Origin of the sequence: Paenibacillus sp. Aloe-11, from assembly GCF_000245715.1 — a bacterium.
Taxonomy (GTDB): domain Bacteria; phylum Bacillota; class Bacilli; order Paenibacillales; family Paenibacillaceae; genus Paenibacillus; species Paenibacillus kribbensis.
Window position 1 is genome coordinate 164,738 of record NZ_JH601048.1, and the last position, 57,671, is coordinate 222,408.

Consider the following 57,671-nt stretch of genomic DNA (forward strand, 5'->3'; position numbering starts at 1 on the left):
ACGCTGAAAAGCGGCGGCGCGACACCAACGGACGTGCTGCGTTTGCAGGCGTTGTACACAGGCAGCCGCGGTAATGGTTTTGCTATAACTGTACAGCCGACTTTGGGTGACGAGCAGGCGCGTGAAGTGCGCCTTTATGAAGGAACCAAGCTGCTGGGTACGTACAAAGGCAGTGACGGAACGGCTGCTTCGATTGCCGAAGCCATCAACAAAAACAGCGAAAACGTATGGGTGAAGGCCGAGGTTGTCGGCAATGGCGGCATTCCGGCGGACGTCAGCGGCGTGCACCTCACTGGCGGCAACAGCGGCAATAGCAAGCTGGTGAATGCCGATTACATCGCCATGCAGGAAGCGCTTGAAGGACAGGAATTTAATGTGCTGGCGCTGGATTATGCAGCGGATATGGCATTGCTGCAAAGCTTTGCCGCCTGGATCAAGCGTGTCCGGGGCGAAGGCAAAGGCGTAATCGCAGTATTCGGCGGTTCCGCGGCGGATGATGTGTCCAAAACGGCTGTCAACGTGGCCTCACAGCGTTCTCTTGCGCTAAACCATGAAGGCGTCGTGAACGTCGGTACGGGCGTACGTCTGGCAGGTACGGACTATAGCTCCGCTCAAACGGCTGCCTATGTAGCCGGACTGATCGCAGGCCAGCGTCTGAATCAATCCGCGACGTATGCGGTTACGCCTTTTGAGGACGTGACCCGCCGCTGGACACGTTCCGAGCAGGAGCAGGCTGTCCGTAACGGGGTCTTCCTGTTGTTCTTCGACGGTCGTCAGGTCAAAGCGCTGCGCGGGATCAACAGCTTGGTGAACCCGGCTGCCGGTCAAAACAATGCGTGGAAGAAAATTCGCTCCATCCGCGTCATGGATGCGATTAACGCTGACTTGCAGCGTGCAGCCGAGGAGACTTATATCGGCAAAATCAACAACACGGTGGAAGGCCGTCTGGCTCTCATCGGTGCAATCAAGGAATATCTGGCACAGCTGTCTTTGAGCAACGTCATCGAAGCAGATGGCTATGATGTCATTCTCGATCCGGCATACTACGGCGATGCTCCAGTGATCAAACCGGAACCGGATCAAGTGTTCCTGCAATGGAACGTGAAGCTGACAGACGTGATGGAGCAGCTGTTCGGCACATTTTACGTGCAATAAATAGCCATTTTACGTGCATAAGCATTGTGCGGCAATTCAGCAAGACTGAATTTGTTTTTTTATCATGAGGATTTGGTAAATCCCAAACTACATTATGGATTATTTTGAGGAGGAAAAAGAAATGTTGGATGCTTCAAGAGTCATTTTAGGTACGTATGGTCAGGCGCATGTGGACGGGGTGTGGCAGACGAATATCAATAAGCTGGAAGCCAGCGTGGAAATGGAAAAACGTGAGCTGAATCTCGTGGGCAACGAGTGGAAGGTGCACAAGCGCGGTATTAAAAAAGGGACGGGAACGATGAGTGGCTACAAGGTCACGTCCGATATGATTCGTCGTGGTTTTAACCGTTTTGAGATTATTACCAAACTGGATGATCCTGAAGCCTTTGGACATGAAAGTATTCGTCTCATCCGTTGCACTCCTGACAAAATCCAGCTTGCCAATTGGACAGCAGGCGAGGAAGTACAGGAAGAAACAACCTTCACCTTCGAAGGCTACGAGCTGCTTGATCCGATTGTAGCGAACTAATTAAAAAACGGGGAATGGGGTGCTGTCAGGCATTCCGTTCCCCAAATACAAATAAGGATTTTGCAAAATCCTGAAATTAAAAATAAGGGAGAATGACTTATGAGCTTGAATGAAAATATGACAGAAGAACAAATCTTGGACAGCCTGTTTGAAGCTGCTGAAAAGCTGCCGGAGGAAACGGTCCGTATCAAGCGTCTCGATATGAAAATTGTGCTGCACGGCCTGACCTCCAGCAAAGTAGACAGCATTCGTGAACGCTGTACGATCCGCCGGACCGTAAAGGGTGCAGTGGATGAGAAGGTAGATACCGAGACCTTTAATGCCCTGCTGATCTCGGAAGCTACCGGCAAGCTGGAAGTGAAGGGCTTATCTCTTAACGGCTGGGGCGATCCCCGGATTACAAGCCGTTTGAAGTTGTCCGGTGGCGAGCAATCTGTCCGTCGTATGCTGCTGGCGGGTGAACTGGATGCAGTAGGGGATAAGGTGCTCGAACTGTCCGGCTTTGGCGTTGAGATTGCTGATCTAAAAAACTAATCGGCTCCGGGGGAATGACGACGATGCTGTACCACTTGTGGGTCCGGCACCACCTCCGCCCCGGAGACTTTTGGCGGCTTCCCCGCGGCGAGCGTATGCTGCTGCTGGCGTTTGCCGAGCAGGAAATGGACAGCATGGCAGCTTCAAAAGCATAAACAAGGAGGTGAACATGATAGATGGCAGAAGCATTAAATTACCGCATGAACCTGGTGATCGATCCTAAAAACGTCATTAAGGCGAACCGCGAATTACGCGCGATGGAACGCTATTTTGAGCGGATTCAAGGGCGTGTGTTGAAAATCGGCCGCACCCGCATGGCCCCGGAAATTGTGCTGAACGATATGGCCTCCAAAGGCTTGGATAATCTGTTGAATAAGATAAACCGGGTTAAATCCCAGATTATTAACGCTTCGGGCAGTGTGGATTTAAAGGTGAAGAGCAGTAGTAGTGTGTCCATCGAAGGAGTTGATTCTCTTGTAAAAGCGCTAAATAGTAATACAAGTGCAATTAAACTTAAAGCTTTATTAAAAGAAGACAAGCCTAAACCAGAAGAAGAGAAAAAACTTCCAGCGTGGGCTGAGAAACTACAAAAGGCATATGAACCTGTCAAGGTTGTACAGGATGTATACAAAGGAGTTACTGGTGAGGATTTAAGTGTTCAAACAATTTGGAAAATGCCTGAAAGAATATCGAAAACAAGAGAAAAATTGCAAGAAACAAGAAAATCTTGGAGAGAAGGCGGCGCATTAAGCGGACTAAAAACTCTCTTTTCAACAAAAAAACAAGAGGCTGCTGAAGGAAACACGGAAGGTACATCAGGTAATAAAGATCTTGCGGAGATTAAAGAATTAATTAAAAAATTAATTCAAGTTACCTCAGATAGGTCTACTGGTGGCGGCGGTGGCGGATTTGGTGGCGGCAATGGTCCAGGAAGAAAAAACAGACGTTCAGGAGGCAGAAGGTCCGGTAACAGAGGCGGTGGTCGTCGGTCTTCGGGTGGACAAAGAGATTTTAATTCCAGAGCCGGAGATATTGCGAGGAACAATACAAGAGACCAAAGCTCAACACGAGGAAACAGAAGCGGACGACAAAGCGCCGCAGGCTCTGCGGAATCCAATCCCCGGATTAATCCTAACCGAAGAGTTCCAAGTCCAAGAAATAATCCGAGAAACCCCCGTGGCCGTCGTTCTTCCAGATCTGGTGGTGCTCTCAGTATTGTGGGCGGCTTGCTAACTGGTGAAACAGATATAGATGCTTCCTCTGTTCTGGATATGGTGAAAGACAGCGGATTAGTTGAAAAAGTGAGTAAAGGCCTTGGCGTAAGCAAAAAGCTCATTAGTGGGCCTTTGGGGGTTCTGGCAGATGCAGCAAGCATAGCTACATCAGCTCCGGGCAAGGAACGCGCACAAGCGATTGGTTCCACTGTAGGTGGGGCCGTTGGGAGTACGGTAGGGGGAGCAATAGGGACATTTTTGCTTCCAGGTGTTGGTACTGCTGTTGGCTCATATGTAGGAGGTTTGGCTGGTGACTTCTTAGGCGGTAAAGTGGGCGGCTGGATTTCAGATCATGGCTCTGAAATCAAGGAAAAGGCCTCCAAAGTAACAGGCTGGCTGTCTGACCAAACCAAAGCCTTTGGTGATAGCATTTCTAACTTCTTTTCTTTTGGCGGAGATGACAAGCCTAAGAAGGAAGTAAAACCGCCCGCAGTTCCCAAACCTGCTGTACCACCTCTACCGGCTGTAGCCGTGGCCGCTAAACCATTACCACCTATGCCGCCTTTCCCTGGCACTCCAGCAGTATACGGACCTCCGCAGCCAGGAGTAAAAGGCGTTCCTAACCCTTATGGACCGATGGCTATCGCTAATCAAGGCGCCAATCCAAGCCCATTATTGAATACTGCGGTTCATGCGAACAATGGAGCCAAGGCTAAAGGTAAAGCCAATGGTAATCCGACTCCTCAAGTGGTACAGATTAGTCCTGAACAAATGGGAACACTATCAGGCTTTTTGAAGGATTTTAAAACGGAAACCACCAACCAATTCAATCTTCCTGCGGGGGCTGTACAGGTCACTGTGCATGAAAACAAGCTGGATGTGGATGGGCTGATTACGCAAATTGGCTACCGTCTCAAAGCTGAAATCTTGCGGGCAACACAGAATACCAAGCCTGCGGGCGCTGGAGCTGTGTAATGCAGTGGAATGGTAGCAATGGGGGAGGAGGTTATATATGAAAAATATGGAGTTTAGTTTGACGGATGGTAAGGGAAAAAAGTTTCAGTTTCCGGTGAATCCCGAGGAAGTGACGATCTCACGCCAAAAGGGATTTGATACAACGACGATTTTATCCTACGGGGAGTTTGATTTTCCGCAAGGAGAGAAGGTGAAGGAAATCTCCTTCTCTTCTTTTTTTCCCACGGAGTATGATGAATCGTATTGTAATTATCAGGATATTCCCGATCCGCAGGAGGCTATGAATACACTGAATGGTTTCTTGTTGTCCCAAAAGCCGCTGCGCTTCATTATTACGGGGACATCCGTGAATGTGCCTGTTATTGTAGCCTCTCATAATTCGACCTTTCGCGGCGGGGAATCCGGGGATGTGAATTTTGATCTTTCGTTGCGGACCTGGAGGGAAATGAAGGTATCCAAAAAAGCCGGCAGCGGGTCAAAGTCCGCGACAGTCAACAAAAAACCTCGCACAGATATGAAAGAAAAGAAAAAAACATATACGGTTAAATCCGGAGATTCCTTGTCCAAAATTGCCAAGCTGGAGCTGGGAGACAGCTCGCAATGGAGTCGTATTTATCAGCTTAACAAAAAGGTCATTGGACAAAATCCGAATGCGATTAAACCAGGACAAAAGCTGGTGCTGTCATGAGCTATAAAGTCATTTTACAGGATAAATATGATTTATCGCCGCTCGTGGAGAATATTAATTTACGGGACTCGCTGGAGCAGATCGCTTATCAGGGCACAGTCAATCTGGTCGTTACGCCCGATATGCCTGCCATTTCGCCTGGGATGTCGATCCGTGTTAGCGGGATTCCGTATGGCAAAAAAGACTATGTTCCCTTGTTGTCTCCAGCGGTAATCTGGGAAGTGGAAACCTCCAACAGCGGGCTTAAACGCATGACGCTGACGCTGTATGATCGTACAGTGTATTTGGACAAATCGGAGGATGAATATTTACTCCCTGCCAAGCAGACGGCTACCCAGCGTTTTCAGAAATATGCGAGGGATTGGAAGCTGAAAATTGCTTCTTTACCGGACACGAAAAAGCAGCTTGGACGCGCGGTATATCGGACACAGTCCATTTATTCCATGATGCTGGGCGATCTGCGGGAGACAGCAAAGGCGGGCGGCAAACTATATCATCCACGCATGATTTCTTCCGGCTTGGAGCTGTACGAGCTGGGAACGAACAAAGATGTGTATGCTCTGGAGAGAGTTACGGATACAACCCAATCCCGTACGCTGGAAGGCGCGGCCACGAGAGTAAAGGTGCTGGCTACGGCGGCCAGTGAAACAGGCAAAGAGGTTCCCTCCAAGGTGATGGCGATTCAGGAAAAGGATATTGCCAAATATGGAACCCTGCAGGTCATTGTGCAGGATGACGAAGTGAAGTCCGGTGCAGCGGCACGTGAGCTGGCTAAAAGCAAGCTGAGAGGCATACAGCAGACGATATCCGTGAATGCGCCGGACATGAACACGATTCGAGCAGGGGACGCGGTGATGCTGGGTTCCATGAAGCTGCTGGTGATTTCCGTGAGCAGGGAATTAGGGAATCCCGGCAGCATGTCGCTGGAACTTGGAACGTATGACGATGTAAAAAGGAGGTTTTATCTTGAATAAGGACCCCTACGGGCATTTGGTCACCGCTTTGCAGTCCTCATTTCACAAGCATACCAAGCAAGCGCTGAGTGGAGTAGGCGCGGTACTGGGTACGATTACCTCCACCGGACTCAAACTGGACGATTTTAAACATGAGCTTCAGGATTATCTGGTCGCTGAGCTGCCGGGATTGCTGTCTGTCCCCCGTCATATGTATAAAGGCACCTCGACCTCGGTGGAGTCGGAGAATTGGGAGGGCAAAGAGCTCAAAACTTCCTTTTACATCGGGGAGGACGAGCTGGAGGATGTGAATCTGAGCCTGAATGAAGGGCTTAAGCCCGGAGATCGTGTACTGGCAGTTCGGGTGAATAGTGGTAACGATGTAGTTGTCGTGTGCAAGGTGGTGAATGGACGTGGCTAATCTATTTCCAGAAACAGATGATATGATCTGGACAGATACAGATATGACCGACCCGGATGTGCTGGAGGATAACCGTGCAGTATTTGGACGAAGCTGGCGGTTTGATTTTGAAGCCGGGGAGTTTGTTATGAGCCCCAGTCGTAAAATTGTAACCACAGGTGAAAAAGAAGCCTGGGTACAGTGGTGTGAAAAAGCCATCCGCACTCCTCGCTACCGTCATGTGATCTATTCCCCTGACTATGGCAGCGAGCTGGAGGAGCTGATTGGCAACAGCTATGGGCGCGGTGTACAGGAAAGCGAAATTAAACGCATGGTCACAGAAGCGCTGCTGGCAGATGCCCGAACGGCCAGTGTGGATCAGTTTACATTTCGCTGGGAAGGTGAGGCATGCCATTTTAGCTGCCAGATTACGAACGTGCGGGATGAAACGGAAATTGTGGAAAGTGTGGTGATCTAATGGCAGACTTGCCGGAATATTTGGTAGACCAGACGGAAGAGGAAATTTTAAATCGGATGCTGGAAAAAGTGCCTTCGGACATTGATAAGTCCGAGGGCTCTTTTATTTGGGATGCGCAGGCTCCGGTCGCATTTATGCTGTCCGAAGCGGCGATCTGGGCGCAGGAGCTGCTGCGACGTGGCTTTGCCAGCACGGCAGCCAGCGACAACCCGGAGTTTCGCTCGCCGGAGCTGGATTTGCGAACGGCAGAGCATGGGGTGACACGGCGAGAAGCGGTTGCCGCCTCAGGTACAGTCACGTTTACAGGCACAGCGGGAACAACCGTCCCGGCCGGAACGTTGGTGGCGACGCCGGCAGATGATGTATCCGGGGAAGCTTCTATTGAGTACGCGACCACAGCATCGGTAACGCTGGATGAACAGGGGACAGGAACTGCGGCCATTCGGGCGATTAATCCCGGACGCAGCGGCAACGTGCCTGCGGGTGTCATCCAGGTGATGGCGACCCCGATTAGCGGGATTTCCTCCGTGATCAATACAGAGGAAACAAAAAGTGGCACAGACATTGAGAGCGACCAGCTGTTGCTGGAGCGTTTTTATGCCAAAGTGCGAAACCAGGGTACAAGCGGTAATAAAGCACAGTATACCCAGTGGGCAAATGAAATTGCCGGAGTCGGCGGTGTAGAGGTTGTTCCACTGTGGAAAGGGCCAGGAACTGTAGGCTTATATGTGCTGGACACGGACAAACGGGCTGCTAGCCCGGATATCGTCGCCGCGGTGCAGAAGTATATTGATCCGACGCAGGATGGACAAGGCGAAGGGCTGGCACCAGCGGGTCCTGTGGTGACGATCATGCCAGCGAATGAAGTGGCGATTAACATTTCAGTCAAGGTACAGCGTACCAAGGAGAAGCCAACCACGCTGGATGAAATCAAAAAACTGATCGAAAGCGGAGTACGGACTTATTTGAAGCAGCTTGCTTTTTACAAGGAAGACCCGTTGGTTCGATATACCCGGATTTCCGCTGTTTTGCTGGACATTCCGATCATTATTGATTTCTCTGAGCTAAAAATCAATGGACAGAGCAATCAGAATATTGAGATTGGAACAGGTCAGGTGGCCGTGCTGGGGACGGTGAGTGTCAGTGAGTAATAATGAAATGAACCGTAGTACCAGCGCTTCCTTTTCCGCTCGAGCTATGGGAGATGATATTCAAATCGACAGCTTGCGGGGACGCGAGCTGTTTTCCTTTTTACCGTCTTATTATGAAACCTCACGTGTGATGCGTTCCGATATGGATGCGAAAGGCAGCGAATTGGACGCCTTGTATCTCGCAATGGATGCAACGGTGGGGCAGTTTTTCGTACGCACCGCTACGTGGGGGCTGGAACGCTGGGAAATGGAGCTGGGCATCGAAACCGATCTTGGCAAGCCGTTGGATCAGCGACGTGCGGTGGTGGAGTCGAAGTTGCGAGGGGCCGGGACTTTTTCCGGTCAGCTTGTCAAAAATGTAGCTGAGGCGTATGACGGAGGTACGGTAGATGTTATTTTTCACCCTGCCGAATGGGGATTCACGGTCAAATTTATTGATACCATCGGGATTCCGCCCAACGTGGAAGATCTGAAGGCAGCCATTGAGGAGATCAAGCCCGCTCATATGGCGGTGGAGTACAAATTACGCTACCTGACCATTGCCGAAGTCGAGTCTATGACCCTCTATGAAAATGAACATACAACACAGGATAGATATCTAGGAGGTGGCGCATAACATGGCAAGTGAAAAAACACCGAATCTTGGTTTAAATCAAATTGACCGCACGTCGCCCAAAACAACGTATTTTGATCTGGAGAAGTATTTGGATCAAAACTGGCGCTCTGTAGATGATTTTGCAGGTGATGTGAATGATGGTGTGAATGCGATCAAGAAGCGTCTGGATACGACGGAGCGTAAGGCGGTAACTCTGGAACCCGGGGTACAGATTGTACATGCGGAAAAGGCTGCGCCCTTTTCGCTTACAGGGCTGAGCGGGCGTACGTTGGTTAACTTGCTGGGACGATGGGGGAATTTGAGTAGCTTAACAGGGATACTCCCCTATCAATCCGATCTAGTGCTAGATACTTTGAATAAGGGAACAATGCTTAATTCGTTAAAAGTAACGATCAAATCGGGATATACAGTCGGAGTGGGTTTTTATAGCAATTTTAAGTTTTTGGCCGGGAAATATTATATTGCAATTGCAAAAGCGAAAGTAGGGAACGCTACAAATGCGGGAATATCTGCCCCGACCGTTCTGGCAGGAACGAAAGTTACGGATAAAACTAAATTTACTACGACTTGGTTCAGGCTGGCTCCTACAAGCGACGTGACTTCAAACATAGATTTGGTAATAGAGGGTACTGAAGGACAATATTCCTATTTTGAAGCTGTGCGTATATATGAAATTTCAGCAAGCGAATACGCTGCATTGGCGGAGATGACAGGGGAGCAGATTGATGCAAAGTATCCTTATGTAGACAGCATAACGCCTGTACGTAATCCATATGCAATCCGATATGGCGAGAATTTACTGCCGCCATTTTATGAATGGCAAACAACAGGTCACAAAATATCAATTAACTCACCATACTCTATTGAAGGAGAGCTTTTGAGTGGAGCAATTGGAACGGATGCATACGCAGTTACTTATCTTGATATAATTCCCAATAAAGAGTATACGCTTACCAATCCGGCTGAAAGTACAGGTAAAATACGGATATCCACGTATAATGCCTCTGGAACACGTATTCAAGGTGTCTTCATTAATCCCGGTGAATCACGAGTTATAAAAATGGATGCATCTGCTGTTCGAATTGGTGTGCATATTAGTGGTGTCACACAGTACACAAATGAGTTTAACGTCGATACCTGGAGTTGGCCAGTAGGTACGAAACGTAAATTTTACAGCCCAATTCTCAACATTGGCAATACTGCCAAGCCATTCAAACCACGTGAAGATTCTATGCTGGCGTTGCAAACAGATTTATACGCAGACTCTGTTACAGGAGCGAATGCGGATACAATCTTTGAACGTGAGGGGCAATATTTCAAAAGTAAAAAGTGGCAAGGAGTGACACTGGATGGCTCATTGCCGTGGGTTTACTTCACGTCAGCAGCGGGGTATAAAGTTGTTCGGATACCTGTCTCTAATGGATTAGTTGACAGTGAGAGGATAACAAAGTTCGACGGCAAGCTGATTCAACATGTTTTCCCGCTGAGTGGGCCGGATCAATCCCATCTTAGTCCCGAATCCGGTGTTGTGGGTCTATCCATTTCTAGTGCAGACAGTGGATGGGGAGACAACTACACACCGACAGCCGATGAGATCAAGGCGTATTTTATGGGCTGGATAATGTATGATGGATCGATGAATGGCGGAAATGCTAACCCTGATACCCCATCAGGTAATGTGTATAATGGCACCGGGTCGAAAGCTTGGTGCCGCCGTACTAATGGAGTGACTCGAGCTTTTTCGGACCCTACAGCTACACTACCAACAACTCTAGCGCCAAAATGGACGCCTTACGAGCTTATCTACCAACTAGCCACGCCTACAGTAGAGCCTATCGTATCCGAGGGACAGCTAACCTTTACCGAGGGAGACAATCAGGTAGAAGTCAGTTCGGGGATTGTGCTCCGGGAACGAGCGTCAGTCTTTGAATATAATAATACGGCCTTTATTGGGTCTAAAGCGCATGTTACTAGCTATTTGAGTACCCCATCAAGAAAAATACTAGGCGTCTATGCTAATGGTCGAAAAGATTCGAAATGGAGACTTACTACTGCATATGATTGGGCTTACGCCGAGGCTCCATCCATCAATTACGATAAAACAGTAACCTATACGGTTTCATTTTTAACTCTAACTCAATCTCCTATAGTCCCAATCATAGGCTCATACGCAATCAATGAAAAGACCTTGCTGCTTGATTTGATAGATAGCGTACAGCAAGCTAATTCGAGGGTATCTGTGCTGGAGAATAAGAAGGCGGAAAAGGACAATCCTTCGTGGATCGTACCGACTTTACTCAATGGCTGGTCGAACTATTCGTCAATACTATCTCAGATTGGGTACTATAAAGACTCTGAGGGACTTATACACATGAAAGGGGTTCTAAAACTCGGTACGCTTAACACCGCTATGTTTATTTTGCCGCCCGGATATAGACCTAAATTGAGTCGTGTTTTAGTAACTGCTGCTAACACGGACACGCAAACTGATGTGCTAGGCCGTGTGAATATTAACGACAACGGTTCCGTTATCCCGTTATCTATAAACGGGATAAGTATGATACAAAACGGATGGATTAGCTTAGATTCTATACCGCCGTTTCTAGCCGAACAATAAGGAGGAAAGCGCATGAAAGCAGTACCTAAAGTAAATACAGATGGCCTCTATCTGGAGGACAAGCTAGTGGACGATGCCTTTTCGGGCGTCGTCCCTTTTTATGCTCAATCTCCGCTCACTCTATCTGTTACAGATCAGCAGCTAGACACCTATCAAGTTACTTCTGCTAGTTCGAGTGCTATAGACGAAGAGATTTCAGAAAACATCCCCGCTGGTTATACGGTAGGTATTCCTGTGCCACCGGGCCTATACCATCCTCGTTTTGACATCCAGGGTTGGTTGACCTATGAAGCAGAATATAACGAAAAGCTGATAGAAGCCCAGAAGAAGTATGAGCTAATCAGCAAGGAAACTCAAGCTTCATTTCAGAAGCTGCATGATGAATGGCAAAGCAAGCCGGAAAATGAACGCGGGGACGATCCTGTATATTCTGTTCCGGCTTTTACATCTCCAGAACGAAGAAACCCAACAACATTCTGGGATGAAGCTTTAAGTGACGAAGCGATTCGGGAACTGACACAAAAAGCGGAGCAACAGCCAAGTGAGGAAGAGCAATTGAAGCAGCGTATAGCTGATCTCGAAGTGATGCTAACTCAGCTCATGCTTGGTAGTACAGGAAAATAACTTGTACTGACTGCTGCTATATACAGCGGCAAGAATTTATACAAAAGAGGTGAAGTCATCACTATGGCAACTCTAACAGAGACCCAATTGCGTATTTGTGCTCGTGCTTGCATCACCCGTTATGACCAGGGAGAGGGCGATATAGCGACCATCATTGGAAGCTACGCTTTAGATAAAAAGCAACGTGAACAGGTGATAAAAATGATTTTATCCCATCGTTCTGATCTGGTACTGGATAACATAGAGGATTCGTCATCTATGGAGGTTTCCAATACACAGCGAGAAACGGTTAAATGGTATAGCTCTATTTTCCGCAAGAAAACAGTATAGAGAACAGAGCAAAAACATCCTGTACCCAAAGGAGGAATAAGCATGTATGAAAGAATGAATCCTTTTAAAAGGATTCAATTTCGGTCAGGTGGCAGAGCTGGGGATGTGAGTATTAATGGGCAGTGATATAAAAAATCAAATGAGTAGCGTACGAGGCCGGGAGCTATTCTCCTATCTTCCACCCTATTACGAAACCTCCCGTGTCATGCACGCCGATATGGATGTTAAGGGTAGCGAGTTGGATGCTCTATACCTCGCGCTCGATGATACGTTAGCCCAGTTTTATGTTCGCACTGCCACTTGGGCGCTGGAACGTTGGGAGATGGAGCTAGGCATCCCGATTCATTTGGAAAAGCCATTGGAGCAACGACGATCCGTTGTGGAATCTAAACTCCGTGGGAGCGGCAAATTTTCAGGGGATTTAATACGGAAAATCATGAACTCATTTGGTGTCGATGGACAAGTAGATTTTGAACCGACCGAGTACAAGTTCGGTATAAGCTTTGAAAACCGTATCCCTGAAAATATGGTTGATTTTAAAAAGATCATAGAGGATATTAAGCCTGCTCACCTTGCTTTTTATATGAATAACAAGACTAGGCTTGCATTTCTTCATAAGAATGAAATAGTTCCTCGTATTCGATTACGTTCGAGAGTTCGTTTTTTTGGCGGGAGGCCGTGGTATTTTGATGGCATTGAGCTACTGAATGGAGTTGCTTCATTGTCCGGGTGGACTGGGGAACGCTTACGGAATTCGAACCTTATGAAGCTTGTCGTCATGCATCATGTGAATAATTATCAGGAAGGCAGTATGAAGATTCGAGACCATTATTGGAAGTTGGATGGGAGTATGAAGCTGGATGGAAGCCAGATGCTAAGCTCAAGTGAGACAATTGTTTCCATTTAAAAAGCTCATGCAGCTCATTCAACACTGGAAATAACTTGAAAACGGGCATGGCTGCCCTGCGAGCTAATTCAAGAATAAATTTTATTTGAAAATAGAAAGGATGGTAAGCATGGCAAAACAAGTTCTGACAATTACGACTGCTTACGCAAGAGAACAAATTGCGCGTGCCCGAGCTGAGGGAGGAACGCTGACAAAAGTGATAAAAATGGCTTTTGGCAGCGGAGGTGTAGATCAAGCGGGGGAGCCACTGCCTTTGGACGGAACAGAACAGACGTTGAAAAAGGAGCTCGTCCAGAAGGATATTACCAGCTATGAATTCATTGCCCCTGCGACAATCCGCTATACCTGTTCACTTGCGGAAACCGAATTAGCGGGTGAGACCATTAATGAGCTTGCTTTAGTAGATACAGCGGGTAAGCTGACTGCCGTTCGGACAATGAGCAACAAGGTCAAGGACAGTGATATGGAGTTTGTTTTCGAGATTGATGACATTTATTAAGGAGGATGAAAAGTATGAGTATACAACAGCCACGCAGATTTGTTACTACTGATCAGGGACATGCGGACGTTCTAAATGTACCAATTGATACTCTGTACACGAATGACCAGGGACTGGCCGCGCAGATTGAAAGCATTAAAAAGGATCCGGCTGCAAACGGTGTTGCTTCCAAGGAAGCATTGGAAAGTCACGCCAGCAGTACAGATCTCCACGTTACAGCAGCCAAGCAAGCGGCATGGAGTGCAGCAGAAGCTAACGCCAAGAAGTATACAGAGCAATATGCAGCACCAAAGCAGCATAGTCACCCGGCATCGGATTTGCCTTCTGCGTCAACACAGGCAAGAGGGATTGTGCAGCTTAATACTTCTACAGGGAGCACAGCTACAGATCAGGCAGCCACGCCCAGTGCGGTAAAGGCGGCTAATGATCGAGCAAATGAGGCTTACAGCCGGGCCGACCAGGCTTTTACACAAGCCAGTGATCTTAAATTAAAGGTCGCTAACGCTATCACTGGCAAGGGCGGCAACGCCAACTCTGGGATGACAGGAGATCAGTTAGCGGCAGCAATAAGTGGATTATCTTCTAAAAAATCCGCAAGTGGAAATTTTAATGGTCAGGTATCTGTTACTTCTACTAATCCTACAATATCGTTAGCAATCTCAGGATTGTCTTTTACGCCAAGTATCGTATTGGTTAATATAGCAATTTCCAGTAGTACTAGTGATTATAATGGCTATATTAGCAATCTCGCAGGTATTCGTACTTATAGAGGTGCAGATGCTTCTGTTTCTTATTCAGGTATAGCAGGTGGGTTTAATTTAAATATTAGTGCAACCGTTTATATGTCCAATAATGTTAAAATACAAGCTTATCAATGGTATGCTTTCGAATAAATTAGGAAAACTCATACAAATTTTTGATTTATGTGCTTTATGCCTTTGGACGACCCAAGGGCATTCATTTTACACCTTGATTCAAAAGGGGGAACAAATATGCATGAAAAAATCGATCAGATTTGGCTGGGGTTTTCCACGGGGACCCTGATCGGTTATTTTTTCGGAGGGTGGACGACGATGCTGACGTTGTTGTTATGGATGGTCATTATCGACTTTTTTACAGGCTGGGCGGCGGCCTGGATTAATGGGCAATTGAAAAGCCGCCAGGGCTATTATGGTGTTTTTCGCAAGGTTACGGTGTTTTTGATGATTACGGTGGCTCATCTGATCGACGGTATTCTGGGGGATGCACATTATTTCCGGGATGCCGTTGTTTTCTTTTATTTGGCGAACGAACTGCTGTCCATTATTGAAAATGTAGGCAGAATGGGGGTGCCGATGCCGGATATTTTGCGGAATGCGGTAGCCATTTTTGAATCCAAGTCGAGCGGAGAAAAGAAAAAGCCGGCAGACCCTTCTGGCAAAGGGAATAAAGCTTCATAAAAGTGTCATCCGTAACTCAGTATAAGGGTAGTAGGAGCGGAATCCACGTTTGCCTTATTTTTAGCGCAAAGATGGAAAAGCCCGGACCGTTTCAGTGGTCCAAGCATATGGATAACCAAGACATAGTTGGGATACATGATCACAAATAGATAAGGAGGGGACGCCTTATGCAAAATCGCAGTTCTAACGCTGCCGAAGGCATTGATGTGTCCCGATACCAGGGAACGATTGATTGGAAACGTGTACGTGCTGATGGCAAATCGTTTGCCTTTATTAAAGCGAGCCAAGGACAGCGCTACGTCGATCCGACATTTATCACGAATGCAAAAGGGGCGAGAGCAGCCGGGATTCTGCTGGGAGCTTACCATTTTGTAGATGCGACCAGTGTCAACGCAGCAAAAGCGGAAGCAAGGCATTTTGCTGAGGTGCTGGATCAGGTGGGCGGCGCAAAAACGCTGGATTTTCCAGCGGTGATGGATTATGAAAACAATCCGGGCGGGCTTAGCTCAGCCGCGATTCACGAGGTTGCACTCGCATTTTTAACGGAGTTTGAACAGGTAAGCGGCCGCAAGCCGATGGTATATACGGGCAACGCCTTTGCTGCCCATTTCAAAGCTCCGCTGGGTAGCTATAAGCTGTGGATCGCACGCTATAGCACGCGTGTGCCTGGTGATACTGCGGCATGGAAAAGCTGGGATTTTTGGCAATACAGCGATAGCGGACGGGTTGATGGAATTCAAGGACCTGTTGACCTGAATGTATACGCTGGTACAGAGGCCGAGCTACGTCAGGCATTTGCAGGAGAAGAGGAGGATGAGCCGATGACAGTAGAGGAAAAAGCAACATTTATAGCCTTGCAGCAGCAGGTCGCCGCGCTTGAAAATAGCAAGGATGTGCTCAAACAGACACTGAATGAACAGAGTGCATATATTAAAAAAGTAGACCAGCGAGTAGCTGAACTGGAGGCCCGTCAGGCTATGCCTGTACCGACCTGGGCGAAGGAAGCCATAGCTGCCGCCGTGGCATTTAATCCGGCAAGCCCGATTGTGGATGCGAAGCTGTCAAGCAGCTACGATTTTTATCGTTTATTGGTCGTGCTGAACCGTCTGGGTGTATTTAAAACAAGTAAATGATCTTTTGCAAATCTTATGCCCAGAAGAAATTATTTTCATGTGAGCCAAGCTATACGCCTGAAACATAAATAGACAGGCGGTTCAAGGCAACCGCCTGCCCTTATTCAAAAAAGCAATTCGATGTCCTCTTGGCTAAATTGAACATACATATCCATAAATTTTGCTATATTTTCTTTCTTGAACATTTCCGATCAGTGTACTACTCTTGCTGTCTGAATTTCATGAACTGGGTGGAGTGGATTGCTGGGAAGTTATCAGAGCACTTGTATGTTTGTTTATTTCAGTACATACCTTAAGAATTGGGATATAAAGGATGGTACTTATATTGTAAGCGGAATATGTTCACCCATATAGTGCCTGGCGATCATTTTTCCATCTTTAAAGGAGCTCAAAAGGAGCTCAAGCTGTCGCAGTAGGTTTGGTGCTGGATACATTTTTGAAATAAAGCCATGCTTCTGCTGGAAAATGAGGATTACAAGCAGGAGCATTTATTTTAATATGCTTGTGTAAACTTATTTGTAATATTAATTAACATGATGCATAAAAATATATCAAAATGTATGAAAAACACCCTTGTCTGCTTCCAAATTTTATAGTAAAGTATCCATTAATCAGCTTTGTTTGAACATAATATTCACTGCTTGTGAGTATATGTCACACTTTCACCACGATCTAACATACACCACTTCGTTTTAATTACATCTACTGATTATACTCTAAAGCACTCAACCACTAGATTAGGAAAGTTTTTATACCCGTATTTTCCCAAAAAAAGCCTGTCCATAGAACCTACATACCTGCCCTGCTATTACACCTTTTGATGAACTCGGAACTTGGGACTACAGCTTGAGGACAAGCTTGTCATGCCAGCCCATAGGATTGGCTTCCATCCAGTATCAAAGAATTAACAATATATAAGGTGTGAAAGGGGTTTGCTGCATGAGCAAAAAGTACGCAAAGCACAATATCTGGACCGTACTGCTGGTGCTTGCGCTGGGATTTGTTCTGGTGCTTTCCGGTTGTGGAGGATCAGGTGAAGGAGCGAAACCAGAGGCAGGACAACCGTCAGGCGGAGCGGGAGAAGGTGTGCAGGATACGCTAATTTATGGGCGCGGTGGAGATTCCGTGGCACTGGACCCTGCTATTGTGACCGATGGCGAGTCACTTAAAATCACACATCAGGTATTTGATACCCTGTTGGAGTATAAAGACGGCACCACGATTATACAGCCGGGATTGGCAGAAAGCTGGGAAGTATCACCAGACGGCTTGATCTATACATTCAAGCTGCGTCAGGGCGTGAAATTCCATGATGGAACCGACTTTAATGCGGAAGCGGTTGTTTTTAATTTTGATCGCTGGGCTGATCCGAAAAGTCCGTATAAATATGAGGGAGACTCCTTTGATTACTATGATTCCATGTTTGGTTCCGAGGAAAGCCGGGTGATCAAATCGGTCAAGGCCCTAGATGCCAACACCGTTCAATTTACGCTGAGTAAGCCGCAGGCTCCTTTTCTGCAAAATTTGGCCATGGCTACGTTTGGAATCGCCAGCCCTAAGGCCGTTCAGGAGAAAAAAGCTGATTTCAAAAGCAATCCGGTCGGTACAGGGCCGTTCGTATTTAAGGAATGGAAACGGAATGACTCCATCACGCTGGAGAAAAATCCAACCTATTGGAAAGAGGGGCAGCCGAAGCTGGCTAAGGTCATTGTTCGCTCTATACCCGACAATACCGCGCGCTTTAATGCTTTGCAAAACGGGGAAATTGATCTGATGGACGATATGAATCCGGATGATGTGAAGCAACTGGAAGGTAACAGTGAGTTAGTGAAAATTGAACGTCCATCCTTTAACGTGGCGTACATTGGTTTTAACTTGAAGAAAAAGACATTCAATAATCCCAAGGTACGGCAGGCGCTGAACCACGCGGTGAACAAGCAGGCCATCATTGATGCATTGTTTGCCGGACAGGCCAAGCCTGCGGTCAATCCGATGCCGCCTACGTTATGGGGATATAACGATAGTATTCAGGATTATGCCTATGATCTGAACAAGGCCAAAGCCTTGCTGGCGGAAGCGGGTTTTCCTAACGGACTTCCTGAGCCGTTAACCTTCTATGCCATGCCTGTATCTCGTCCCTATATGCCTGACGGCAAAAAGGTGGCAGAGGCCATTCAGGCGGATTTTGAAAAAATTGGTGTCAAAGTAAACATTCAATCCCCGGAATGGGCTACGTATCTGGATGATCTTAAAGGGGGAGAGAAGGACGATTTGTATATGCTGGGATGGAACGGGGACAATGGCGACCCGGATAACTTCTTGTACACACTGCTGGACAAGGATACGATTCCAGGCAATAACCGCAGCTTTTATGTAAATGAGGAGCTACACAAAATTTTGGTAAAAGCTCAAACGGAAGTCGATCAGGACAAACGTGCTGAGCTGTATAAGCAAGCACAGGAAATCATTAAAAAAGATGCTCCCTGGATTCCTTTGGTACACACAACACCTGTGATGGCAGGAAAAACAACCCTCAAAGGCTATGTACCTTCTCCAACAGGCAGTGAGTCTTTGGGTAATGTTTATTTTGAATAGCTTAAACGCAAGCAGGCGGTGAATTGGATATGAATGCATATTTTTTGAAAAGACTGGCCGTATTGATTCCTGTGTTGCTGGGCATGACACTCATCGTGTTTTCGATTATTCATGCCATACCGGGCGATCCTGCCGAAACCATACTGGGAGACAAGGCCACAGAGCAGTCCAAACAGGCGCTACGCGAGCAGTTGGGACTGGATAAGCCGTGGTTACAGCAATATGGAACCTATCTGGGTGAGCTGGCACATGGAGATCTGGGCGATTCCATCCGCACCAGACAGCCGATTGCCCGGGAAATGGTTCCTTATCTGGCGGCTACGCTGGAGCTGACGGTGGCAAGTATGTTTTTCGCCGTTGTGGTCGGGATGAACGCAGGCATCGTGAGTGCCTGGAAGCGAAATTCCTGGTTCGACTATGTAAGCATGGTCATAGCGCTTGTCGGGGTGTCGATGCCCATTTTTTGGTTGGGCTTGATGGAGCAGTGGATATTTGCAAATAAGCTGCATTGGCTCCCCTCTATCGGACGCATGAATTCTCGCGATCCGGTAGAGGCTGTGACGCATCTGGCGATTATTGATGCGATCATAGGGGACCGTATGGAACAGGTATGGACCGTCATCAAGCATTTGATTCTGCCGAGTATCGCACTGGGGACCATTCCGATGGCGGTCATTGCGCGTATAACCCGTTCCAGCATGCTGGAGGTTATGGATGCGGACTATATCCGCACGGCTCGGGCGAAAGGGCTGGCATCTTTTCAAGTGGTGTACAAGCATGCGCTTAAAAATGCCGCCATTCCCGTGCTTACCGTCGTTGGTCTTCAAACCGGCTCGCTGCTGGGCGGAGCGGTGCTGACGGAAACCATTTTTGCATGGCCCGGCATCGGACGGTACATCTTTGAAGCGATCAGTTCGCGTGACTATCCGGTGATTCAAAGCGGAATTTTGATCATTGCGTTCCTGTTCGTCATCATCAATCTGATTGTCGATTTGCTGTACGCGGTTCTTGACCGACGTATCCATTATCAGTAATCAAGTCGTCAATTGCTCAAGGGGGAGCTTGTCCGATGTCACAATTTTCAATGGAACCCAACAACATATCGACGACACGCACGATATTGACACATTCGCCTGTCGTGTCCGGTCCTTGGAGGGATGCATGGAGGGCATTTCAGCATAATAAGATGGCATTAGTCGGTCTGAGTGTTATTGTCTTTTTTGTCATCATTGCGTTGATTGCGCCGTGGATTGCTCCTTTTGATTATAAAGAGCAAAACCTGGTCAGCCGCTTGCAGCCTCCTTCGGCGGAGCATTGGTTCGGTACGGACGATCTCGGTCGAGATTTGCTGAGCCGCACGCTGTATGGCGCCCGAATTTCGTTGTGGGTCGGCTTTCTGTCCGTTATTGGTTCAATGATCGTTGGGACAGCTTTAGGTCTAATCGCTGGATTTTATGGGAAATGGGCGGATATGGTCATTTCGCGGCTATTCGACATTTTACTGGCGTTTCCGGGGATTTTGCTGGCCATTGCCATTGTAGCCATTTTAGGGCCTTCACTGGAAAATGCGCTGTACGCTATTGCGATTGTTAACGTGCCAACCTATGGGCGATTGGTTCGCTCCAAGGTGCTTAGTGTCAAAACGGAGGAATATATCACGTCTGCCAGAGCACTTGGTGCGAACGATGCACGAATTATACTGCGTTATATTTTGCCTAATAGCCTGACGCCCATTATTGTACAGGCAACATTGGGGATAGGGACAGCGATCATTGAAGCGGCGGCGCTTGGATTTCTCGGCTTGGGTGCACAACCCCCTGAACCGGAGTGGGGCAAAATGCTGTCAGATTCGCGCCAATATATCCAGAACGCACCGTGGACGGTTATTTTTCCAGGCATATCCATCATGCTGACCGTATTGGGCTTTAACCTGATGGGTGACGGGCTGCGGGATGTGCTTGACCCAAGGGCAAAGCGTTAGGGCAAAAGGGGCGAGGTACTTTTAGCGCCGCGCATTTTTTAAGTTTTACTTATATATTCCTATTTAATATAGAAGTTAAGAGGTGTTCCCTGAATCTAATGGCGGGGGAGCACCTTTTTTGTATGATATTTCTCGTGTTGGAGTAGAACTGAAAAAGTATATAGAAAACGGAGCAGGCGGAATGGTGTTGTACAAGCGAAGCGGTCGCTTTAAAAGCTTTCCGTAGGAAAGCTCGCTTCGGAAGCATCACCTCCCCGGATTTCTACCCTAATATAGGCATTATTCTAGAAATCCGGGGGCGGTGGCGATGGGAAGCACCATCCGACTGCGCAGTGGCGCTAAAAGTAACTTTTACAGTTGAAAGTCATGTAAGCTTCCCTGTGACGTGAAAAAAATGTATAATCACTCCAATTGAGTACGTAGGGAGTGGGCTTTATGACATGGCAAAACAAAAGAGAGCATCGGCAATTTGCCGAACAAACACGAAGCGACGCTTCGCGGGCAGCTTATGAACGGGATTACTCCCGATTAATCCATTCACCGACCTTCCGTCGGCTGCAAGGCAAATCCCAGGTATTTGGCGCAGGCACGGGCGACTATTACCGCACACGGCTGACGCATTCTCTGGAGGTAGCACAAATTGCGCGTGAAGCAGCACGCAGCTTGCTGCGCCGTCATCCTGAGGTAGAGCTGGAGCAGGCGGATAACGCCGGGCTGATTATTGACCCCGAGGTGGTGGAATGCGCGTCGATTGCACATGATTTTGGGCATCCACCATTTGGGCATAAGGGCGAAGAGGTGCTGGACGGGATTTTGGATCAGCTCATTGAGCAGAAGGTGGAAAAGATAGCCGCCGCAGAAGGCTTTACGCCGGAGTCCAAGCAGGGGCTGCAGGCCTATGCACGTGAGCGCCAAATCTACGAGCATTTTGAAGGGAACGCACACAATTTTCGCCTGATTATGTTTTTGGAGAAGCGTGAGAATGTGGACGGTCTGAATTTGTCGGACGCTGTATTATTGGGAATTAACAAGTACCCGTATCCGGGTATTTTGAATAAAAAAGGGATGTACCTGCATGAGTGGGAATACATTCGCTCCATTCGCCAGGATTGGGGAATCCCGGACGGTAAAAAAACGCTAGAAGCTCAGCTGATGGACCTGTGTGACGATATTGCTTATTCCGCACATGATCTGGAGGACGGGATTAAGGCAGGCAAGATTGAAGTGCACGAGCATTTTTTATATGATCCGTATTTGATACGTCTGATTACGGAAAAAATCACTACATTAGATGATAGCTTCTGGCAAGGCTGGCAGCTGGCTCAGATTGAGCAGAAGGTGGCAGCTGTGCTGAGCGAATTTTTAAAGGTTTGGAATGGCAAGATGCCGATATGTGAACACGATTATTCCCGCACACGCCGAGAGGTAAAGGCATATTGGGTTAGCCTGTTTGTCAGCAGCCTGGGTGTAATCGATGACGGGAATTGGAAAAAGGTGACCTTCGTGCGGGATGGAAACGAGGATTTGGATATGCTCCGCACGGTGAGTGTGTTGAAAAGCTTTGCCTGGGTTACGATGATTCGCGATCTGCGCGTACAGCGGCTGCAAAAACGAAGTGAATGGATGCTTAGACGGCTATGGCTGGCTTTTCTGGACCCTGAGACGTCGAAGTCCATTATTCCAACTGACTGGCTCCAGCGCTACGAGCGTGACCAGGCCAAGGCGAAACCGATCTGGACATGGGAGCATATGGTCATCGACTATATTGCTGGCATGACCGATGCGTTTGCTGAAAAAATCTATAATGAGTTATATGGGCTGAAGGTGGGTTCCATTTATGATCTGGACTGACCTTGAATTTTAACCCTATATAGTAGAAGGAACTGGTTTGTAATTGATAGAAGGGAGGGAGGAATGTCTATGCAGTCTCGGTCTTTATCTATAAAATCGTTGAATCTCGGTGTGCTCGATATGGTGCCGTTGCTGCCCGGCAACCGTCCGGAGCAGGCGGTTCAACGAGCTGGTGAACTGGCGAGACGGGCAGAAGCCTGGGGATATACACGCTATTGGACCTCGGAGCACCATGATATGGAGGGGCTGGCTTCCTCCAGCCCGGAAGTGCTGCTGTCTCATATCGGGGCGGTGACGAAGACAATCCAACTGGGTGCGGGTGCTATTTTGCTCCCGCATTATAGTCCGGTCAAGGTAGCTGAATGGTTTCACCTGCTGGCTGCTCTATATCCGGGCAGGGTCGAACTGGGGCTTGGAAGAGCGCCCGGTGGAGGCCCTCATGCTTCGATGGCACTGAGCGGCAACTTTCTCCAGCATGTAGCCGAATTGCCACAGTTGATGGAGTCTCTGCTGGCTTTGCTGGAAGGCACCTACGAGTATGAGCAAGTGCCCGTATTTGCCCGGCCGATGCCTGAACAGCCGCCAGCACTGTGGATGCTGGGCACTAACCGCAAAAGCGCCGAATATGCCGCCCGGTATTCAGCGGGCTATGTGTTCGGTCAATTTATGAGTGAGCACAATGCACAGGAAATGCTGAACTTTTACCGTTATGGATTTCAGCCGTCCAAACGTATGGACAAGCCGCGTACGATGGTTGCTATAGGGGCGGTATGTGCCTCGACGAAAGAACAGGCGCAGCAATGGGCTGCACAAATTACATTAGGTGATCCGGCGATGCGAGCCCGTTGGCTGGTGGGGACGCCGTCGGATATTGTCGAACGCTTGCATAGCCTGCAGGTTGAAATCGATAATGATGAGTTCCTGTTGGTCACACCGATTCCCGATTATGAACAACGGCTTAACTCCTATCGTCTTATAGCGGAAGCTGTACATGCTATATAAGTTGAACTAAAAATGTACAAGTAAAACGGAGTAGACGGAATGGTGCTGTACAAGCGAAGCGGTCGCTTTTGTCCCCGGATTTCTACCTTGATCATAGGCTTTATTTCGGAAATCCGGGGGCGGTGGCGATGGGAAGCACCATCCGGATGCGCAGTGGCACGAAAGGTAACTTTCAAGTTCGACTTATATAGCTGTCATTCTAAATGAAAAGAGATCTTACATGAACAAACATGAATTGAACACGAACGAAACGAAGCAAAGGTACATATACACCTATGCGTGCCATGAAACAGAGCGAGAGCTATGCCTTTTGGAATTAAAATGCCTGTTCGACCAGCCACCTGTGCATGACTCCATGCTGTTGTCCGAGCGGCGGCTGGAACCGGGGACCAGCCCGTTTATTCACCTTCGGCTGGATATAGCCGTGGATGCAGGTACGCTGGAAGAGCTATGCGAAGCAGCTTCCACACTGCAGCTTGAAGACGGAAAGACCTTCAAAGTACTGTGTCTCAAGGAAGGCGACAATAAGGCGGACTATGACGAGCGGCGCAGGATCGAACGTCGGATTGGCGCACGTATTCATGGACAGGCGCAAATGAAGGAACCGGATATCACTTTGGGTGTGATCAGGGCAGGACAACGGTGGTTACTAGGCCAATGCGTGCATAGCGATCGTTCCTGGCTGGAGCGCCGTCAGAAACCGCAGAATTATTCTACGGGATTGCCGGTGCTAGTAGCCAAGGCGCTTGTCAATTTGGCAGTTCGTCATGCAGCAGTGCACGAGGCAGATGGAGATGAACTGAAGCTGCTGGACCCGTGCTGCGGCATGGGCAATGTGATGATTGAAGCACTAAGCATGGGGAAACATATTTGCGGTTATGATATCAACCCGTTGGCGGTACGCGGAGCACGCGTCAATTTACGTCATTTTGGATATGAGGAGGAGTTGGTGAAACTCGGGGATATGAATATGGTGGAGGGCACGTACGATGCGGCTATATTGGATATGCCCTATAACCTGTGCTCCGTGCTCCCTGCTGATGAACAAAAAAAGATGCTGCGCAGCTTAAGACGTCTGGCCGCACGGGCGGTGATTGTGAGCACGGAGCCGATGGAAGCATTGCTATCCGAGTCAGGTTGGACTCTTAAGGAGCAATGCTGCATACGCAAGACAGGGTTGAGCCGGGAAATATGGGTCTGTGAGTAGTTGGATTTGTTAATATTGGGCGCTATAGCTTACCAAATTCAGTGGCAGCTCCTGCTTAGCAGCATAGGCTTTCAAGTTGGTAACAAAAATATCTACCGCCCGTTCAGCATAATGATCCGTGTCACCTGCAATATGCGGTGTGATCAGGACATGATCCAGGCTCCATAGTGGATGTGACGCGGGCAGCGGCTCTTCCTCGAATACGTCCAGCCCGGCAAAGGCAATATGCTGTTGCTCCAGAGAGCGTACAAGCGCATCTGTATGAACGGTGCCGCCACGGCCTACATTAATGAAGAAAGCACCTTTACGCATGGCTGCAAATGCTTTTTCATCAAAGAAGTGACGGGTTTCCTCCGTGAATGGCAAAATGTTCACCACGATATCCGCAGCTCCCAACGCATCGTGTAATTGTTCGTTGGTGTACATGTGCTCTACATGGGGAGCTTCCTTGCCGGATCGCCGGACTCCGATCACCCGCATGCCAAAGGCTTGTGCAAGCCGAGCCGTTTCACGGCCAATTTCGCCAACACCTGTTATCAGCATCGTTTTACCACGTAATTCCGTCAGTTGACCTTCCGGTGGCTGCCATGTTTTCTGACGCTGCAAGAGAGCTGCTTGCTGCAAATAACGTGTATGCGATAGCAGCATGCCGAAAATCTGCTCCGTTATCGGAATCGCATGTACACCACTTGTATTCGTAAGCAAAATATTGCGCTTTTCCAGCTTGGTGAGCGGCAGCTTGTCAATTCCCGCCGACCAGGTTTGTATCCATTTCAGTTTGCTGTCCGGATGCAGCGCCTCTTCGGCAATATGTTTGGACCAGCCTAAAATAACCTCGGCCTGCCGGATCTGTTCAGCCCCTAATTCCTGGGCTTTGCCAATGATCAGCTCGCAGCCCGGAGCTGCTGCACGAACTTGCTTTTCTTGTTCTTCAGTTAGCTGGTGTAAACTTAAGATGTTTCCCATGATTCATAGCCTCCTCGACTTTTGATTGAGCTTGAAGCTTCCAATATCTTCTGGCGAACCATCCTTTCAAGGATAACAGATTGTCAGAAAAATTGCATAAAGAGGGGGAGAAACGAGCTTTCCGTGTCACTATAAATAACAACGGCACTATAAATAATAACAAATGGCTTTATCCAAATGTAGAGCATCCCAAACAGTAACTTGTTGGGATGTATATAGGAAAGGAGTCGGAGTGGATGGAGAAGGATAAATTATCAAATGAACCTATATCATCAACCACACAGTCGCAAAGGCTTTTTACGGCTATTGCCATTCCAGATGAGCATAAGCAGCAGCTGCGCCAATGGGCAGAGCAGGATTTGGACCATCTGTCCTTCCGAAAATGGAGTGATTTCAGAGACTACCATGTAACACTTCAGTTTTTGGGCGATGTGGCGACTTCGGATATTCCACAACTAGAGCAGGCGTTATATCAAGCTGCAGCCGAGCATGCCCCGTTCACGCTCGGGATTGGAGGAGCAGGCTTTTTTGGCCGCGAGCAATTTCCACGTGTATTGTGGAGGGGAGTTACCGGGCAGCGGGAGTCACTGGATCAGTTGTATCAGTCCATAGTTCGGGCTACCGAACCGCTCGGTTTTAAACCTGAGGAACGACCTTATCGGCCCCATATTACCGTAGCGCGTTCATACACAGGGCAGCAACCCGTTCCGACCTCAGTTTGGCAGCCAAATGATCGAATTGCCGAGCTGTGGGAAGTGGAAAAATTTGTTTTATATGCAACTCGAATGGGGCAAAAACCGATGTACCAAATAATTCAAACGTTCCCATTATTAAGGTGAAACCCTTGATCTATCAGCGAATTTAGTGATATAGTGTTTCAGCGTTATTCAAAAAGCGCATTTTGGGTTACATATCTGAGGAATGTGCTTAAAGTTAACGGGAGGAACATTATGGAAATTGTTAAAGAATATCGTTGGTTTGCACCTCTTTTGAGTGTGCTGCTTGTTTGTATATTGGGGATAGGACTCTACGCTGAGGTTCAGCAAACACAGAATAATCATAAAAATGCATCTATGCAATCTCTGAGCTGGTCAGGGAACTCTTCGGCTCCTTCACATGGCGACAGGATGGGGACCCATAACGGGTCAAACAGGACAAGCCCCATCTTTGTCGCGGCTCATGGGCAGCCAAGCTGGAAAGAAATCATGCCGACTCCTTTACCCGCTTCCCAGATGAAGCAGGCGGAACAAGCTCGGAATAACGTCACCATAGGCACGAAAAAGCCTGATGTCCAGCACAGCAAGTCCGCAATCCTAACCCCTCCTACAACCATCTACTTTACGAAGACAAAAATGCTCACTCAGGATGACAAGGCGTTGTCTACCTGGAGCTATCCTGTCTCCGCTAAAGAACTGCTCCTGCTGCAAAAAATAGTGATGGCAGAAGCAGAAGGCGAACCGTACGAAGGCAAAGTGGCAGTTGCCAACGTTGTCTTAAACCGGCTGCGGTCAGCCTCATTTCCCGATACGATTCAGGCTGTAATTTATCAAAAAGCGCAATTTAGTCCGGTCGCGAACGGGCGTCTTCGTCGTGTCCAACCGAACCAGGACAGCATCCGTGCGGTTAACGCTGCTTTGAACGGTCATAAAGCCGTTCCTGATAATACCTGTTTTTTCCTGTCGCTTACGTTGGCCCAGGACCTTACGGTTCATCATTCGCGGACCAAGGTGAAAACAATCGGTCATCATACTTTTTATAAATGAGCATTTTGTATACAGGTGAAGTATGCATGCAAGAAATGGTATAATGCATAAAGGAAAGTTACCTAAATAATGAAAGTGACAATGGAGGCGCAGACGATATGAAAATCACATATTACGGACATTCAGTTGTGCTGGTGGAAGCAGAGGGAAAACGAATTATTATTGATCCTTTTTTGACAGGCAATCCTAAAGCAACCGTACAAGCTGAGGATATTCAGGTGGATGCGGTGCTATTGACACACGGCCATGCCGATCATTTTGGAGATGCTGTTGAAATTGCCAAGCGCAATGACTGTCCTGTGATTGCGGTGGCTGAGCTGGCTGACTATTGTTCATCCCTGGGTGCCAAAGCTCATGGTATGAACCTTGGCGGTGGTCATCAATTTGACGGCTTCCATGTAAAATTCACGCTTGCGTTCCACAGTTCGTCTTTGACGGTGGATGGACAAACGATATACATGGGAGAGCCGGCAGGGATTTTATTGACCATAGGAGGCAAAACATTTTTTCATGCAGGGGATACCGGCCTGTTTGGCGATATGCGTCTCATTGGAGAAACCAACTCCATCGATGCTGCGGTACTGCCCATTGGAGATGGTTATACGATGGGACCAGAGGATGCGCTGCTGGCAGCAAAATGGTTGCGTGCAAGCCGCGTAATACCGATACATTATAATACCTTCCCGGGTATTGAGCAGGATGGAGACGCCTTCTGTGACCGTCTGCACAAAGAAGGAATTGAAGGGAAAGCCTTAAAACCCGGCGAAAGTCTCGAATTTTAATTCGTATGTCCGCAATTCAAGCCATACGCCTGATCGTCAGCACCTCTATTAGATATGCTTTGTCAGCCTTTTCTGTTCCTTGTGGGAATGGGAGAGGCTGTTTTTTGAAATGCATATTTATACATAAAAATGATATCTTTTTACATTGATACGTTGATGCTGTAATGTAAAAGATTTATTATCGCAATTATAAAAACTTTGAATTGCTAACATGATAGGTCGATGATAAAATGATAGAACTAATTAGATTCATCAGTGGAATCGACGTATTTTTCAAGTCAAGCCATTGCATAATTATTGAAAAACATGCGCATTCAGCGGACCGTACCGCCTTGAATACGTCCTATGTTTTGTCCCCCATTCCTCGTAGTTTGTTCTTTGATTTACCTCTTGTTGCCACTGTCTTCTATTCGGCCGCCTGTATTTCAGGCCAGCATGACTTTATAACAGAAAGGTTGCGTTCCATGAGACAGACAGGTTTACCACCCAAATGAGACAGACAGGTTTACCACCCAAACAGGGACTATATGATCCCCAATTCGAAAAAGACGCCTGCGGCATGGGCTTTGTTGCCCACATCAAGGGAAAACCATCATACGATATTGTAAGTCAGGCTTTGACCATGCTCGTCAATATGGAGCATCGGGGCGGCCAGGGAAGTGAACCAAACTCCGGTGACGGAGCGGGGATTATGATTCAGGTGCCCCATCTGTTTTTTCAAGAGGAAGCGGAGCGATTGGGCTTCAAGCTGCCAAAGGCCGGACATTACGGCGTAGGCATGCTTTTTGTATCCAATGATCCAAAGATCCGTGAGGCACATGAGCAGAAGCTGAGAGATATCATCGTGGACGAAGGCCAAAATTGCTTGGGCTTCCGCGATGTTCCGACTTATGACGAAATGCTGGGCAAATCGGCAAAAGCGGCTAAACCGGGCGTGCGTCAGGTGTTCATCGGCCGCAGTAGCGATTTGAAGGAAGATCTGGACTTTGAACGGAAGCTGTATATCATTCGCAAACGTGCAGAGCTTGCTATTCGTTATAACCAAGAGGAGCAGAGCGGCGAATCGTTCTATATTCCGAGCTTGTCATGCCGCAAGGTTGTATACAAGGGAATGCTGACAACCGAGCAGGTGGGCAAATTTTATTTGGATTTGCAGGATGAGCGGGTGACGTCGGCGATTGCGCTGGTCCATTCCCGTTTTAGTACAAATACGTTCCCGAGCTGGGATCGTGCGCATCCTTACCGTTTTATGATTCACAACGGTGAAATTAACACCATGCGCGGCAACGTGAACTGGATGCATGCGCGTCAGGCACAGTTTGAGAGTGAAGTGTTCGGTGAAGATATCGCGAAGGTAAAACCAGTCATTAACCCGGATGGTTCAGATACAGCCATGTTTGATAATACGCTGGAGTTTTTGTATCTGAGCGGACGTTCCTTGCCTCATGTAGCTATGATGATGGTGCCGGAGCCTTGGAGCAAACATGAGACGATGGACCCGAAAAAACGGGCATTTTATGAATATCACAGTACCATGATGGAGCCGTGGGATGGACCGGCAGCGATGGCGTTTACGGACGGTATCCAAATCGGGGCGATTCTGGACCGTAATGGCCTGCGTCCTGCGCGCTACTATGTGACCAAAGATGATCTGATCGCATTGTCTTCAGAGGCGGGTGTGCTGGATATCGCTCCTGAAAATGTGCTGTACAAGGATCGTCTCCGTCCGGGCCGGATGCTGCTGGTGGATACCCAGGAAGGGCGAATCATTTCTGACGAAGAGCTGAAAGAACGTATCGCTTCCGAGGAGCCTTATCAGCAATGGCTGGATGAGCATTTGGTTGATCTGGAGGAACTGCCGGAGGCATTGGAACAGCCGGAGCCGAAGCACGAAAATGTTAACCAGCTTCAGCTTGCATTTGGATATACGTTTGAAGAACTGCGCAAGCTGCTGGAGCCGATGGCGCTCACAGGTGCGGAGCCGATTGGATCGATGGGGTACGATGCTCCACTTGCGGTGCTGTCTGATCGTCCGCAACGTTTGTACAACTATTTTAAACAAATGTTCGCACAAGTTACCAATCCACCGATTGATGCCATTCGTGAAGAGATTGTAACGTCGACGGCAACTACGATTGGACCGGAGCGCAACCTGCTGCATCCAGAGCCGGAAAGCTGTCGTCAGATTCGTTTGGACTCACCGGTGCTGTCCAATGAGGAATTTGCCAAAATTCGCCATGTACACCGTCCAGGTTTCAAGTCGATGACGATTCCGATCTTCTTTGAAGCAAAGGAAGGCGCAGAAGGCTTGCGTAAGGCACTGGAAGGATTGTTTGAAGCGGCTGACCGTGTCATTGACAAGGGGCATAACATCCTCATTCTGTCTGATCGTGGAGTGGATGCAGACAATGCGGCCATTCCGGCGTTGCTGGCTGTTTCCAGTCTGCATCACCATCTGATCAAACAGGGTACACGCACACGTGTAAGCATTTTGCTGGAGTCCGGAGAGCCAAGAGATGTTCACCATTATGCGGTGCTGCTTGGCTACGGTGTGAGCGCGGTTAACCCGTATCTGGCCTTTGAAACGCTGGATGTCATGATTCAGCAGGGCTTGCTGCGTGGCATTTCGCACGAAAAAGCAGTTAAAAATTATATTAAGGCAGCTACCAAGGGTGTCGTAAAAATATTGTCCAAAATGGGTATTTCCACGATTCAATCCTACCGTGGAGCCCAAATTTTCGAGGCCGTAGGTCTGAAGCAGGATTTTGTTGACCGTTACTTTACCTGGACGCCTTCCCGCATTGGCGGTATTGGTCTGGAGGAAGTGACGATGGAAGCGCTGGCCCACCATAACCGTGCTTTTACCGACAAGGACGGCAACGACAAGGTGCTGGATTCGGGCGGCGAATACCAATGGCGTAACGACGGGGAAGAGCATTTGTTTAACCCGAAAACAGTCCATTTGCTCCAGCAGTCCGTTCGTTCGGGAGACTACGAGCTTTACAAGAAATACGCCAAGCTGGTCCAAGGCGAATCCAAACAGTATTTGACGATCCGCTCCATGCTTCAACTGAAGCCTGCCGGTGAGTCTGTGCCGCTGGAGGAAGTGGAATCTGCTGCTTCGATTATGCGTCGCTTTAAAACAGGAGCTATGTCTTTTGGCTCCATTAGCCAGGAAGCCCATGAAGATATGGCGATTGCAATGAACCGTATCGGCGGCAAAAGCAACACGGGTGAAGGCGGGGAGAACCCTGCACGTTTCATACCGGATGCTAATGGCGATTCTCGTCGCAGTTCGATCAAGCAGGTAGCATCTGGCCGATTCGGTGTAACGTCGAATTATCTGGTGAATGCCGACGAAATTCAGATCAAAATGGCGCAAGGCGCAAAGCCGGGCGAGGGCGGACAGTTGCCGGGACGCAAGGTGTATCCTTGGGTCGCCGAGGTACGCGGTTCTACGCCAGGTGTAGGCTTGATTTCGCCACCGCCGCATCACGATATTTATTCTATCGAGGATTTGGCAGAGCTGATCTACGATCTCAAAAACGCCAACCCGCGTGCTGACATTAACGTGAAGCTGGTGTCAGAGGCAGGCGTAGGCACGATTGCTACGGGGGTAGCGAAGGGCCGTGCTGACATTATTCTGGTCAGCGGCTATGACGGCGGCACAGGTGCTTCTCCGCAAGGCTCCATCCGTCATGCGGGTATGCCTTGGGAGCTGGGGCTGGCCGAAACGCATCAGACGCTGATGCTGAATAACCTGCGCGACCGCGTGGTGCTGGAGACAGACGGCAAGATGCTATCTGGCCGCGATTTGGTCGTAGCTGCCCTGCTGGGTGCAGAAGAATATGGCTTTTCTACAGCGCCACTCGTGGCATTGGGCTGTATTATGATGCGGGTATGCCAAATGGATACATGTCCGGTTGGTGTGGCTACGCAGAATCCGGAGCTGCGCAAAAATTATATGGGTGATCCTGCCCATGTGGTGAATTTTATGCGCTTTATCGCAGAAGATGTCCGTGAAATTATGGCGGAGCTGGGCTTCCGCACGATTCAGGAAATGATCGGACGCACAGATTGCCTGGATACCGTGAACGCCGATTCGCACTGGAAGAAGAAGGGTGTAGACCTGAGCTTGCTGCTGCATGTTCCTGAGCTGGAAGACGGAAGCGTGCGTTACCGTGTACAACGCCAAAATCATGGTCTGGAAGAAACGCTCGATATGCAGAAGCTCGTACCGATGGCTGCGGAGGCGCTGGCGAACGGAACGCCTGTAGAGGGGACCCTGCCTATAACGAACGTGAATCGGGCCGTAGGTACGATTCTGGGCAGCGAGGTCACTCGTAAGTATGGCGCAGCAGGTCTGCCTGAAGATACTATTCGCTTTAACTTCGTCGGATCGGCAGGTCAGAGCTTCGGGGCATTTATTCCGAAAGGCATTACGCTAAGTGTGGAAGGCGACAGCAATGACTACGTCGGTAAAGGGCTATCTGGCGGTAAGGTCATTGTGAGAAAATCTCACAAAGCGACCTTTAAGGCAGAAGAGAACATTATTATTGGAAATACAGCCTTGTATGGAGCGACCAGCGGGGAAGCTTATATTAGCGGAATTGCTGGAGAGCGCTTTGCCGTACGGAATTCCGGGGCACGTATTGTTGTCGAGGGTGTCGGCGATCATGGCTGCGAATATATGACGGGTGGACGTGTAGTTGTACTGGGCGGAACCGGACGGAATTTTGGAGCCGGGATGTCTGGAGGGATTGCATATGTCTATGATCCTGAGGGAACGTTCCTGAACCGTTGTAATCTGGAAATGGTGTTGCTGGAAGGCGTGGAAGACCCTGCGGAAGCAGCGGAGCTGCGCGGCTTGATTCAGCGCCATGTCACTTATACGGGCAGTGAAGCAGGACAACGTATTTTGGAGGACTGGCAGATTGCGGTTCAGCAGTTTGTTCGGGTGATTCCAAAGGACTACAAGCGTATGATGGAACAGATCCAAAAAGAAGAGGCCACTGGTCTGAGCGGGGATGAAGCTCTGCTGGCAGCGTTTGAAGCCAATATGCGTGAATTGGCACGCGCCGGGGGCTAAAGGACTTGCTGAATACCGCTGTTATAATCACGGGGGTACCAGCAAGTCCCTTTTTTAGTTTGGTTAAAATGTAATTTATGTCCTTGACAAACGTCATAAACTCTGACATTACCCCGAAAATGTTTTCCTGAAACGGTAGATATATTATAAAAAGTACCAAATTTTTTTGAATGTAACCGTTTACGTTAGAGTTTATGTCTTGTTATTTATTTTTGGATTGGTTATGATTTTTTTATAGTGCACAAACAAACCCAATACGCCCATCGTCCCTTCAAAACACAGAATAGGGTGACAGGATGAAGTTGAAGAAGTCAGCAGAAGACAAAATGATTTTTTTGTACCGTTATGTATCACTATCTTTAACGTCACTTGTTTTTCTGTTCGAACAATCTAGATTAATCGTGTGGCAGAAGCTATTATTGATTGTGTTTCTATTTTTATCAGTTACAGTATTTACTTGGATTTACCGAAAGTACAGACTTCATGATATGGTATTGAAATGCAGTATTGCGTTAGAAACCGCAGGGATCATTTTGTTGCTGTTCCCGACAGGAGGGATGGACAGTCCGTTCAAATGGTATGTCATTACCCCTATGCTGGTGGCTTGTGCCCACCTATCTATGAGGTACAGTTGGACCCTCCTCCTTTCTTATATCGGCTTGGTACTCACATTTTGTTATATCTTTTTTACACCAGGTCAATATTTTTTATGGGATCTTGTACTGCAGAACATCAATTTGTTTTTGGTACTGATCGTAACCACCATGGCAATGCAGGTTATCGGAGTCATGAAAGACGAACTGAAGGTGGCAAAGGAACAAGCCAACGAGACGATGGATCATATCAAGTCGATTTACCACATCATGGAGACGACCAGTCACAATGAGGCGTTGAATCTGGGGCAGGTGATCTCGGACTATACCGTTAAGCTGACGAAGCAGAGCCGTGCATTTTTCTGGCTCGATAGTCAGGAGGAGGATGCGCCGGAAAGCAGTCAGACAGGCTGGACGGTAGAGGAAGAGGAGCAACTGTTCGAGGTGCTGGGGAATTATCGGGAGGAATTCAGGGAAGAGCGCGAGCCATTTTTCAAACACCTGCCGGAATGGGGGGATTTTCTGATGATCACAGTACCGATGACGACCCGTTTTGTGGCGACGATCGGTCTTCAACTGGGGCCGGATCAAAGTCTGACAGGAAGACGCTGGCTTGTGCAGCAACTGATTTTCTTGGCCGAGCTGAGTGCGGTGTTTCTGGAGCGCTACGAGTTGGAACGTGTTGAAAATCAGCTGATTGTAAGGAACGAGCAAAATCGAATTGCGAATGAGATGCATGATAATGTGTCACAAAGTCTGTTTGGCATTGTGTACGCAACGCATTCTCTCCGGCAAACCTGGTGTCATCAGCCTAAGGAGCAGGTGGAGGAGCAAATCGAGCTAATTCAGCAATCGGCCAACCAAGCGGTCAGGGAGCTGAAAGGGGCAATTCATAGCCTAAGCTCGAAAAAAAGCGGAGGCTCAACTTGGTTAGGGACGGTGAAAAGCCATCTGCATACGCTCTCCAAGCTGAACCATGTACAAATTGACTTTGATATTCATGGTGATCATTATTCTCTTCCGTACTTGTATCAAAAGGCTTTGTTTCGCATCATTTCCGAAGCAGCGGGGAACGCAATCCGGCATGGATTGGCCAAACGAATTGATGTGAAGTTAAAATTGACGCCCCAAGTGATTAGACTGTCTATTCATGACGACGGAGTAGGGTTTGAGACGGCGAGAATGGTAGCAGGAGGTGAGGTGGTCAGTGCAGGCGGGGGCCTGGGCATGATGAATATGGAATATTTAGCTCAATCGATGGGAGGCGAATTTGATATTTCTAGTCGAATCGGAGAGGGAACACAAATCCGATTGTCCATTCCGGTAAATGCTTATGAATAGGGTTTTGCAATAATCCTTAAATAAGATGTGTGAACATCCTGCAATACAAAATCTGCGGTAACAATCGGATACATAGGGATTGTGCAAATCCTGAACTGTAGACAGGAGGCCGAATCATGAAAATTGTCATTGTCGATGATCATCCTTTGGTACGGAAAGGACTTGCTGCAGTTATATCCATGCAGCCCAATGTCCAGTTTGCGGGAGAGGCCCAGAATCAACAGGAAGCACTTGTAGTGATCGAGGAAACCGATCCAGACTTGGTGCTGCTAGATTTGAAGCTAGCGGACGAATCAGGTCTGGATATTATCAAGGTCGCGCGCGGGCGCGGGTTCAGAAGCAAATTTATTTTGCTGACCTCTTCTGCAACACGTGAAGATTTTCTGAAAGCGGAGGAAGCTTCCGTGGACGGCTATGTGCTTAAGGAGGCTTTGCCAGAGGAACTAATTTACGCGATTCACCTGGTCAACAAAGGACGCAAATATTATGATCCGGCTATTCTCGAAAACAAGCTGCGCGAGGATGCTGGCAATCTGACGGACGACCTGACACCGAAGGAAAAGGAAGTGTTGGTCGAGCTGGGACAGGGCGCCTGCAACCGCGAAATTGCATCCAGGTTATTTATCAGTGAGTTTACTGTAAAAAAACATGTCAGTCAGATTCTGGCCAAGCTGCGGCTGGCAGATCGTACGCAGGCAGCGTTGTATGCCAATGCCATTGGTCTGGCGAAGTATGAGCCAACCAATATGATGATGCGCTGACACCATAAGCTGCGCTGCACTTCCGTGTGCGAATGTTGGAAAAGCCCCAAAATCACCGAATCCGGTGGTTTTGGGGCTTTTTTTCGATTTATTTTTCTGTAATCGACAAAGTATGGTACAAAAGTATACCATGCCGTAGCCAAAAGTATACAATCCCCTTCCCCTCTAGTGAGGGAGAAAGTGCCATTCGGTCCCATGCCGTTCACAGAGCCAATTGTTACAATAAAGTCATACTTAAAATAAGAAGAGAAATGGTATAGGAGGGAGGATTTTTGTGGAGAAAACCATTTTGGATTATCTGGTCCTGATCAAAAAAAGATTGTGGCTGATTGCGATTTTTGTCATCCTCTCATGCGTGACGACTTACATTGTGAGCAACATTGTCGTGAAGCCAGTCTATTCTGCTTCAAGCCAACTGCTGGTTAATCATATTTCCGGCAAGCAAGGAAGCAACAATCTGAATGACGTCAACACAAGTCTTAATTTGGTGGAAAGCTACAAGCAAATTCTCACTTCACCTAAAATTATGGAGGCTGTCGTAACGACTCATCCTGAGTTCGGTTTGACGCAGGAAAAGCTGGCAGAAAAGCTCCAGATTAAATCCTCGGATAAAAGTCAGGTTATCGGCTTGACGTTTGAGGCAGGTAGCTATCCACAAGCCGCAGCTGTTGTCAACGCAGTAGCCCAGAAATTCGTGCAGACGGTTCCTGGATTGATGGATTTGAATAATGTAAAAATTTTGAATGAAGCGGACCCACAGGCCAATCCTGACCCGATTAATGGAAATCCGCTCATGAATATTGCGATTAGTCTTCTCGTATCGCTGATGATTGCGCTGGGCACGATTGTGTTCCTGGAAAGCATTAACGGTACGCTGCGGTCGGAAAAAGAGGCAGATGCAGATATCGGCCTTCCGGTGATTGCATCTATACCGGTCATCCGCAAGAAGGACACCGACGGGGCCACCGGAAATTCTAAAGAACGAGTAGGGGAGCGTAAATATGCTGCGATTGAATGACATGTTGATTACAGAAAGCAATCCTTCATCGTATATCTCCGAATCATTTCGTTCCCTCCGTACATACATCCGGCAGCAGGTGATTGGGCACAAGGACCGCGGAACGGTTCTACTGCTGACCTCGCCGGAAAGCGGAGCGGGCAAAACAACCCTGCTCGCCAATATCGGGGTCACTTTTGCACAAGAAGGCAAGAAAGTGGCTTTGGTAGATTGCAATCTGCACAAACCGGCGTTGCACGAGATATTCGGAATGGAGAATACCGGAGGTTTATCGGCTTATTTGCGTGGCGGCGCTTCTTCCAAATCCATCGTTAGACATGGTGGACTGGAGCTATCGATTGTTCCCGGTGGAGACACCCTGTATAACGCAGCAGATCTGCTGGGCAGCGAACGCATGACAGAGCTGCTGGAAGAGCTAAAACGTGAATACGACATTATCCTGCTCGATTCGGCTCCGGCGTTGAACTACACGGATGCGCGCCTGATTGCAGGCTTGACGGATGGTGTGATTCTCGTCGCTAAACACGGCCGAACCAAACGTGATGATCTACGCAAAACAAAGCAACTCATGGAGCAGGCCAGTGCAACACTGGTTGGAATTGTGATGAATCAGGTGAAGTAGCAACACCCAAATTCGATGAAGCAAGGAGAATGAGTGCGATGATGAAGAGAGTGAAAAAAGCCATTATTCCAGCAGCAGGGTTGGGTACACGCTTCCTCCCTGCGACAAAAGCAATGCCGAAGGAAATGCTTCCGATCATCAATAAGCCCACGATTCAATATATCGTTGAAGAAGCCATTGCTTCTGGTATTGAGGACATTATTATCGTTACGGGTAAAGGCAAACGTGCGATTGAGGATCACTTCGACAACGCTTTTGAGCTGGAATCGAAGCTGCTGGAGGACGGCAAGCTGAAACTTCTGGAGGAAGTACAGCGCTCTTCGGGAGTGGAAATTCACTACATTCGCCAGAAGGAACCTAAAGGTCTGGGACATGCGGTATGGTGCGCAAGACGTTTTATCGGGGACGAGCCGTTCGGTGTATTGCTGGGCGATGATATCGTAACAGGTCAGAAGCCTTGCCTGCGGCAGCTGATGGATCAGTATGAGGAAACACAAAATTCCGTGATCGGCGTGCAGCGGGTTCCGATGGAATTCACGAACCGCTATGGCATCATTGAACCAGACCAGCAGGACGGACGTTTGTACCGAGTGAACAATTTTATAGAAAAACCGGCTCCAGGCACAGCTCCATCCGACTTGGCTATTATGGGTCGCTATGTGTTCTCGCCGAAAATTTTCAAATATCTCGATCTTCAGGAAAAAGGAGCTGGCGGTGAAATTCAGTTGACGGATGCAATCCAAAAGCTGAATCAGAGCGAGCGCGTGTACGCTTATGATTTTGAAGGTACACGTTATGACGTAGGTGAGCGCCTCGGATATATTCTAACCACACTTGAATTTGCACTCGCCAGCGATGATCTGAAGTATCCGGTTATGGAGGCCATGAATGAATGGTTAAAAAAGACCGAAAAAGCAACTACAGCAGGTTGAGAGGGGGTACGTCAGCATGAGCATGGAAAATTTACCGGAGGACGGCGAGGCTGTCATGTCAGGTAAAGCGTTTTACATGCCATACGGAAATACACAAATTCAGGATAAAACGTCTTACCTGGTCACAAAGCGTCTCCTTGATATGCTGCTGTCTTTCGTGGGTTTGATCGTCTTGCTTCCGCTTTTTGTGGTGGTGGGTGTGCTGATTAAGCTCGAAGATCCAAAGGGAAGCGTGTTTTTCAAGCAAATTCGGGTGGGCAAGAATGAGAAGTTATTCAACATGTATAAATTCCGTTCAATGGTGTCCAATGCCGAGGAGCTGAAAAAGGATTTGATGGAGCTGAATGAAGTGAGCGGCGCCATGTTCAAAATTAAAAACGACCCTCGGATTACGAAGATCGGCAGCTTTTTGCGCAAGACGAGTATTGATGAGATTCCGCAGCTGTGGAACGTATTGGTCGGGGACATGACTTTAGTGGGTCCTCGCCCCCCGCTGCCCAGCGAGGTCGAGCAATACTCTGATTATGACAAGCAACGCCTGATTGTAACACCGGGCTGTACCGGCTACTGGCAGGTGAGCGCACGTAACAGCGTAGGCTTCGATGAAATGGTGCAAATGGATTTGAAGTATATTCATGCTCGCAATACGTGGCTCGATCTTAAAATCATCATGAAAACAGGCGTTAAAATGCTGTTCTCCAAGGATGCTTACTGATGGATGCATTCAAGCGATGTCCCGCAGTGTCCGTCGTTATTTGCACCTATAACCGGGCGGACCTGCTGGAGAAAACGTTAATGTCCCTGTTGGAGCTGGAGGACCTTGCGCTGGCCGAGATCATTGTGGTCGATAACCGATCCACCGATCATACAGCGGCAACGATCAAAAGATTTAGTGTTGCACATGGTCAGGATATTCACCTCCGATATCATTATGAGCGCGAACAAGGGTTGTCTGCTGCTCGTAATGCAGGCATTACGTTATCGAGAGCAGAAGTCATTGCTTTTCTGGATGATGATGCGATCCCGTGTGTTACATGGCTGCAAACGATTATGGCGGCCTTCGGGAACAATCCCGAGCTGACGGCAATGGGTGGAAAAATTGAGCCCATGTTTGAGGTGGAACGACCGGGGTGGCTAACAGGACCGCTTGAGCTTCCTTACACGATTATTGATCTGGGGTCAGCGGTCCGCGAATATCCGGTGGGACTGAATCCGTTTGGAGCCAACATGGCTATGCGCAAAACGGCCTTTGCTGCCGTCATGTTCCCGCTTCACTTGGGCAGAAAGGGAGATATCCTTTTGTCTGGTGAAGAGTCGTGGGTATTTGAGCAAATTCGTAAAAATGGTGGAACGATCATGTACCATCCTCACATGGCTGTGAAGCATTTTGTTCCGGCTACACGATTAACGAAGGAATGGATCATGAACCGCTACTACTGTCAGGGCATGTCTAACGCTGCGCAGGCCGCTGGCTTGCTCGGCAACGTCATGCTGATGGCAAAGACGGCGGCCAAAGTGCTATACATCACGGTGGATTCCCTGCTGGCACGTACTGAGGGCAGGAAGCTGTTGAACCGATGCAGGTTTGAAAGTATTCGTGGGACGCTGGATACATTGCGCAACCGGAAAAGCGAGTCAGCTGCGGGGTGAAAGATTGAACATGAGTAATTATCCTTGGACTTCCAGAATAAACACCATACAGCATGTTTTTATTTTTCTGCTGGGCGCTCTTGCTGTAGGAGTTGCGGCTACTTATCAGCCTGTAGTCAGTATTGCTGCGGTATGCTTGCTGCTTCTACTGGTCGTTTCGATCCACCACCCGGAGCGCATCAGCTATGCGGTTTTGCTAAGTACAGCAGTATCGGTAGATTCCCTGTATCAGGGCGGTGTGTTTGGCATTGAGATTTTGTCATTGTATAAATTGGGCATTTTGGCTCTGCTGGTTCCTTGCATGCTCGTATATGGCATTCGTCTCAAGTTCAGCTATCCGGTCTGGGCGTTGGTAATCATGCTGGGGATTACATTTGGATTTTCAGCATGGCTGCCTTTGCTAACGACCTCGATTGCAGTGAAGGCATTCGTCGGATTGTCACTCCCCTTCATTTTTCTATTAATTCAGTGGAAAAAGGATGTGGCGGATAAGCATATCCGGCTGATCAGTCTACTGCCGATCATCAGTGTGATCATTGGATTGGGCCTGCAGACCGTAGGGCTGCATTCGTTTACCGATGTGGAATTTACGGGCGCGGTGAGAATACAAGGAGCGAACATACCGCCGCATCTGGCGATGCTCTCCTTTCTCGGAATTGCCGTCTCTCTGATTGAGATCAAGCGCAAGCCGAAGCAAGCTGCCTTTTATTACACTGTACTGGCATTGAATTTTCTGATCCTGATCGCCACCGGTACACGTGGACCGATTCTGGCATTGCTGTTGATGTTTGCTGTGTATCTGTTTGATATTGCCCGTCAGTACCTCAAAGGTAGAGTCAATTATTTGCTACCGCTGGCCGGATCGTTTTTGGTTGCTCTGGGGGCGGTGGCCCTGCAATGGAACAATTTAAAAAAACGCTCCTTCGAGCGGGAGACCGATACAGGCATTGACCTGTCGGGGCGCTCGGAGGCATGGGAATATTTTTTGAACAAAGTACATGATTACCCGTGGTCAGGCAGAGGGCTGGGTGCAGTAACGGTCGCGAACGACGGGACGCTATTCAATGGCTTTGTTGTACCGCATAACGAGTATATACGCTTTTATTTTGACACGGGATATATCGGCTGCGGGCTATTAATGCTTTCATTGCTGGTCGTGTTCGTTCTCATTTACCGGTCGCTTGCCAAATCGATCAAACCTTATTTTGCAAGCTTAATTGCGGGCTTTCTGATCTATTCGTTTTCAGATAACACGTTGTCGACGGTTCAGATGATTATTCCGTTTTGCTGGTATTTGAACACGTTATACCAGACGTCCACCCAAACCGATTTTTGCAAAGAGAAGTGATACGATGAGCAGAGTGAACATGTTCGATGTCAACTTTGATAATTACGATTTTAACGATTTACTCGAATTTATAGATACTTCTATTGTACATCAGCGTCATTCCTACATTTTGACCTGTAATGTCGATCATGTAATCAAGCTTCGCAAGGATGATGAATTTCGCAAGGTATATTCGGATGCAGGAGCTGTAGTGGCCGATGGAATGCCTATCATATGGGCGTCCAAGTTGCTGAAAAAGCCCCTCAAGCAAAAGGTGTCGGGATCAGATTTGTTCACCCGGCTGGGAGAGGCATTTGAGGACCGAGGCTACCGACTATTTTTTCTGGGTGCGGCTGACGGTATACCGGAGAAGGCCATGCGCAACCTTCAGGAATCGTATCCGAATATGAATGTGGTGGGCTGCTACTCTCCTTCCTATGGCTTTGAGAAAAATGAGGAAGAGAACAGACACATTGTCCGCTTGCTTCAAGAGGCTCGCCCGGACATTGTTTTTGTTGGTGTAGGCGCACCCAAACAGGAAAAATGGATTTACAGATATTATGAGACTTACCGCGCTCCGATTTCGATTGGGGTGGGGGCAACCTTTGATTTTCTGTCTGGAAATGTGAAGAGGGCACCGAAGCTGATGCAGAAGACGGGATTTGAATGGTTTTGGCGGTTGTCTCAGGAGCCCAAACGCTTGTGGAAAAGATATTTGATTGAGGATTCACAGTTTCTTGTGCTGCTGTTTAAGGAAATGTTCAAGCAGGAGCGGATGAAGGGAGGTCAGGGGTGAGAAATATGAGTCGGTTGGCAGATCAGCAGATTTCCATTTGGTTGGGGAATCGGCGTGGAATCGGCATGGTCGGCGTGGGGTTGCTGGCTTGCATGCTGCCACTCGCCATTGGATTTGTCAGCGCCAAGCTGAATCCCACCACGAGCCAACAGGGAGCCATATTGCTAGCGCTCGTTTTTCCAGCCTTCCTGCTGGCGATTTTTCAATCGCGGCTGCTGATTCCTTACACATTGCTGGTGTGGGCAGTGGGCCCGGAAATCCGCCGTATTGCAGACTGGCTGGAGGGGACGTATCACTCGGTTTCCTTGTTGAGCTTGGCACCACTGCTGGTGAGCAGCATGTTGATTATTCCCGTGCTGCGAGGCATTCATGAGGCGGAAAAACCTCTGACCCGGATTGCTGTGTTCTTTGGCATAGAATTGGGCTACGGAAGTGTCGTCGGGTTGTTCAAAAATGGCATTGTTTTTGCTTATGATTTAGCCAACTATGTCATCCCTTTGCTCCTGCTGCCTTATCTTGCGATTAAGCCCATGAAGGCGAAGGAGTTGGACCGACTACTGTATTCATATGCCAATATTGCTGTGCTTGTGGCGATTTACGGCATTATTCAGTATTTGACGGTCCCTCCCTGGGATGCCTTCTGGATGAATCATGTAGAAATGAATTCCATTGGCTTACCGGAGCCGCTTCAAATTAGAGTTTTCTCTTCCATGAACTCGCCCGGTCCTTGCGCTATTTTCCTGGCGATGGCTCTTGTACCGATGCTGATGGAAAAAAGGTGGCGCGGCACTTTGGGATGGATTGGCATCCTGCTGACGGTTGTGTGTCTCCTGGTCACGCTGGTACGCTCGGCCTGGCTGATTGCATTCGTCATGTTGCTGGCCTACATTCTTAGTTCATCCTCCAAGGGGAAATGGAAGACCTTGTTTCAACTGGCTATTGTCGGTCTTCTTCTCTATATGATTGTTCCCAAACTCCCGGGAGCAGAGGGACTGGTGGCCCGCATGCAGACATTGACGGATATTCAACAGGATCATTCGTACAATGAGCGCCTGGATTTGCTGAATACGATGATTCCGGCGGTTGTGGGCAATCCGGTCGGGCAGGGGATCGGGAGTGTAGGAATTGGAACCAAGCTAGATAACGGCGGCGATCTTGGCGAACTTGGAATTATGGATAATGGCTATATTGCCATTTTCCTCACCTTCGGTATTTTCGGAGCATTCTTTTTCTTCGGTGGCCTGTTCGTTATCATCAAGCGCCTCCTTGTCCGTATTGCCGAGCGAGATTCCACTCAGCCCTACATCAGACTGGCGCTGGCTACGTGGGCTGGAGCTGTAGCCAGTCTGATATCAGATAACGGTTTTCCTGGTATGCGCGGCTATCTGATCTGGATGATGATCGGAATAGGACTGTGGGCGAAAGATGTCATCGCGGAAAGAAGGTAAAGGCTGTGCAAAACTTACAAACATTATCCGCACCTGTCCGGACACTATGGTCTACGGTGATTCGCTTTGCCAAAAGCAAGGATAATAGCTCGGCAGCAGTAAAAACGATGATATTCAGCATGCTGATTCTCGTCGTGAATATGCTGACTGGCGTGCTGACGGCCCGATTCTTGGGTCCTACCGGACGCGGGGAACAGACCGCCATGGTGAACTGGTCCCAGTTTCTCGCCTTCTGCATGAGCTTCGGTGTACCGTCTGCCTTGATCTACAATGCGAAAAAAAAACCGGAGGAAACGGGCAAGCTGTATGGACTCGCCTTGCTGCTCGCTACGATGTTCGGGGGCCTGGCGACACTCGTCGGAGTGTTTCTGATTCCTTATTGGCTGCGCTCCTTTTCCTCATCGGTCATACTGTTTGCGCAATGCTCCATGATGATGTGTCCGCTCATTGCGATTTCACAAATCAATAATGCATTGCTTCAAGTTCGATCGGAATACAAGCAGTACAATTTGTTTCGTTATCTCGTACCGCTGAGTACGCTGCTTGGTCTGGTGATCCTGATTCTCACTGGGCATATAAGCCCGTACACCTCAGCACTGGCCTATTTGCTACCAGGCTTGCCGATTTATATCGGTGTGACGATTCGAATGATTCGGCTGTACAAACCAAGGATAAAGAACAGCTGGACACAATTCAAAAATCTCTTTACCTACGGTATGGGATCATACGGCAACGATCTGATGGGGCAGGTTTCTACCTATATTGATCAGATTCTGATTGCAGGCCTGCTCAGACCGGCTGATCTCGGTTTATATGCGGTAGCAGTCAGTCTGGCCCGAATGGTGAATGTATTTTCAACCTCGATTATTGTCGTGCTCTTCCCCAAAGCCTCCGGGCTGAATAAGGAGGACGCGGTGGCAATCACGTTTCGGGTATTTCGCGTGACTTCGACGGTAACCGTTTTGGCCGCGTTAATGCTGACGCTGATTGCTCCGTTGGTATTTACATTGTTATATGGTCCAGAGTTTAAGCAAGCACTTACGGTATTCCGGTTTCTGGTGCTTGAGGTTGCTATCAGTGGAGGAACCATGGTATTGGCACAACAATTTATGGCGCTGGGCAAGCCCAAGCTGGTGACCATTTTACAGGGTGTCGGATTGGCGCTCGTTATTCCATTGTTGTCCATACTTGTTCCAAAATACGGTTTGACGGGTGCAGGGATAGCGATGCTGTCCTCGGGGATTCTACGGTTCGTTTTCATTTTATGCAATGTTAAATTCGTTCTGAAAATGAAAATTCCAAGACTGGTTATTTCCAAACAAGATTTCCAATGGCTCCGATCAACAATGGCACACTACATCCGGAAAAAGCCAGTTAACGGTTAGATAAAGAAGGAGGCACCCGCTAATGAACCACATGTCTAGCGTTCCCGCGGACAATCGGATATCCGTAGTTATTATCGCTCAGGATGACGGCATCCGCATCTCGGCTGCCATTGAATCCTGCAAGCCCTTTGCGGACGATATCGTCGTCATTGACGGAGGGAGCAAGGACAACACGATTCAGGTAGCTGAATCATTGGGCTGTCGGGTGTTTTCCAACCCGTGGCCGGGCTATGCAAAGCAGCGCATGTTTGGTGTCGATAAAGCGGAATTTGATTGGATTTTCCTGATTGATACGGACGAGGTGGTGGATGCAGAGCTGCTTGGAGATTTACTGAAGGTGAAGGAAACACTCCATGATCCGGCCAAAGCATATTCCGTGTTTCGGATTGGCGATTTTCTCGGCAAATGGATGAACAAAGGCGAATACCTCGTTCGTCTGTACAATCGGCGTATTTATGGCATTACGAACAGTCTTGTTCATGAAATGCCGGATGTAGCTTCTTCCCAGATTGTCAATCTGGACGGGGTGCTATGGCATTACGGCTTCCGCAGCATCAGCGATCATATGACACGTTTTAACAAGTATACGGATCTGGAAGCAGAGACGGCATTTAACAAAGGCAAATCCTTTCGGATTACCAGACTGCTGCTGCGGCCTCCTGCCCGCTTTGTCCAGAAGTATTTTGTTCAGGGCTTATACCGCAAGGGGGTGGCAGGCTTTGCCGTAGCGGTCTTCTGGGTGATGTATGAGTTTCTCGTCTGCTTCAAGCATTATGAGCTGACCAAGCGGCGAAAAAAGTTAAAGATTGTGGATGATGGACAGACCGAGCAGAAAGGAGAAACCAGCTATGTCGTACAATAACGGTTTTCGGATTGCGGCAACGGGTCTTAGCTGGCCGTCCCTGCAGCCAGGGGGGCTAAACACGTATTTCAAATCCATCTGTGAGCAGCTGACGGTAGAGCGCAATACGCTGGATGCTTTGATCTGTACTGACGAGCAGCCGCAGGCGCCCGAGCGTATCCGAATTCATTCGATTGGGAGCAAGCAGCAATCCATTTGGAAGCGCAGAGATCTCATGCAAAAATATGCAGCAGAGCTGTTCGACAAGCAGCCGGTGGATGTGCTGTATTCCCATTTTGCCCCCTATGGCGTCGGACCGGCGCTAGAGGCGAAAAAACGCGGGATTCCCGTCGTTACTACCTTCCACGGCCCGTGGACAGAGGAAATGAAGATCGAAGGGCAGGGCCTCAAGCATCTGCTGAAAACGACAATGGCTAAATCCATTGAGATGAAGGCCTATGGTTTGGCGGACAAATTTATAGTGCTGAGCGAGACCTTTCGGGATATTTTGCATGAGCACTATAAGGTTCCGCTTAGCAAAATCCATATCATTCCCGGTGCGGCGAATGTAGAAAGGTTCCATCCGGCAGAGAATCGGGGAGCCGTGCGAGAACGGCTGAATTTGCCACAAAATGCGACGATTGTGCTGACCGTCCGTCGTCTTGTTAACCGAATGGGACTGCTGCAGCTCCTCGAAGCATGGCGACGGGTAACCGAGCGTCATCCTGATCATCTGCTGCTGATTGGGGGGAAAGGCCCCTTGATGGAGGAATTGGCTTCCAAGGTGGCGGAATACAATCTTCAGAACCATGTTCGGCTGCTCGGTTATGTGTCGGATGAGGAGCTTCCGCTGTATCATCAGGCTTCAAATCTATTCGTTGTGCCGACACAGGCACTGGAGGGTTTCGGTCTGATCACGGTAGAGGCGATGGCTTCAGGGCTGCCGGTGTTGGCTACTCCTGTGGGCGGCAACAAGGAGATTTTAAGAGGATTCCGACCCGAGCTATTGTTCCAGGGAACAGACAGTGAGGCCATCGCTCAGGGCCTCCTGCGTGCGCTGGATCATCCTGAGCTTCTTCCGAACGCAAGGGAGTGCCGGGAGCATGTGCTGAGCAAATATACGTGGGGACATGTAGCGGAGCAGGTGGAAGATGTGTTCCGGCAGGTTCTTGACAGAAAGGCGGCGGCGAAATGATGAGAGTGGCTTATATTGACCATACGGCAAGATGGAGCGGCGGTGAGGTCGCGTTGTATAACATCCTGACGAATATCGGGGAACATATCGACCCGCTTGTCATTTTGGCGGAAGAGGGCGATTTGGCGGATCGGCTCAGGCAGCGTGATATCGACGTGCGTATCGTTCCACTGGACGATTCGATTCGTAATCGGGGGCGGAACGCCGTGAATCTGGGTGCGCCTGCGGCAGCCTATCGATTGCTGGCTTACGGCAGAAAACTTGCGCCCTTGCTCCGCGAGGAAAAGGTTGTGTGTGTTCACACCAACTCGCTCAAGTCCGCGCTGTATGGTGCAGTAGCTGCCAAGTCGGCAAAGCTTCCGCTGATCTGGCACATCCGTGACCACATTGGTCCGCCTTACCTGAAGCCAATCGTAGCCAAAGGCATTCGGCTGATGTCGCGTTTCTTGCCCAATGGGGTCATTGCCAATTCCAAATCCACGCTGAGTGCGCTGGAGCTGCCCCCGGACAAAAAGACGCTCGTCGTCTACTCCGCTTTTGCCAAAGCCATCACGGCTCGTGATGCGTCTGCAAATCCACGGACCGATGACTCGTTTAACGTCGTACTGGTCGGCAGACTGGCGGAATGGAAGGGGCAGCATATTTTGCTGGAAGCAGCCCGCTCCTTTTTACCGGATAAGCGGGTGAAATTCTGGCTGGCCGGGGACGCATTGTTCGGTGAAGAGGAATATAAGAGCCGCTTGGAGTCCACGATGCGCGAATACGGGCTGGATAACGTCAATCTGCTGGGACATGTCGATGACATTCAAGGCCTGATGCAGCGCTGTGATTTGCTGATCCACACCTCTATTACGCCGGAACCATTCGGCCAGGTCATTATTGAGGGCATGGCGGCAGGGCTGCCGGTGATTGCCTCAAATGAGGGTGGACCCAAGGAAACTGTAGTGTCGGGTGAAACCGGACTGCTCATTGAACCGGGGGACCCGGCCAAGCTGGAGACGGCCATCCGCTGGATGCTGGAACATCCGCAGGAGCGTCAGCAAATGGGTGAGAAAGGGATGGAACGAGTCAAGCAGCATTTTGTCATCGAGAACACGGTTAAGGATATAGTTCATTACTATAAGGGTTTGTTGGCAGGAGTCTGACCGACATTCGCGTTAAAGGATGATTCAGATGAAAATAGCGATAGCACACGATTACTTAATCCAAATGGGCGGGGCAGAAAGGGTGGTAGAGGTATTCCACGATATGTATCCGGAGGCTCCGATCTTCACAACGGTGTTCAGCGACGAACGCCTGTCAAGCAACTTGAAGGATGCGGATATTAGAGCCACCTGGCTGCAGAACCTCCCGGGAGTGAAGGCCAATTTCAAAGGAGTGCTGCCGCTGTATCCCATCGCTATCCGTGATTTTGATTTTAGGGATTTCGACATTGTTTTAAGCTCCAGCAGCGCATTTATGAAAAGCATCCAGGTACCTAAACATACGTTTCACATTTGTTACTGTCACACACCGATGCGGTTTGCCTGGGATTACGATACATATATGGCCCGGCAGTCCAAATCCAACCTGCTCAAAAGCATGCTCAAGCTGTACATGAATCGGTTGAAAACATGGGATGCCAAAACTTCTCGCAACGTAGACCAGTTTGTCGCCAATTCTTCCGTCGTCAAGCGGAGAATTCTGCACTATTACCAACGGGAGGCGGATGTTATTTTCCCTCCTATTAATACGTCACGTTTCGAACGTGCTGCAAGCATCGGTGATTATTACCTGATCGTATCCCGATTGGTGTCCTACAAGCGCATCGATCTGGCGATCGAGGCATTCAAACGCAACGGTCTCAAGCTGCGCATTGTCGGTGAAGGACCGGACCGTAAAAGACTGGAGTCCATGGCTTCCCCGAACATTGAGTTTCTCGGCAGGCTTGAGGATCAAGAGGTTAACAAGCTGATGGCAGAATGCCGGGCGCTCGTTTTTCCGGGAGAAGAGGACTTCGGTATTACGCCTTTGGAGGCGAATGCAGCCGGACGGCCTGTCATCGCTTTTCAGGGCGGAGGCGCGCTGGATACCATTGTCCCTAATGTAAACGGTGTGTTTTTCCGCAAGCATGAGGTGGACGATGTACTGGAAGCAGTCGCCAGGGTCGAGCAGCATGCATGGAATGTGGATGACATCATCACCCATGCTCGTAAATTTGATGAAAATACGTTCAAGGATCAATTGAAAAAGTATGTAGAGCAAGCCTATGTGAACTTTCTAAAAGGAGGATGAACGGAATGAAGCTGGCTGTAATCGGTACTGGATATGTTGGGCTCGTCTCGGGCGTATGTTTTGCACACAAAGGTAATGAGGTGATTTGTGTCGATCTGGAGCAATATAAAATCGACATGCTGAACCGGGCAGAATCTCCGATTTATGAACCTGGTATTGAGGAATTGATCTCGCTGAATCTGGAAGCTGGCCGTTTGGAGTTTACCTCGAATTTGGCCGATGCGGTACGTCGGTCGGATATCGTTATTTTGGCAGTAGGTACACCTTCTCTGGCTAACGGTGAGGCGAATCTGTCTTACATTGAGCAGGCGGCTGCCGATGTCGGGAAAGCGATGAACGGGTACAAGATTATTATGACCAAGAGTACTGTACCTGTCGGAACAAACGAAAAGATCAAAGACGTAGTGTCCCACCATACGAATTATTCCTTCGACATCGTATCTGCTCCGGAATTTCTCAGAGAGGGCTCTGCCATCAACGATACGCTTCACCCGGATCGCGTGATTATTGGTTTGGACAATGCGGGGCTGCGTGAAACGATGGTTACCCTGCATCAGGTGTTCACGGATAAAATCTATGTGACCGATATCCGCAGTGCTGAAATGATCAAATATGCATCCAACGCATTTCTGGCAACCAAAATTTCATTCATTAATGAAATTGCCAATATTTGCGAAAAGGTTGGCGCGGACGTAACCTGCGTGGCTGACGGTATGGGCATGGACAAACGGATTGGCTCCTCTTTCCTGCAAGCAGGCATCGGGTACGGGGGCTCCTGCTTCCCGAAAGATACGAATGCGCTCATCCAAATTGCGGGTAATGTAGACTATGAATTTAAATTGTTAAAATCGGTAGTCGAGGTTAACACCGACCAGCGCTTCATGATCGTATCCAAGCTGCGTGAATCGCTGGGTCAGCTGCATGGCGTGCCGATCGGTATTTGGGGCTTGGCCTTCAAACCGAATACAGACGACATTCGTGAAGCACCGGCGCTGGAAATTGTAGAAACGCTCATTCAGGCAGGCGCTATTGTGAAGCTGTATGACCCGATTGCGATGGATAAATTCAAGGAGCGTGTGAATCACCCGAATATTGTATGGTGCTCCTCCCCGCAACAAGCCGCCGAAGGAAGCGATGCCGTGTGCTTGCTGACAGATTGGGAAGAGTTCAAAAAAGTCGACCTTGTACAGCTGGCTTCCCTTTTGCGCAAGCCTGTTCTGATTGACGGCCGTAATGTATTCACAGAGAATCAGATTCAAAGCTCCGGGCTGGAATACTACTCCGTGGGTCGTCCGCGGATGAGCGGGTGGAATCGGGATAAGGTGGAAGTTTAAAAAGTGATAGATTAAAAAGTGACTGTGGCCGTGTTGGAGGCGCTACGCGTTCCATTTGATCTTCCGCTGTTGCAGCGGGATTCCTGGATTGTATAAAACATTCCAAGGTAAGAATCCCGCTGCAAAGGCGAACGCTGACGCTTCTACAGATTCAAATGGCCCGCTCCGCTGCTTTCCGCCGTGGAGTCACGATTTTTAACCTCCCACTTTGTGGGAGAGGTAGAAAGGGCGTATCGGAATGAGCGGCACGGCTTAAAGCCGCTCATTCCGATCAAAGCGCCTCGCGGCTGTACCGCGCCGCTCATGCGGATACGCTATGCTGCTCCCATGGGGCAAGGTTGCCATGTAAATACGGTTATGCTGCTCCTGACGCAAAGACGCCATTGCGGTTGCCGAAGGCAATCTCGACGAGGCGTTACAAAGCCTCGATTATTTAAAGCTTACAAGCACGGCAGGCAAACGCCGAGCGCATGAGCGCTAACAGGCTGACCGGACTTAATAATGTCCGGTCGTGCCTTTTGCAATAAACGGTATGATCGGCATGATGCATATTTGAGTAGCGCAGGGATGGATTTGAATCTGGAGAAGCGGAGCGTTCGCCTTTGGACCGGGATTCAAACCTTTATACGATTTTATACAATCGAATGAATCCCGGTCCAACAGCGATCGTAAGATCAAATCCAGCCCGTAGCGGGCTACTCAACCTTGCCCCATTCGATCACCCACACATTATAGAGAGGAAGTGGAGAGTTATGAAGCTCGTACTTTTGTCTGGTGGTTCCGGTAAAAGATTATGGCCTTTGTCCAATGATTCCCGTTCCAAACAATTTTTAAAGGTACTGGAGAGCCCGGAGGGGATTTCGGAATCTATGGTGCAGCGGGTATGGAGACAGTTGGGGGACAACCAATTATCTGAGTCCTCGTTCATTGCGACAGGGAGAGCACAGGTCGAAATGATCCAGAGCCAGGTCGGACAGGATATACGTATCATTGTTGAGCCGGAACGTAGAGATACCTTCCCTGCCATTGCGCTGACAGCGACTTATCTATATTCCATTGCTGGTGTTTCACCTAATGAAGTTGTTGCTATATTGCCTGTAGATCCTTATGTAGAGGATGCTTTCTTTGCTACAGTTGCCCAGTTGGAGCACACACTTCAGGAGAGTGAAGGCAAGCTTGCATTAATTGGAGTCGTTCCTTCCTATCCATCTGAGAAATATGGTTATATTATTCCAAAAAATGATGCCACCCAAGGGAGCACAGGCTACCGTGAAGTGAGCCACTTTCAAGAGAAACCCGACCGTGAGCAGGCGGAGCGTCTAATTGAACGCAATGCTCTATGGAACTGCGGGGTTTTTGCATTCAAATTAAGCTATTTGCTTGATATCTTGGCGGCCAAGGGTTTGCCGCTGAACTATGAAGAAATGCAAAAGCAATACGCATCTCTGGAAAAAATCAGTTTTGACTATGAAGTAGTCGAGAAGGAGAAGGACATTGTGGTTCTTCCGTATGATGGATTCTGGAAGGATCTGGGCACCTGGAATACGCTCACAGAGGAAATGTCCCATCAGCAAGTAGGCAGAGGGGTAGTAACGGAGGATTGCGTCAACACAAGTCTCATTAACGAGCTCGACATTCCTGTGGCGATTATCGGGACAAATGATCTCATTGTTGCTGCCAGCCCCGACGGTATTCTTGTGACCAATAAGGCGGAAAGTCCACGCATTAAGGAAGTGCTTAAGGCTCATGATCAGCGTCCGATGTACGAGGAGCGCCGTTGGGGGCAGTATCGGGTTGTGGATTATGTAAAGTACGATGAAGGCAACGAGGTGCTGACCAAACGAATCCGCGTGCGCAAAGGTAAAAATATCAGCTACCAGCTTCATTTCAAACGCAGTGAAATCTGGACCATTATCAGTGGTGAAGCGGAAATTATTTTGAATGAAAAGCTGCACAAAGTGAAGGCTGGTGATGTCGTGCGTATTCCTGAAGGAACGAAGCATAGCATTTTGGCCGTGACCGATGTGGATTTGATTGAGGTGCAAACGGGGTCTGAGCTGGTCGAGGAGGATATTGTACGTTTTTGCATGAATTGGAATGAAATTTCTCGTCACCAATTTATTTCATAAATTTCTTCGTAAAAATGAAAAAAAGACGAATTGATGAATATTTATAGCCCGAACTGTCGAAAATGCACGAAAATCTGTAAACTCTTGCACTTGACCTATTAAATTTTGGTAAAAAAAAGTCGATACTTAGGGTAAGAAGGAATCCAAACTCCTTCCAACGATAAACGCAGCCCTGTCGAAAGGTAGGTACGCAAAGCTAAAGGGCCTTCCGTAGGGATGGCAGCCTGGCTACCGAAAGGAAGAGCAAAAGTGAGATTCGATTTTATTCCTCTGTATCGACTGATACGCCATGCACTCCCCGTAGTTATGCTTTTTTCTTTGTTGCCCGTCGGTTTTGGTGAATCTCTGTCCGTGGCGAATGCCGCTGCATTACAGCCTGTTGATTCGGACGCTTCTACTCAGGCCCGTGAACTATACAGCTATTTACTCAGCATCTCGGGGAAAAAAATAATCACCGGTCAGCATGATTATTTGGAAAGTCCAGATGAACTAAGTAACAAGGTCCAAAAAATCAGTCAGTCGTATGTGGGTGTGCACGGCTATGAGATGGGAGCCATCTCCGGCCAATCTGCCGATACGGAAGCAGAGCAACGTAAAAATGTCGTCGATAGTGCTATCCGCTGGAACAGATCCGGTGGCATTGTGACGATGACTTTTCATGAAGCACTGCCAGGTAGACCACTGACTTGGGCCAATGTGCAGGCGAAAGTAAGTCAGACGGAGTTCAATAAATACGTGACGCCAGGCACTACGCAATACAACCTCCTCATTGCCGATCTGGATAAGGTCGCTGTATCGTTAAAGCAGCTTCGTGATGCGGGTGTTCCGGTTTTATGGAGACCTTATCACGAAATGAACGGTGACTGGTTCTGGTGGGGAAACAAAAACAATTTCAATCAGCTATGGAATATCATGTATGACCGTTTTGTAAACACGCATCAATTGAACAATCTGTTGTGGGTATGGAGCCCGAATGCTCCTAATTCGTACACCTTTCCGTATACCCCTAAATATCCGGGAGATGACAAGGTGGACATCTTGGCTGTAGACATTTACAACAATGATTTTAAACAAAGTCATTATGAAGAACTGCTCGGATTGGCAGGGAATAAGCCGATTGCCATCGGGGAACACGGTGAGATGCCAAGCTCCGAGGTATTACAGGCTCAGCCCAAATGGGTGTATTCCATGACTTGGGGCAAGATGCTCTCGGAGAATAACACAACGGATCAAATTCAGGATTATATGAATGATTCGAGGAGCTTGACGCGAGATGATGTGGAAAATGGATTGGCAGCCATTCAACAACCCGGGACAGATGTACCGACCATACCGGATGGGGGGCAAAGCGATCCTATCCCGGCTCCGCCAGTAGTGATCGTTCCCCCGGCTCCGGCTCCTCCTTCTGTTCCGGATGAGGTTTATGCGAACGGGCTGCGGGGTGAGTATTTTAACAACATGAATCTGGATGGTAGTGCTGCTTTGGTCCGTACAGATAGCAAGCTGGATTACAACTGGCGTGCTGCTGCAGCTGATGCAAAGGTGAATGCTGATCAGTTCTCGGTTCGCTGGACCGGTAAAATAAGGCCTCAATATAGTGAGACCTATACATTTACAACGATATCCGATGATGGTATCCGCGTATGGGTAGACGACAAGCTGATTATTGATAGCTGGTTCAAACAAAGCTGGACAGAGCGTAAGGGCAGTATCACCTTGCAGGCGGGGAAAATGGTAGATTTAAAAGTTGAATACTATGATGAAAAAGGCGACGCGATGGCACGTCTGATGTGGGAAAGTCAGCATGAAGCGAAAGCGGTTGTTCCCGGTAACGCTTTGTTTCTTCCTTAATTGATTCTCTTTCCCGGTCAAAAATTTTGAGGAGAGAGAGTGGATTATATGATGAAAAAATGGTTGACCCACAGGTATACGGCAGTATTATCAGGGCTTTTTGGGATCGCAATAATAGCGCTGATTGCTTGGTTGATTTACACGCCTTCAAGGAGCGTAGAACTGCAGACGGATAAAGTAGCGGCAGCCAGTCCGGTATGGAAGCTGGGTCAGAGGGATGACTCTTCGGCGGAATTTAAAGGGCTGGTCGATAGAAAAAGTGTCAATATTTCCGCATCTGCTGCCTCTACCGAGACGTCTGCTAATGGAGCAGCGGCAGTGATGTCCGTAGCAGAGAATACATCGGCCCCGGTATTGCTGGGCAGTGGAGATATTCCTCCCGGCTTGAATGCGTCCATGAATCCCGAATTGTCGCTCCAGTATACGCTGAATCAGGTTCCTCCCAATGGGATGATATTCCGTGTACGGATATTGGATGCGGGCAAAGCTGTTCCGCAAATGGCTGTATTTTCAAATCATCAGCTGTCCGGTATTATTCAGATCGCCGGGGTTTCCGGCACGGGCAGTGCATATAACTACAAAAGCAACTATGAGCTGTATATCCCTAAAGAGCAATTGCAAAGCGGTGTTAACGTACTCAAGCTAAAGACAGCGCGCTGCCTATACTGCTCCTCTGCAGAAGATAAAAATGTGTGGTGGACTTGGGATGACTTGAGCTTGGAGACGTTAGCTTCACCTGCAACTGAACCGATACACGGTAAATATATATTGACTGGAACGAATGTGAACAACAAAGAATTCTATTATGATCAGGGTGCGGTAAAGCATTTACCATACGTTCTCAAATGGCTGGGAATTGCTTATAGCGGCAATGTCATGCGGGTCACCTGTGCCAGCAATGTGGGCAAGGCTTGTACAGACGCGGATGATTACTATCAAACGTTGAAGCAGTATAATATGCAATCGTCTGCTCTGTACTTATATACGGGCGATATCAAGCTGCAAAGGGATGGTTCTCTGCCAGAGACGGCCAAGCAAAAATTGCGCGATTATGTAAAAAAATATGGTTCATACCTTCAATATTATGAAGTAGATAACGAACCCGGGTTGTTTAATCGCTCGAAGGCAGTCAATCTGGCTGTGGCCAAGTGGTTTAACACGGAAGGCAAGCAATTGGCACCGCATCTCAAAACCGTAGCGCCAGGCTGGGCCTATTGGCCTACGTACTCCACCAAAGCTTGCAAAAATCAAGCTGGAGGCACGCTCAAATGTGGTGACCCGGATGGATGGGAACGAGATCCGGCGCAGCGTAAGCAGTTGGAGGACGTCACCGACCTGACCAATGGACACGCCTATGGTGAATCCTATAACGAAGAGAGCGGAGGCAGCTTCGTTCAAAATCTGAAAACCTTTGGCGGTTCGAGCAACGGGCTGGCCAAGAAGATGCTGAATACGGAGTTCGGTACGAACGATACGCATCGGGACAACCCTGAGTACGGGGCCAGTCAGCCACAAGCAGCCGCTTTTGACCGGATTATGCGTTCGCAAATCGGGTTTGCTGATATGTTTATCCAGCATGCTGCGTTTTATAAGGATTATACGCTGTTTAAAACCGGCTTTGATCTGCAAAGCCACAACCCGGCAAGCACAGAAATTTATCCGTTCGGGGAAGGGCAGGACAGTCGTGTAAAGATCATGAGACGTTTGAGTCTGGCATATGCCACCCACGGCAAACCGCTGACTTATACGGTGCTGAATCGAGAGGATACCAAGGATAAGATGGTCTATGTTCGTGCAGTGGATACGTCCAAGCTTAAACCGCTGGCAGGCAGTGGCGCTACCTCGGACAAATTGCTGGTGAACCTGGTGAATTTCGAGGATTCAGCACAGACCATTCGCGTACGAGTAACGATGCCGAAAGCCGGTGTGTACGCTGGTGAGCGTTTTGGAGCCGGCGCTACCTACAGTCAGGCACAGCGTTCCATATCGGGACTCAAGGCTTCACCTGCCCTTGATTTTGAAGAAAAGCTGGGTCCTGGTGAATCGGTACAATATATTTTGGAACTGAAGAGTACAGATCAGTCCACAGCCTCAGCCCCGACAGGGGTAAAAGCCGCCTCTGTTCAGGATGGGGCGGTAAAGATTGATTGGCTTCAGGCAGAAGGCGTATCCTCCTATGATGTACTGCGTGCAGATGGGTCAGACGGGGTTTATCAGGTAATTGCCTCGCAAGTAGCGGGAAGCACCTACACGGATCGTACAGTGAAAGCCGGAAGCCACTACGCCTACAAGATCCGAGCGACCGGAGGCACCCAGATATCTCAAGCAGCCGAGGTTGCTTAATGATTGCTGCGAGCAGTATAGGACCTTGGCTGAAGAATACCCGTCTGATATCGCCAAAAAAACAAAAGAGAACCTATCAGGAAAAATAGGACCTGACAGGTTCTTTTTTTATTAATAAATCGTACTGAATTGGCAATACATTACGTATAATGGAGAAAAAAACACGAAAATCCTTTAAAATTCTCGCCATAAGACGACAACATTGCAGGTATGTATTCATATATAATAGGTTTGTTCATAACAATACATACATGGGTTGTAGGGAATCTTTTTCCAGTGACCAAGAATAAAAAAGTGAGGTTAGTGCTGAATGAACAAGGAGACAGAATCAAGGGTGGACAGCCCTCTTCTTC

48 protein-coding genes and 1 riboswitch are annotated in these 57,671 nt (G+C 48.5%); of the genes, 47 read left to right on the top strand and 1 reads right to left on the bottom strand.

Annotation, left to right across the window (positions count from 1 at the left end):
- From WG8_RS05680 to WG8_RS05795, 24 genes are all read left to right on the top strand, one after another.
- The coding region (locus tag WG8_RS05680; RefSeq protein WP_007429162.1) for a phage tail sheath family protein at positions 1-1,155 on the top strand (1,155 nt) is incomplete at its 5' end.
- Between the two features lie 121 nt (positions 1,156-1,276).
- The gene (locus tag WG8_RS05685) at positions 1,277-1,684 is read left to right on the top strand and encodes a phage tail tube protein (protein ID WP_007429163.1); all 408 of its coding nucleotides are present in this window, start codon (positions 1,277-1,279) and stop codon (positions 1,682-1,684) included.
- A 99-nt stretch (positions 1,685-1,783) separates the two neighbouring features.
- Positions 1,784-2,218: a phage tail assembly chaperone gene (locus WG8_RS05690; protein ID WP_007429164.1), complete on the top strand. Its 435-nt coding sequence runs from the start codon at positions 1,784-1,786 to the stop codon at positions 2,216-2,218.
- Between the two features lie 176 nt (positions 2,219-2,394).
- Positions 2,395-4,407 (top strand): hypothetical protein, encoded by a 2,013-nt coding sequence (locus tag WG8_RS05695; protein ID WP_007429166.1) that lies wholly within the window; start codon positions 2,395-2,397, stop codon positions 4,405-4,407.
- A gap of 46 nt (positions 4,408-4,453) precedes the next feature.
- Complete coding sequence (locus WG8_RS05700) at positions 4,454-5,095, top strand: LysM peptidoglycan-binding domain-containing protein (RefSeq protein ID WP_043890829.1); 642 nt, start codon at positions 4,454-4,456, stop codon at positions 5,093-5,095.
- Positions 5,092-6,069, top strand: coding sequence for an XkdQ/YqbQ family protein (locus WG8_RS05705; RefSeq protein ID WP_007429168.1), 978 nt, complete (start codon positions 5,092-5,094; stop codon positions 6,067-6,069). Before WG8_RS05700 ends, WG8_RS05705 begins: the two co-directional genes overlap by 4 nt.
- Positions 6,062-6,469 (top strand): hypothetical protein, encoded by a 408-nt coding sequence (locus WG8_RS05710; protein WP_007429169.1) that lies wholly within the window; start codon positions 6,062-6,064, stop codon positions 6,467-6,469. Before WG8_RS05705 ends, WG8_RS05710 begins: the two co-directional genes overlap by 8 nt.
- Positions 6,456-6,926, top strand: coding sequence for a DUF2634 domain-containing protein (locus WG8_RS05715; protein ID WP_083837548.1), 471 nt, complete (start codon positions 6,456-6,458; stop codon positions 6,924-6,926). Before WG8_RS05710 ends, WG8_RS05715 begins: the two co-directional genes overlap by 14 nt.
- Positions 6,926-8,077 (top strand): baseplate J/gp47 family protein, encoded by a 1,152-nt coding sequence (locus WG8_RS05720; RefSeq protein WP_007429171.1) that lies wholly within the window; start codon positions 6,926-6,928, stop codon positions 8,075-8,077. The genes WG8_RS05715 and WG8_RS05720 overlap by 1 nt, the downstream gene beginning before the upstream one ends.
- A gap of 7 nt (positions 8,078-8,084) precedes the next feature.
- Positions 8,085-8,693 carry a putative phage tail protein gene (locus tag WG8_RS05725; protein ID WP_332309834.1) on the top strand — a complete coding sequence of 203 codons (609 nt, stop codon included), beginning with the start codon at positions 8,085-8,087 and terminating at the stop codon, positions 8,691-8,693.
- A 1-nt stretch (position 8,694) separates the two neighbouring features.
- Complete coding sequence (locus tag WG8_RS05730; protein ID WP_007429173.1) at positions 8,695-11,310, top strand: hypothetical protein; 2,616 nt, start codon at positions 8,695-8,697, stop codon at positions 11,308-11,310.
- Positions 11,311-11,322: 12 nt separating this feature from the next.
- Complete coding sequence (locus tag WG8_RS05735) at positions 11,323-11,934, top strand: hypothetical protein (protein ID WP_007429174.1); 612 nt, start codon at positions 11,323-11,325, stop codon at positions 11,932-11,934.
- Between the two features lie 63 nt (positions 11,935-11,997).
- The gene (locus WG8_RS05740; protein WP_007429175.1) at positions 11,998-12,264 is read left to right on the top strand and encodes a hypothetical protein; all 267 of its coding nucleotides are present in this window, start codon (positions 11,998-12,000) and stop codon (positions 12,262-12,264) included.
- Between the two features lie 115 nt (positions 12,265-12,379).
- On the top strand, positions 12,380-13,171 hold the full coding sequence (locus WG8_RS05745; protein ID WP_007429176.1) for a putative phage tail protein: 792 nt from the start codon (positions 12,380-12,382) through the stop codon (positions 13,169-13,171).
- Between the two features lie 109 nt (positions 13,172-13,280).
- A complete protein-coding gene (locus WG8_RS05750; protein ID WP_007429177.1) occupies positions 13,281-13,670 on the top strand; it encodes a phage tail-collar fiber domain-containing protein in 390 nt (129 codons plus the stop codon).
- A gap of 14 nt (positions 13,671-13,684) precedes the next feature.
- Positions 13,685-14,563, top strand: a complete 879-nt coding sequence (locus WG8_RS28060) for a tail fiber protein (RefSeq protein ID WP_007429178.1) — start codon at positions 13,685-13,687, stop codon at positions 14,561-14,563.
- A 99-nt stretch (positions 14,564-14,662) separates the two neighbouring features.
- Positions 14,663-15,109 carry a phage holin family protein gene (locus tag WG8_RS05760; RefSeq protein ID WP_007429179.1) on the top strand — a complete coding sequence of 149 codons (447 nt, stop codon included), beginning with the start codon at positions 14,663-14,665 and terminating at the stop codon, positions 15,107-15,109.
- 167 nt (positions 15,110-15,276) lie between these two features.
- Positions 15,277-16,242, top strand: coding sequence for a glycoside hydrolase family 25 protein (locus WG8_RS05765; protein ID WP_007429180.1), 966 nt, complete (start codon positions 15,277-15,279; stop codon positions 16,240-16,242).
- Positions 16,243-17,181: 939 nt separating this feature from the next.
- Positions 17,182-18,837, top strand: coding sequence for an ABC transporter substrate-binding protein (locus WG8_RS05770; protein ID WP_007429181.1), 1,656 nt, complete (start codon positions 17,182-17,184; stop codon positions 18,835-18,837).
- 29 nt (positions 18,838-18,866) lie between these two features.
- Complete coding sequence (locus WG8_RS05775) at positions 18,867-19,871, top strand: ABC transporter permease (RefSeq protein WP_007429182.1); 1,005 nt, start codon at positions 18,867-18,869, stop codon at positions 19,869-19,871.
- A 35-nt stretch (positions 19,872-19,906) separates the two neighbouring features.
- Positions 19,907-20,818 carry a nickel transporter permease gene (gene nikC, locus WG8_RS05780; protein WP_007429183.1) on the top strand — a complete coding sequence of 304 codons (912 nt, stop codon included), beginning with the start codon at positions 19,907-19,909 and terminating at the stop codon, positions 20,816-20,818.
- A 435-nt stretch (positions 20,819-21,253) separates the two neighbouring features.
- Entirely contained in the window at positions 21,254-22,669 is a 1,416-nt protein-coding gene (locus WG8_RS05785; RefSeq protein ID WP_007429185.1) for a deoxyguanosinetriphosphate triphosphohydrolase family protein, read from the top strand.
- Between the two features lie 69 nt (positions 22,670-22,738).
- Positions 22,739-23,671 carry an MsnO8 family LLM class oxidoreductase gene (locus WG8_RS05790; RefSeq protein WP_007429186.1) on the top strand — a complete coding sequence of 311 codons (933 nt, stop codon included), beginning with the start codon at positions 22,739-22,741 and terminating at the stop codon, positions 23,669-23,671.
- Between the two features lie 220 nt (positions 23,672-23,891).
- Positions 23,892-24,878: a TRM11 family SAM-dependent methyltransferase gene (locus tag WG8_RS05795; protein WP_007429187.1), complete on the top strand. Its 987-nt coding sequence runs from the start codon at positions 23,892-23,894 to the stop codon at positions 24,876-24,878.
- Positions 24,879-24,887: 9 nt separating this feature from the next.
- Here WG8_RS05795 and WG8_RS05800 read toward each other — a convergent pair whose 3' ends face one another.
- Positions 24,888-25,844, bottom strand: a complete 957-nt coding sequence (locus WG8_RS05800) for a D-2-hydroxyacid dehydrogenase (RefSeq protein ID WP_007429188.1) — start codon at positions 25,842-25,844, stop codon at positions 24,888-24,890.
- Positions 25,845-26,080: 236 nt separating this feature from the next.
- Between WG8_RS05800 and thpR the strand changes: the two genes are divergently transcribed.
- The 23 genes from thpR to WG8_RS05915 all read left to right on the top strand — a co-directional run bounded on the left by thpR (position 26,081) and on the right by WG8_RS05915 (position 57,318).
- On the top strand, positions 26,081-26,683 hold the full coding sequence (gene thpR / locus WG8_RS05805; RefSeq protein ID WP_007429189.1) for an RNA 2',3'-cyclic phosphodiesterase: 603 nt from the start codon (positions 26,081-26,083) through the stop codon (positions 26,681-26,683).
- 111 nt (positions 26,684-26,794) lie between these two features.
- Positions 26,795-27,607, top strand: a complete 813-nt coding sequence (locus WG8_RS05810; RefSeq protein WP_007429190.1) for a cell wall hydrolase — start codon at positions 26,795-26,797, stop codon at positions 27,605-27,607.
- 98 nt (positions 27,608-27,705) lie between these two features.
- A complete protein-coding gene (locus tag WG8_RS05815; protein WP_007429191.1) occupies positions 27,706-28,389 on the top strand; it encodes a metal-dependent hydrolase in 684 nt (227 codons plus the stop codon).
- A 490-nt stretch (positions 28,390-28,879) separates the two neighbouring features.
- Positions 28,880-33,478, top strand: coding sequence for a glutamate synthase large subunit (gltB, locus tag WG8_RS05820; protein WP_007429192.1), 4,599 nt, complete (start codon positions 28,880-28,882; stop codon positions 33,476-33,478).
- Positions 33,479-33,774: 296 nt separating this feature from the next.
- On the top strand, positions 33,775-35,412 hold the full coding sequence (locus tag WG8_RS05825; RefSeq protein WP_043890814.1) for a sensor histidine kinase: 1,638 nt from the start codon (positions 33,775-33,777) through the stop codon (positions 35,410-35,412).
- A gap of 116 nt (positions 35,413-35,528) precedes the next feature.
- On the top strand, positions 35,529-36,173 hold the full coding sequence (locus WG8_RS05830) for a response regulator (RefSeq protein ID WP_007429194.1): 645 nt from the start codon (positions 35,529-35,531) through the stop codon (positions 36,171-36,173).
- A gap of 274 nt (positions 36,174-36,447) precedes the next feature.
- The gene (locus WG8_RS05835; RefSeq protein ID WP_007429195.1) at positions 36,448-37,191 is read left to right on the top strand and encodes a YveK family protein; all 744 of its coding nucleotides are present in this window, start codon (positions 36,448-36,450) and stop codon (positions 37,189-37,191) included.
- Complete coding sequence (locus WG8_RS05840) at positions 37,175-37,813, top strand: CpsD/CapB family tyrosine-protein kinase (protein ID WP_007429196.1); 639 nt, start codon at positions 37,175-37,177, stop codon at positions 37,811-37,813. The genes WG8_RS05835 and WG8_RS05840 overlap by 17 nt, the downstream gene beginning before the upstream one ends.
- A gap of 41 nt (positions 37,814-37,854) precedes the next feature.
- A complete protein-coding gene (galU, locus tag WG8_RS05845; RefSeq protein ID WP_176718123.1) occupies positions 37,855-38,745 on the top strand; it encodes a UTP--glucose-1-phosphate uridylyltransferase GalU in 891 nt (296 codons plus the stop codon).
- Between the two features lie 16 nt (positions 38,746-38,761).
- Positions 38,762-39,460 (top strand): sugar transferase, encoded by a 699-nt coding sequence (locus WG8_RS05850; protein ID WP_007429198.1) that lies wholly within the window; start codon positions 38,762-38,764, stop codon positions 39,458-39,460.
- Positions 39,460-40,395 carry a glycosyltransferase gene (locus WG8_RS05855; RefSeq protein ID WP_007429199.1) on the top strand — a complete coding sequence of 312 codons (936 nt, stop codon included), beginning with the start codon at positions 39,460-39,462 and terminating at the stop codon, positions 40,393-40,395. The genes WG8_RS05850 and WG8_RS05855 overlap by 1 nt, the downstream gene beginning before the upstream one ends.
- Positions 40,396-40,405: 10 nt before the next feature.
- The gene (locus WG8_RS05860) at positions 40,406-41,743 is read left to right on the top strand and encodes an O-antigen ligase family protein (RefSeq protein ID WP_007429200.1); all 1,338 of its coding nucleotides are present in this window, start codon (positions 40,406-40,408) and stop codon (positions 41,741-41,743) included.
- Between the two features lie 4 nt (positions 41,744-41,747).
- Positions 41,748-42,518 (top strand): WecB/TagA/CpsF family glycosyltransferase, encoded by a 771-nt coding sequence (locus WG8_RS05865; protein WP_007429201.1) that lies wholly within the window; start codon positions 41,748-41,750, stop codon positions 42,516-42,518.
- Between the two features lie 5 nt (positions 42,519-42,523).
- Complete coding sequence (locus tag WG8_RS05870) at positions 42,524-43,966, top strand: O-antigen ligase family protein (RefSeq protein ID WP_007429202.1); 1,443 nt, start codon at positions 42,524-42,526, stop codon at positions 43,964-43,966.
- A gap of 5 nt (positions 43,967-43,971) precedes the next feature.
- Positions 43,972-45,351: a lipopolysaccharide biosynthesis protein gene (locus WG8_RS05875; protein WP_007429203.1), complete on the top strand. Its 1,380-nt coding sequence runs from the start codon at positions 43,972-43,974 to the stop codon at positions 45,349-45,351.
- Positions 45,352-45,373: 22 nt separating this feature from the next.
- Complete coding sequence (locus WG8_RS05880) at positions 45,374-46,213, top strand: glycosyltransferase family 2 protein (protein ID WP_007429204.1); 840 nt, start codon at positions 45,374-45,376, stop codon at positions 46,211-46,213.
- Complete coding sequence (locus WG8_RS05885) at positions 46,200-47,387, top strand: glycosyltransferase family 4 protein (RefSeq protein WP_007429205.1); 1,188 nt, start codon at positions 46,200-46,202, stop codon at positions 47,385-47,387. The genes WG8_RS05880 and WG8_RS05885 overlap by 14 nt, the downstream gene beginning before the upstream one ends.
- Positions 47,384-48,532, top strand: a complete 1,149-nt coding sequence (locus WG8_RS05890; RefSeq protein ID WP_043890815.1) for a glycosyltransferase family 4 protein — start codon at positions 47,384-47,386, stop codon at positions 48,530-48,532. Before WG8_RS05885 ends, WG8_RS05890 begins: the two co-directional genes overlap by 4 nt.
- A gap of 28 nt (positions 48,533-48,560) precedes the next feature.
- On the top strand, positions 48,561-49,661 hold the full coding sequence (locus WG8_RS05895; protein WP_007429207.1) for a glycosyltransferase: 1,101 nt from the start codon (positions 48,561-48,563) through the stop codon (positions 49,659-49,661).
- Positions 49,662-49,666: 5 nt separating this feature from the next.
- A complete protein-coding gene (locus WG8_RS05900; RefSeq protein WP_007429208.1) occupies positions 49,667-50,995 on the top strand; it encodes a UDP-glucose dehydrogenase family protein in 1,329 nt (442 codons plus the stop codon).
- A 752-nt stretch (positions 50,996-51,747) separates the two neighbouring features.
- Positions 51,748-53,124 carry a sugar phosphate nucleotidyltransferase gene (locus WG8_RS05905; protein WP_007429210.1) on the top strand — a complete coding sequence of 459 codons (1,377 nt, stop codon included), beginning with the start codon at positions 51,748-51,750 and terminating at the stop codon, positions 53,122-53,124.
- A 155-nt stretch (positions 53,125-53,279) separates the two neighbouring features.
- Positions 53,280-53,360: riboswitch (cyclic di-GMP riboswitch) on the top strand.
- Positions 53,361-53,373: 13 nt separating this feature from the next.
- Positions 53,374-54,975, top strand: coding sequence for a glycosyl hydrolase (locus tag WG8_RS05910; protein WP_007429211.1), 1,602 nt, complete (start codon positions 53,374-53,376; stop codon positions 54,973-54,975).
- Positions 54,976-55,023: 48 nt separating this feature from the next.
- Positions 55,024-57,318: a hypothetical protein gene (locus tag WG8_RS05915; protein WP_007429212.1), complete on the top strand. Its 2,295-nt coding sequence runs from the start codon at positions 55,024-55,026 to the stop codon at positions 57,316-57,318.
- Positions 57,319-57,671: the final 353 nt, after the last annotated feature.

Excerpts from the sequence above, each read along its gene's own strand:
- WG8_RS05865 (WP_007429201.1), top strand. The coding sequence starts at position 41,748 with ATGAGCAGAGTGAACATGTTCGATGTCAACTTTGATAATTACGATTTT.
- WG8_RS05885 (WP_007429205.1), top strand. The coding sequence starts at position 46,200 with ATGTCGTACAATAACGGTTTTCGGATTGCGGCAACGGGTCTTAGCTGG.
- WG8_RS05730 (WP_007429173.1), top strand. The coding sequence starts at position 8,695 with ATGGCAAGTGAAAAAACACCGAATCTTGGTTTAAATCAAATTGACCGC.
- WG8_RS05785 (WP_007429185.1), top strand. The coding sequence starts at position 21,254 with ATGACATGGCAAAACAAAAGAGAGCATCGGCAATTTGCCGAACAAACA.
- WG8_RS05765 (WP_007429180.1), top strand. The coding sequence starts at position 15,277 with ATGCAAAATCGCAGTTCTAACGCTGCCGAAGGCATTGATGTGTCCCGA.
- galU (WP_176718123.1), top strand. The coding sequence starts at position 37,855 with ATGAAGAGAGTGAAAAAAGCCATTATTCCAGCAGCAGGGTTGGGTACA.
- WG8_RS05860 (WP_007429200.1), top strand. The coding sequence starts at position 40,406 with ATGAGTAATTATCCTTGGACTTCCAGAATAAACACCATACAGCATGTT.
- WG8_RS28060 (WP_007429178.1), top strand. The coding sequence starts at position 13,685 with ATGAGTATACAACAGCCACGCAGATTTGTTACTACTGATCAGGGACAT.
- WG8_RS05790 (WP_007429186.1), top strand. The coding sequence starts at position 22,739 with ATGCAGTCTCGGTCTTTATCTATAAAATCGTTGAATCTCGGTGTGCTC.
- WG8_RS05855 (WP_007429199.1), top strand. The coding sequence starts at position 39,460 with ATGGATGCATTCAAGCGATGTCCCGCAGTGTCCGTCGTTATTTGCACC.
- WG8_RS05705 (WP_007429168.1), top strand. The coding sequence starts at position 5,092 with ATGAGCTATAAAGTCATTTTACAGGATAAATATGATTTATCGCCGCTC.
- WG8_RS05685 (WP_007429163.1), top strand. The coding sequence starts at position 1,277 with ATGTTGGATGCTTCAAGAGTCATTTTAGGTACGTATGGTCAGGCGCAT.
- WG8_RS05695 (WP_007429166.1), top strand. The coding sequence starts at position 2,395 with ATGGCAGAAGCATTAAATTACCGCATGAACCTGGTGATCGATCCTAAA.
- WG8_RS05890 (WP_043890815.1), top strand. The coding sequence starts at position 47,384 with ATGATGAGAGTGGCTTATATTGACCATACGGCAAGATGGAGCGGCGGT.
- WG8_RS05810 (WP_007429190.1), top strand. The coding sequence starts at position 26,795 with ATGGAAATTGTTAAAGAATATCGTTGGTTTGCACCTCTTTTGAGTGTG.
- WG8_RS05700 (WP_043890829.1), top strand. The coding sequence starts at position 4,454 with ATGGAGTTTAGTTTGACGGATGGTAAGGGAAAAAAGTTTCAGTTTCCG.
- WG8_RS05840 (WP_007429196.1), top strand. The coding sequence starts at position 37,175 with ATGCTGCGATTGAATGACATGTTGATTACAGAAAGCAATCCTTCATCG.
- gltB (WP_007429192.1), top strand. The coding sequence starts at position 28,880 with ATGAGACAGACAGGTTTACCACCCAAACAGGGACTATATGATCCCCAA.
- WG8_RS05795 (WP_007429187.1), top strand. The coding sequence starts at position 23,892 with ATGAACAAACATGAATTGAACACGAACGAAACGAAGCAAAGGTACATA.
- thpR (WP_007429189.1), top strand. The coding sequence starts at position 26,081 with ATGGAGAAGGATAAATTATCAAATGAACCTATATCATCAACCACACAG.
- WG8_RS05715 (WP_083837548.1), top strand. The coding sequence starts at position 6,456 with ATGGACGTGGCTAATCTATTTCCAGAAACAGATGATATGATCTGGACA.
- WG8_RS05800 (WP_007429188.1), bottom strand. The coding sequence starts at position 25,844 with ATGGGAAACATCTTAAGTTTACACCAGCTAACTGAAGAACAAGAAAAG.
- WG8_RS05750 (WP_007429177.1), top strand. The coding sequence starts at position 13,281 with ATGGCAAAACAAGTTCTGACAATTACGACTGCTTACGCAAGAGAACAA.
- WG8_RS05770 (WP_007429181.1), top strand. The coding sequence starts at position 17,182 with ATGAGCAAAAAGTACGCAAAGCACAATATCTGGACCGTACTGCTGGTG.
- WG8_RS05815 (WP_007429191.1), top strand. The coding sequence starts at position 27,706 with ATGAAAATCACATATTACGGACATTCAGTTGTGCTGGTGGAAGCAGAG.
- WG8_RS05725 (WP_332309834.1), top strand. The coding sequence starts at position 8,085 with ATGAACCGTAGTACCAGCGCTTCCTTTTCCGCTCGAGCTATGGGAGAT.
- WG8_RS05735 (WP_007429174.1), top strand. The coding sequence starts at position 11,323 with ATGAAAGCAGTACCTAAAGTAAATACAGATGGCCTCTATCTGGAGGAC.
- WG8_RS05775 (WP_007429182.1), top strand. The coding sequence starts at position 18,867 with ATGAATGCATATTTTTTGAAAAGACTGGCCGTATTGATTCCTGTGTTG.
- WG8_RS05760 (WP_007429179.1), top strand. The coding sequence starts at position 14,663 with ATGCATGAAAAAATCGATCAGATTTGGCTGGGGTTTTCCACGGGGACC.
- WG8_RS05850 (WP_007429198.1), top strand. The coding sequence starts at position 38,762 with ATGAGCATGGAAAATTTACCGGAGGACGGCGAGGCTGTCATGTCAGGT.
- nikC (WP_007429183.1), top strand. The coding sequence starts at position 19,907 with ATGTCACAATTTTCAATGGAACCCAACAACATATCGACGACACGCACG.
- WG8_RS05825 (WP_043890814.1), top strand. The coding sequence starts at position 33,775 with ATGAAGTTGAAGAAGTCAGCAGAAGACAAAATGATTTTTTTGTACCGT.
- WG8_RS05745 (WP_007429176.1), top strand. The coding sequence starts at position 12,380 with ATGGGCAGTGATATAAAAAATCAAATGAGTAGCGTACGAGGCCGGGAG.
- WG8_RS05830 (WP_007429194.1), top strand. The coding sequence starts at position 35,529 with ATGAAAATTGTCATTGTCGATGATCATCCTTTGGTACGGAAAGGACTT.
- WG8_RS05915 (WP_007429212.1), top strand. The coding sequence starts at position 55,024 with ATGATGAAAAAATGGTTGACCCACAGGTATACGGCAGTATTATCAGGG.
- WG8_RS05905 (WP_007429210.1), top strand. The coding sequence starts at position 51,748 with ATGAAGCTCGTACTTTTGTCTGGTGGTTCCGGTAAAAGATTATGGCCT.
- WG8_RS05895 (WP_007429207.1), top strand. The coding sequence starts at position 48,561 with ATGAAAATAGCGATAGCACACGATTACTTAATCCAAATGGGCGGGGCA.
- WG8_RS05690 (WP_007429164.1), top strand. The coding sequence starts at position 1,784 with ATGAGCTTGAATGAAAATATGACAGAAGAACAAATCTTGGACAGCCTG.
- WG8_RS05740 (WP_007429175.1), top strand. The coding sequence starts at position 11,998 with ATGGCAACTCTAACAGAGACCCAATTGCGTATTTGTGCTCGTGCTTGC.
- WG8_RS05720 (WP_007429171.1), top strand. The coding sequence starts at position 6,926 with ATGGCAGACTTGCCGGAATATTTGGTAGACCAGACGGAAGAGGAAATT.
- WG8_RS05880 (WP_007429204.1), top strand. The coding sequence starts at position 45,374 with ATGAACCACATGTCTAGCGTTCCCGCGGACAATCGGATATCCGTAGTT.
- WG8_RS05870 (WP_007429202.1), top strand. The coding sequence starts at position 42,524 with ATGAGTCGGTTGGCAGATCAGCAGATTTCCATTTGGTTGGGGAATCGG.
- WG8_RS05900 (WP_007429208.1), top strand. The coding sequence starts at position 49,667 with ATGAAGCTGGCTGTAATCGGTACTGGATATGTTGGGCTCGTCTCGGGC.